Annotated in this window: 38 protein-coding genes (1 of these 38 running past the window's edge); 25 read left to right on the forward strand and 13 right to left on the reverse strand. The window is 39.4% G+C overall.

The window, feature by feature from the left end:
- A partial coding sequence (locus L659_RS0107305) for an IS4 family transposase (protein ID WP_024589926.1) occupies positions 1-1,079 on the reverse strand: 1,079 nt, incomplete at its 3' end.
- Between the two features lie 143 nt (positions 1,080-1,222).
- Positions 1,223-1,969: a YciK family oxidoreductase gene (locus L659_RS0107310; RefSeq protein ID WP_007375386.1), complete on the reverse strand. Its 747-nt coding sequence runs from the start codon at positions 1,967-1,969 to the stop codon at positions 1,223-1,225.
- Positions 1,970-2,175: 206 nt separating this feature from the next.
- Between L659_RS0107310 and L659_RS0107315 the strand changes: the two genes are divergently transcribed.
- Both L659_RS0107315 and sohB read left to right on the forward strand, forming a co-directional pair.
- The gene (locus L659_RS0107315; protein ID WP_024590093.1) at positions 2,176-4,605 is read left to right on the forward strand and encodes a VolA/Pla-1 family phospholipase; all 2,430 of its coding nucleotides are present in this window, start codon (positions 2,176-2,178) and stop codon (positions 4,603-4,605) included.
- A 100-nt stretch (positions 4,606-4,705) separates the two neighbouring features.
- On the forward strand, positions 4,706-5,722 hold the full coding sequence (gene sohB, locus L659_RS0107320) for a protease SohB (RefSeq protein ID WP_024590094.1): 1,017 nt from the start codon (positions 4,706-4,708) through the stop codon (positions 5,720-5,722).
- A 97-nt stretch (positions 5,723-5,819) separates the two neighbouring features.
- Here the strand turns inward: sohB and L659_RS0107325 are convergent, their stop codons facing one another.
- Positions 5,820-7,154 carry a dicarboxylate/amino acid:cation symporter gene (locus L659_RS0107325; RefSeq protein ID WP_024590095.1) on the reverse strand — a complete coding sequence of 445 codons (1,335 nt, stop codon included), beginning with the start codon at positions 7,152-7,154 and terminating at the stop codon, positions 5,820-5,822.
- A 193-nt stretch (positions 7,155-7,347) separates the two neighbouring features.
- Between L659_RS0107325 and L659_RS0107330 the strand changes: the two genes are divergently transcribed.
- Both L659_RS0107330 and topA read left to right on the forward strand, forming a co-directional pair.
- A complete protein-coding gene (locus L659_RS0107330) occupies positions 7,348-10,683 on the forward strand; it encodes a hypothetical protein (protein ID WP_024590096.1) in 3,336 nt (1,111 codons plus the stop codon).
- A 248-nt stretch (positions 10,684-10,931) separates the two neighbouring features.
- On the forward strand, positions 10,932-13,640 hold the full coding sequence (topA, locus tag L659_RS0107335; RefSeq protein ID WP_024590097.1) for a type I DNA topoisomerase: 2,709 nt from the start codon (positions 10,932-10,934) through the stop codon (positions 13,638-13,640).
- A gap of 317 nt (positions 13,641-13,957) precedes the next feature.
- Here topA and L659_RS0107340 read toward each other — a convergent pair whose 3' ends face one another.
- The gene (locus L659_RS0107340) at positions 13,958-14,200 is read right to left on the reverse strand and encodes a hypothetical protein (RefSeq protein ID WP_007582596.1); all 243 of its coding nucleotides are present in this window, start codon (positions 14,198-14,200) and stop codon (positions 13,958-13,960) included.
- A 240-nt stretch (positions 14,201-14,440) separates the two neighbouring features.
- Here L659_RS0107340 and L659_RS0107345 point away from each other — a divergent pair, with 240 nt between their 5' ends.
- Complete coding sequence (locus L659_RS0107345) at positions 14,441-14,986, forward strand: TIGR00645 family protein (protein ID WP_007582598.1); 546 nt, start codon at positions 14,441-14,443, stop codon at positions 14,984-14,986.
- A 92-nt stretch (positions 14,987-15,078) separates the two neighbouring features.
- Here the strand turns inward: L659_RS0107345 and L659_RS0107350 are convergent, their stop codons facing one another.
- Positions 15,079-16,701 (reverse strand): alpha-glucosidase family protein, encoded by a 1,623-nt coding sequence (locus L659_RS0107350; protein WP_024590098.1) that lies wholly within the window; start codon positions 16,699-16,701, stop codon positions 15,079-15,081.
- Positions 16,702-17,363: 662 nt separating this feature from the next.
- Between L659_RS0107350 and L659_RS0107355 the strand changes: the two genes are divergently transcribed.
- The 6 genes from L659_RS0107355 to L659_RS0107380 all read left to right on the forward strand — a co-directional run bounded on the left by L659_RS0107355 (position 17,364) and on the right by L659_RS0107380 (position 29,490).
- Positions 17,364-20,147: a TonB-dependent receptor gene (locus tag L659_RS0107355; protein ID WP_024590099.1), complete on the forward strand. Its 2,784-nt coding sequence runs from the start codon at positions 17,364-17,366 to the stop codon at positions 20,145-20,147.
- 132 nt (positions 20,148-20,279) lie between these two features.
- Positions 20,280-21,770 carry a tryptophan halogenase family protein gene (locus tag L659_RS0107360; protein ID WP_024590100.1) on the forward strand — a complete coding sequence of 497 codons (1,491 nt, stop codon included), beginning with the start codon at positions 20,280-20,282 and terminating at the stop codon, positions 21,768-21,770.
- A gap of 2 nt (positions 21,771-21,772) precedes the next feature.
- Entirely contained in the window at positions 21,773-23,623 is a 1,851-nt protein-coding gene (locus L659_RS0107365) for a glycoside hydrolase family 13 protein (RefSeq protein ID WP_024590101.1), read from the forward strand.
- Positions 23,624-23,713: 90 nt separating this feature from the next.
- Positions 23,714-25,573 (forward strand): alpha-amylase family glycosyl hydrolase, encoded by a 1,860-nt coding sequence (locus tag L659_RS0107370; RefSeq protein ID WP_024590102.1) that lies wholly within the window; start codon positions 23,714-23,716, stop codon positions 25,571-25,573.
- Positions 25,566-27,071, forward strand: a complete 1,506-nt coding sequence (locus tag L659_RS0107375) for an MFS transporter (protein ID WP_010555040.1) — start codon at positions 25,566-25,568, stop codon at positions 27,069-27,071. Before L659_RS0107370 ends, L659_RS0107375 begins: the two co-directional genes overlap by 8 nt.
- Positions 27,072-27,081: 10 nt before the next feature.
- On the forward strand, positions 27,082-29,490 hold the full coding sequence (locus L659_RS0107380) for a glucan 1,4-alpha-glucosidase (RefSeq protein WP_024590103.1): 2,409 nt from the start codon (positions 27,082-27,084) through the stop codon (positions 29,488-29,490).
- 129 nt (positions 29,491-29,619) lie between these two features.
- On the opposite strand, the gene L659_RS0107385 is transcribed toward L659_RS0107380, so the two are convergent.
- The 3 genes from L659_RS0107385 to L659_RS0107395 all read right to left on the reverse strand — a co-directional run bounded on the left by L659_RS0107385 (position 29,620) and on the right by L659_RS0107395 (position 36,069).
- Entirely contained in the window at positions 29,620-31,527 is a 1,908-nt protein-coding gene (locus L659_RS0107385; RefSeq protein ID WP_024590104.1) for an alpha/beta hydrolase family protein, read from the reverse strand.
- 73 nt (positions 31,528-31,600) lie between these two features.
- Positions 31,601-34,786: a TonB-dependent receptor gene (locus L659_RS0107390; RefSeq protein WP_024590105.1), complete on the reverse strand. Its 3,186-nt coding sequence runs from the start codon at positions 34,784-34,786 to the stop codon at positions 31,601-31,603.
- A gap of 266 nt (positions 34,787-35,052) precedes the next feature.
- The gene (locus tag L659_RS0107395; RefSeq protein ID WP_007582612.1) at positions 35,053-36,069 is read right to left on the reverse strand and encodes a LacI family DNA-binding transcriptional regulator; all 1,017 of its coding nucleotides are present in this window, start codon (positions 36,067-36,069) and stop codon (positions 35,053-35,055) included.
- A gap of 291 nt (positions 36,070-36,360) precedes the next feature.
- Between L659_RS0107395 and glk the strand changes: the two genes are divergently transcribed.
- From glk to L659_RS0107430, 6 genes are all read left to right on the forward strand, one after another.
- Positions 36,361-37,353, forward strand: coding sequence for a glucokinase (gene glk / locus L659_RS0107405; protein WP_007582615.1), 993 nt, complete (start codon positions 36,361-36,363; stop codon positions 37,351-37,353).
- Positions 37,354-37,389: 36 nt separating this feature from the next.
- Positions 37,390-38,403 (forward strand): LacI family DNA-binding transcriptional regulator, encoded by a 1,014-nt coding sequence (locus L659_RS0107410; protein WP_007582617.1) that lies wholly within the window; start codon positions 37,390-37,392, stop codon positions 38,401-38,403.
- Between the two features lie 344 nt (positions 38,404-38,747).
- The gene (gene edd, locus L659_RS0107415; RefSeq protein WP_007582619.1) at positions 38,748-40,598 is read left to right on the forward strand and encodes a phosphogluconate dehydratase; all 1,851 of its coding nucleotides are present in this window, start codon (positions 38,748-38,750) and stop codon (positions 40,596-40,598) included.
- Positions 40,599-40,631: 33 nt separating this feature from the next.
- A complete protein-coding gene (gene eda, locus L659_RS0107420; protein WP_024590106.1) occupies positions 40,632-41,252 on the forward strand; it encodes a bifunctional 4-hydroxy-2-oxoglutarate aldolase/2-dehydro-3-deoxy-phosphogluconate aldolase in 621 nt (206 codons plus the stop codon).
- A 9-nt stretch (positions 41,253-41,261) separates the two neighbouring features.
- Positions 41,262-42,266 carry a type I glyceraldehyde-3-phosphate dehydrogenase gene (gene gap, locus L659_RS0107425; protein ID WP_007582622.1) on the forward strand — a complete coding sequence of 335 codons (1,005 nt, stop codon included), beginning with the start codon at positions 41,262-41,264 and terminating at the stop codon, positions 42,264-42,266.
- A gap of 212 nt (positions 42,267-42,478) precedes the next feature.
- Positions 42,479-43,603: a sterol desaturase family protein gene (locus L659_RS0107430; RefSeq protein ID WP_024590107.1), complete on the forward strand. Its 1,125-nt coding sequence runs from the start codon at positions 42,479-42,481 to the stop codon at positions 43,601-43,603.
- Positions 43,604-43,680: 77 nt separating this feature from the next.
- Here L659_RS0107430 and L659_RS0107435 read toward each other — a convergent pair whose 3' ends face one another.
- From L659_RS0107435 to L659_RS0107450, 4 genes are all read right to left on the reverse strand, one after another.
- The gene (locus tag L659_RS0107435) at positions 43,681-45,006 is read right to left on the reverse strand and encodes a leucine-rich repeat-containing protein kinase family protein (protein WP_081709145.1); all 1,326 of its coding nucleotides are present in this window, start codon (positions 45,004-45,006) and stop codon (positions 43,681-43,683) included.
- A gap of 41 nt (positions 45,007-45,047) precedes the next feature.
- Entirely contained in the window at positions 45,048-45,761 is a 714-nt protein-coding gene (locus tag L659_RS0107440; protein WP_024590109.1) for a YebC/PmpR family DNA-binding transcriptional regulator, read from the reverse strand.
- 258 nt (positions 45,762-46,019) lie between these two features.
- Entirely contained in the window at positions 46,020-48,098 is a 2,079-nt protein-coding gene (locus L659_RS0107445; RefSeq protein WP_024590110.1) for a M13 family metallopeptidase, read from the reverse strand.
- A gap of 240 nt (positions 48,099-48,338) precedes the next feature.
- Positions 48,339-50,117 carry an ABCB family ABC transporter ATP-binding protein/permease gene (locus L659_RS0107450; RefSeq protein WP_024590111.1) on the reverse strand — a complete coding sequence of 593 codons (1,779 nt, stop codon included), beginning with the start codon at positions 50,115-50,117 and terminating at the stop codon, positions 48,339-48,341.
- A 101-nt stretch (positions 50,118-50,218) separates the two neighbouring features.
- Here L659_RS0107450 and L659_RS0107455 point away from each other — a divergent pair, with 101 nt between their 5' ends.
- The 7 genes from L659_RS0107455 to L659_RS0107485 all read left to right on the forward strand — a co-directional run bounded on the left by L659_RS0107455 (position 50,219) and on the right by L659_RS0107485 (position 55,508).
- Entirely contained in the window at positions 50,219-50,680 is a 462-nt protein-coding gene (locus tag L659_RS0107455; RefSeq protein ID WP_024590112.1) for a hypothetical protein, read from the forward strand.
- 108 nt (positions 50,681-50,788) lie between these two features.
- The gene (gene secD, locus L659_RS0107460; protein WP_024590113.1) at positions 50,789-52,627 is read left to right on the forward strand and encodes a protein translocase subunit SecD; all 1,839 of its coding nucleotides are present in this window, start codon (positions 50,789-50,791) and stop codon (positions 52,625-52,627) included.
- Positions 52,620-53,555, forward strand: coding sequence for a protein translocase subunit SecF (gene secF / locus L659_RS0107465; protein ID WP_024590114.1), 936 nt, complete (start codon positions 52,620-52,622; stop codon positions 53,553-53,555). The genes secD and secF overlap by 8 nt, the downstream gene beginning before the upstream one ends.
- Positions 53,556-53,736: 181 nt before the next feature.
- Positions 53,737-54,213 (forward strand): GreA/GreB family elongation factor, encoded by a 477-nt coding sequence (locus L659_RS0107470; protein WP_010555055.1) that lies wholly within the window; start codon positions 53,737-53,739, stop codon positions 54,211-54,213.
- Between the two features lie 323 nt (positions 54,214-54,536).
- Positions 54,537-54,794 carry a type II toxin-antitoxin system Phd/YefM family antitoxin gene (locus tag L659_RS0107475; protein WP_010555056.1) on the forward strand — a complete coding sequence of 86 codons (258 nt, stop codon included), beginning with the start codon at positions 54,537-54,539 and terminating at the stop codon, positions 54,792-54,794.
- Entirely contained in the window at positions 54,782-55,099 is a 318-nt protein-coding gene (locus tag L659_RS0107480; RefSeq protein WP_024590115.1) for a type II toxin-antitoxin system RelE/ParE family toxin, read from the forward strand. Before L659_RS0107475 ends, L659_RS0107480 begins: the two co-directional genes overlap by 13 nt.
- 199 nt (positions 55,100-55,298) lie before the next feature.
- Positions 55,299-55,508, forward strand: coding sequence for a zinc ribbon domain-containing protein (locus tag L659_RS0107485; RefSeq protein WP_007582647.1), 210 nt, complete (start codon positions 55,299-55,301; stop codon positions 55,506-55,508).
- Positions 55,509-55,779: 271 nt separating this feature from the next.
- Here L659_RS0107485 and L659_RS0107490 read toward each other — a convergent pair whose 3' ends face one another.
- Positions 55,780-56,118, reverse strand: a complete 339-nt coding sequence (locus L659_RS0107490; protein WP_024590116.1) for a zinc ribbon domain-containing protein YjdM — start codon at positions 56,116-56,118, stop codon at positions 55,780-55,782.
- 293 nt (positions 56,119-56,411) lie between these two features.
- On the opposite strand from L659_RS0107490, the gene L659_RS0107495 reads away from it, so the two are divergent.
- On the forward strand, positions 56,412-57,671 hold the 5' portion of the coding sequence (locus tag L659_RS0107495) for a RimK family protein (protein WP_024590117.1). 135 nt of this gene lie beyond the right edge of the window; the window shows 1,260 of its 1,395 coding nt (coding positions 1-1,260); its start codon is at positions 56,412-56,414; its stop codon lies beyond the right edge, outside the window.

Genomic DNA, 57,671 nt, shown 5'->3' on the forward strand with positions numbered 1-57,671 from the left:
TCTACTCGAATTAAATTGTAGGCTAGCAATATACCCCATAGCTCTTGATTGACTCCATCCACAGTCTGACTACGCAAAAGAATACTATCCTCAAGCATCTGGTGTTTTATTTCTCCATAGCTATTTTCAATTTCCCAGCGCTCGAAATAGACATCAAGAATGGCCTGTGCACCAAAAGCCTGTTTATCATCCAAAGAGCACAGCAGACCTTTTATTTTTCCAGGCCCCATTGGCTCAGGATAAAGAACCAGTCTGGCCTGCCAGCACTCAGGAAGCGAAGGGTCTTGTTTTCTGGCATGCGCAGATACACTCATCTCTACTTTGAAGTCATGCTCAGAGTAAGATTCAATGACGGTGTATTGCGTGTTGCTTTTAATCGGGACCATCCAGTGCGACTGTGGGTGTTGCTTACGCCAATTAATCAGTAGCTCAGCGCTGAGATAACATCGGTCAAAAATAGTTAGACTGTTATCACTTACATGACCAAATAACTGCTTTGCGTAGTTCACCTCACCTTGATAACTGGGCCCGAAGGCAACGTGGTGTATCAACCGGCTACGCAAGGAGCTTAAGGCGCATAGGCGTACAATAGGATATTCTGTATGACGGTTTTTACTGTGCTTAATATAGTGAAAGTGCTCAGCAAGAGCAGGTGTATCAGGTGCACGAAATTGCGTTCCATCAACAGAAAATAACCGGAGTCCATACCACGTATCATCAGCATCTTCTTCTTGTGTCCAACGGGCTGCACATAGGTGAAATAAGGCTTGGAGGGGGTCGCTACTCAGGCGCTGTCTCGCTTGAGGAATAGCACTTGGAGCAACCGTATCGCCCAGGGTATCAGTGAGTGTTAAATCTAACTTCTCAACAACGTCACTAATAGAGCGGTCGCGAAAAAGACCCATTGCAATGATAAGCCAGACGACAAGCTCAGCAGGTAACTTACGTTTGCGAATACTTGCTTTATCGGTCTGCTCGAGCACATTAGAAATCCACTCAAGAGGGATATGTTTCTGAAATGTAGATAAAGAGTCAGGAGTGGCGAATATATCCGTATCAAGTAACCAATGACTAAGCATAAAAATACCCTCATAATCAAAAGATGATAAGGGTATTGTGAAGCAACCAAAAGATCAGTCAACCGATCAAAAATACCTTAACTGATCGGTGTTAGCTAATTGCGGCTTTTTTAATGTGTTGTTTAAATTATTTAAACTCTAAATTACTTTTTTACTTGAGCATCTAACGATTCGCCATTCACTTCACTAGAATCGTCACTCATTAGATATAAATATGTAGGCATTAAATCCTCTGGTGTAGCAAGTGCGTCTCTATCTTCACCTGGATATGCAGCAGCTCGCATTGAAGTACGAGTAGCGCCTGGGTTAATACAGTTTACACGAATATTCGTTTTGCCTACTTCACATGCCCATGTTTGCATCATACCTTCTACTGCAAATTTTGAGATGGCATAAGGCCCCCAAAATTCACGACCTTTGCGGCCTACACCTGATGATGTAAATACGATCGATGCATTATCAGACTTACGAAGAACAGGAAAAAGTGCTTTAGTGATCATTGCTTGTGCAGTCACGTTTACTTTCATTATGTTTTCGAACGTAGATGAGCAAAAATGTTCAAGCGGACCGAGTGACCCTAAAATACCTGCATTATTAAGCAACCCGTCAAGGCGTCCAAACTGATATTCGATTGTTGCAGCAAGGTCACGGTAGTTTTGCTTCGTTGCGCCTTTTAAATCCATAGGGACTATTGCAGGTTTAGGGTAGCCAGCATTAACAATTTCATCGTAAACACATTCAAGTTTATTAGTTGTTTTTCCTAATAATATAACTGTAGCGCCGTATTTTGCATACGTAATTGCTGCAACTCGGCCAATACCATCACCGGCGCCTGTTATTAAAATAACTTTATCTTTAAGTGCGTTTTCAGCTGCTTGATATGTGTGCATAAAAGTACCAATTCATATAATTTTTTTGATTTTAACATAGCGAAACGTGAAGTAATCGAATTTATTGTAAAATTAGGTGGCGAAAATAGAAACTTTACGTTAAGTTTAACTGGTCTAATGTCTCATTAATAACCTGATTACATTGTTTTAACTTAATACACTGATTAAACACACTATAAAAATAAAATACGTGCGGAGCCAACAATATGAAAAAAATGCTACTTTCACTCTCGGTTACAGCTGCTTTAGCAGGTTGTGGCGGTGGAGAAACGTTAACAGATGTCAAAAACGACACAGCACCAGTTATCCCAACAGCAACAGTTACATTTGATCCAGCAGCAGGTATCTTATCGGTACCTAATGATTTATTAATGAGTGGAACTCAAGACGGTACACTTAATATTCCTGGTGAATTAGATGACAACAATGTGTCTATTTCGCGCGCAGCTTATGCAAACCCTCAACTTGCACTAGGTGCACTTGATGGTTGGTCTTCGCAGGTTCCTTATAAAATCGATTTAACATTCCCACCAAATGTGAGTTTAGATGAAGCGTCTGCTGGGACCCCTGGTACAGTAAGAATTTTTGAAGTTGTAATGGGTGCAAGTTTAACTGATGCAGAATGTTCAGTTGTAGCTGCCGGTACTGCTTGTAAATTGATCGGTGAGCTTACTTTTGGTGTTGACTTTGTAACTCAAGCTTCAGGTGATGGCGTTGCAATTATTCCTTTAAAACCATTTACGGCAGGTAGCTCATACATCAATGTATTAACTACTGGTCTTAAAGATTCATTAGGGCGCTCTATTGAGCCTTCTTCTACTTATGGGCTGGTTAAACAAGAAGCACCATTAATTACAGAAGCTCAACTTGGTTTGCAGGGTGCTGTTAACAGTTACGAAAATGTAGTTGTAAGCTCGGGAGATATCGCAAAAGAAGATATTATTTTTTCTAGTGCGATGACTATTCAATCAGCAGGCCCTGTACTTGGGACAATTAAAAAGTTACTAGCTGCAAGCTTGCAACAGCCTGCGTTACCAACTCCTGCGCTTCAAGTTCCTGAACAGCCTATGGTAAATGTACAACAAGTATTTGCTTCTCAGGGTGTAGAAGTCTCTGCTGCTTTCTCTGGTGTGCAATATCAAAAAGGTAGCATTATGTTACCGATGTATTTAGGTACGCCAACGGGTACAGATATTAGTGATTTAAGTGATACATATTGGCAAGGTATGTGTGATAACGCGGTGGCAATAATTGGTTATAAGGCCGTTGCAGGCGATGCATTTCCGACAGATCCTATTAGTGAAAATGATGGTTTATGTTCTGCATTAAGTGACGGACAATTACGTGACTTAGGACTAGACAGCACACGTCATTTAACAAAATACAACTCAATTCCAAAAGTACAAAGCATGGCAAATGTGCCAGTGCAAGTTACTAAACCTATTTTACCGATAATTAATGGTGTCCGTGCACAGTTACAATTAGATCCTATCGCAATGCCTGAAGGTGGATGGCCTGTTGTGATTATGCAGCACGGTATTACAACACAAAAAGAAAGTATGCTTGCTTTAACTGCGCAGCTTTCTATTCAAGGCTTTGCAACGGTTGCTATTGACCATCCAAGACATGGTGAGCGCGGAATAGATGTTGATGGTGATGGAACAGACGACTTTAATGCAACAACGGGTTCTGTGCTTAGTTACATGAACTTAAGTTCATTACTTGTTGCACGTGATAGCTTACGTCAATCGGCTGCTGATTTATTAGGCCTTCGTTTAGGCTTAAACTTTATTAACGATACAACTATTAATAGTAAAGACGTTACCTACATTGGGCATTCGCTAGGTTCTATTGTTGCTCCAGCATTTATTGCTCAAGCTAATACGCCAATGGCAGAAACGCTTGATCCGCTATTTAATGTAAACACGGTAGCTCTTGCAAGTGGTGGTGGCGGTATAGCAAGCTTCTTACTTGAATCTGCTGCGTTTGGTCCATTTATTCAAGGTTCAGTACTTTCACAAGCTGGTACAACAGAAGCTGATGAATTTACTGCATACTTACAAGGAGATGCAGTTTCTAACTGTGGCTCATTAATACCAGACATGGAAGCTTACTTGACATGTGGTTACAACGAATATATTGCATCACTTACCACTGCGGGTGAAACGACTAAACTTACTAACATTCAAGGTGTATTTACACAGTTTGCTTTTGCGGCGCAAACAGCGCTAGATAGTGGTGATCCAACGAACTACGCAGCCACTGTGAAAGCATTAGGTACTCCTGTTTATACTAATGTTGTTGTGGGTGATGGTGTTGATAACAAGCCTGACCAAGTGATACCACCAATGGCAGCTAATAATCCTATTTCTGGCACAATTCCATTAGCTAACTTGATGGGTCTTGAGACAGTAAGTTCTTCGCAATCATTGAGTGAAACACCAGCAAGCTACTTAGTTAAATTTACTAAAGGGCATCATGGTTCTATATTAACTCCAGCTCAAGATGCTGCAAAGGCTGCAACTGTTGAAGGCAGTGCTGCCGCTAATGCGGAAATGCAGTTGCAAGTAGCTACTTACTTAGCTGCTCGCGGACGGATGTTATTAGTTTCCAACCCTGAGGTTGTGACTGATTAATAACCAGTAAAATAATTAACCTTTAAAAGCCACTGAAAAGTGGCTTTTTTTTGCTTTAAAGCATGCTAAATTAGCTGAAATTTATAAATGGAGAAACCAGTTGGAATTTTTATACGAATACGGTTTGTTTTTTGCTAAAACAATTACTTTTGTTATCGCTATAGCAGTTATTTTAATGCTAATAGTTGGCGCTGCAGTTAAGCCAAAGGCCAAAAAAGGTGAAATACAAATTGACGATATATCAGAGCAGCTAGTTGAACTTAAAGAAAGTTTTTTACAAAATACGTTGGGTAAAAAAGAGCTTAAAGCGCATCAAAAACAACTTAAATCAAAGAGTAAAAAAGCAGATAAAGATGAGCCTAAACCTCGTTTATATGTAATTGACTTTGTGGGTAGTATGGACGCTCACGAAGTAGAAAGCTTACGAGAAGAAATAACGGCTATTATCTCTATTGCCGATCCAAGTAAAGACAAAGTACTTATTCGTTTAGAAAGTGGTGGCGGTGTTGTACATGGCTACGGACTTGCTGCATCTCAGTTACAGCGTATTAAAAGTGCGGGTATTCCTCTAAGTGTTGCAATTGATAAAGTGGCAGCAAGTGGTGGTTACATGATGGCGTGTGTCGCGGACGAGATACTTGCAGCGCCTTTTGCAATAGTTGGATCTATTGGTGTGATAGCTCAAATACCTAACTTTAATAAAATATTAAAGAAAAATGATGTTGAATTTGAGCAAATAACAGCAGGTGAATTTAAACGCACACTTACTTTATTTGGTGAAAACACAGATAAGGCCCGTGAAAAATTTCGTGAAGAAATTGAACAAACACATGATTTATTTAAAACGTTTGTAAGCACTCAACGTCCAAGCTTAGATATAAGCTTAGTTGCGACAGGTGAGCATTGGTTTGCAACTCAAGCGATTGATAAAGGCTTGGTAGATGTTATAAAAACAAGTGATGATGCATTGCTAGAGCAGCAACATGAGCGCCAAATTTATAAGATTAAATACAAAGTTAAAAAAGGGTTGAGCGATAAGCTAGCTCTTGGCTTGAGTAGTGGTGTAAATAAAGTGGGAATAAACTTACTTTCTAAGTTTAAGTCGTTAAATCCTTAGATTAGAATCTTTTTCAGGATTCAGTTTAATTATTTTTACTCGAAAAAAAACCTTGATGGATTGCATCAAGGTTTTTTTATAGCTATATAAATGTAGCTTATGAATCAATAGATTTATGATAATCTTCTAAGTCTTTAGCTGCATTAGGGTCGTTAAAGATGCTCTCATCTAGCTCACCTTCAGACTTGGCAACAACACAGGTAACCATACAATCGCCGGTTACATTAACTGCTGTACGTGTCATATCAAGTAATCTATCTACACCGATAATAATTGCAATCCCTTCTACAGGTAAGCCAACTTGGTTAAGTACCATTGCCAGCATTATTAAACCAACACCAGGTACGCCTGCTGTACCTACAGAGGCAAGTGTTGCTGTTAATATAACCATTAAATAATCAGATATTGTCAAATCGACACTAAACACTTGTGCAATGAACACGGTAGCCACACCTTGCATGATGGCAGTGCCATCCATGTTAATGGTAGCACCCAGTGGGATAGTAAATGAGGCAACCGAGTTATTAGCACCTAACTTTTTAGTAGCAGTTTCAAGTGTAATAGGCATAGTTGCGCTTGAGCTCGAGGTACTAAATGCAAATAAGCATGTGTGCTTCATTTTTGCTAAGAAAATAAGCGGGTTTAAGCCCGTTAATATTTTTAAAAGCAATGTGTAGTTTACAAAAGCATGTAATAACAGTGCAAGCACTACAACGCCAAAGTACTTCGCTAAGCTCACAATTAAGTTAAGCTCAATTGTTGTAAACAGTTTTGCCATTAAAAAGAACACACCATAAGGGGCAATATTCATTAAAAGCGTAACTAGTTTTAAAATCACAGTGTTTAAATCTTCAAATACGGTAGCAACACGTTTTCCTGCTTTACCACTTAATGCCATTGCTACACCAAATAAAAGCGCAAACACAATAACTTGAAGCATATTGCCTTTGGCCATTGCTTCAAAAGGATTTGTAGGAAACATGTCTATAATTACACGTGCAAGGGTAGGTGCTTCTTTAGCATCGTAGGTTGCATTAGATGGCAAGCTTATACCTTCACCAGGGCTAAATAATAAGGCAAGTGTAATCGCCACTGTTATAGCAATAGCTGTAGTTAATAAATATAAACCAATAGATTTACCACCTAGGCGGCCTAGTTTTTTAGGGTCGCTTAAGCTACAGGTACCACAAACAAGCGATACAAAAACAAGAGGCACAACTAACATTTTCAAGCTGGCAATGAATATTTGACCACCGACATGGAAAATACCATCAACAAAAAAGGCTTTAATTGGCAAAGAGAATAACCCAAGTGGTATTAGATAATCGTCTTCACCAGCTAATATAGCCTGAAATATAAAACCTACTGCAACCCCAAGCGCCATACCAATCATGATGCGAGTGGTTAAACTCATTGAACGGATTTTTGACATATTTCCTGATCTACATTTTATAAATTTGCCATAGACTACCAGCAAGGAAATATTTACTACAGAAAAAGTTAGTATTTATTTAAAAATATTTTGCACAAAAAAGTAATAAAAAACTGTGATTTTAGACTAAGTTATAGGTTAATATTAAGTGTAAATTAATTTTAATTATAATAACAACGCTAGGGAGAGGTTCATGCCTTTAATGCGACTGCTCGGCATTTCATTGCTAAGTTTTTTACTCACAGCCTGTGGTGGCGGTGGGTCACTTGAAAAAGACGGTTCTATAAGTGATGGTGATTCCACTACAGAGGCTGCTACATACTCGGTTTCATTAAATGGGTATTCTCAAACAGACGCAACAGAGTCAAATTCTGTTACCGCTACCTCCTCTTTAGATTTACGCGCAATTCTTACTCAAGACGGGGTAATTGTTGCGGGTAAGCGCATTACGTTTACATTAGAAGATGAGATTGGTGAACTGTCTCCATCAAGTGCATTAACCCAGAACGATGGTATTGCAACCGTTGAACTTACAGCCGGTGCTCAAGCCGGTGCTGGAGAAGTAACCGCTACTTATACAGTCGATGGTGAATCTTATACAAGTACTTTTGCTTTTCAATCAAGCGGTGGGCAGGGTGATGATACTGGTGTTAGTGGGTCAACAACTCTAACAGTAAATATTGTCGATGAAAATGGTGCTAAGTATTCGGATACAAATCCGGTTACAACTGACAACTTAGGCACGGTTACAGCGACTTTAAAAAATGATGGAGTTGCACTTAGCGAGCAACTTGTTACATTTACTACAAACTTCACAGGTAAAATAACGCCAGACTTAGGAACTGCAATTACAAACTCAGCGGGTGAGGCAAAAGTGACTCTCTCTAGTGGTAGTTTTAAAGGCGCAGGTCAAGTTGTTGCAACTTATAATCCTACGAACTCAACAGAAGTGAGTAATACAGCTGTATTTTATTCATCAGGTGATTCTGCACCAGTTGATTTGGCACAATTCTCTATATCAGTAAAGCTCTTAACAGGCTGTAACGCAGGCTGGGACGATAATCGTTCTAGTGTAAAACTTGACCCTACACAAGCAGCATCGAGTTGTACGGTAGCTAATACAATCTCTTCATCAGAACTAGGTGAATTATTTGTTGAAGTCATTGATGAGCAAAGTGGTGAAGGTAGTAAAAATTCGCTTGTTAATATTTCAACAAATTTAGGTTCTGTTCTCCCTTCATCTGGGACAGCCCTTACCGATAACTTTGGTATTGCTTTACTAAAATTGCAGCCTGGAAATACTGGTGGCGCAGGTACTGTGACTGTAACGTCTGTAGGTGAAAGTAATTCAACTAATTTTGCTGTAGGTATTGCTGATTTAACCCTAGAGGTTGATAACGGGCTTAATAAAGATACTTCAGGAAATGTTATTCCTTTAAAAGCAGGTGGTAGTACCGTTATTGAAGTAACACTTTTAGATGAAGATGGTAATTTATACTTAACTCCAACAGATGTTGAGTTCAGCTCAACTTGTGTAATTAGTGGCGACTCAGTAATTGATGCATCAGTAAAATCATCAAGTGGTATCGCAACATCAACATACCGAGCTACAGGTTGTAGTATTGATGATGATATTAATATCACGGTTGAGACAGGTGGTAAAAACTTTACTGCTACTACGATTATTCCTGTGGAAACATCAGCGGTACAATCAATACAGTTTGTTGATGTCAGCGAAACATTTATTGCATTACCTCCAGGTGAAGGCGGCGCCCCGACTCAATCGATTGTTAGATTTAAGCTAATAGATGCGGATGGCCTTGCATCCACGCAGCAACGTATTGATTTCAAGTTAACAGATTCAGTGGGTGCAGCTAAACTGTCGCTTAGAACAAGTGATACAAATAATGAAGGCTTTGTTCAAACAACGGTTGAATCTGGCATAGTGCCTGGTCCATTAGTGGTAAAAGCGTGTTTTATTTCTAAAGAAGATGTTAATAATTTACCTGAAGGTGATGACTTAACATGTTGGGTTGATGATGTAGAACTGTGTACATCAGAACCAAACAATGAAATTTGTCCAGACGGAACACTTACTTTAGTACCATTGAGCGAGCAGATAAGTTCTGTATCGGCTCAATTAACACTGGCTTCGGGCGTAACAGACCAAAACAGTTTTGATGCAAGCCCAAATACGTTTAATACTAACTCACTTAATTATAACGGTGTTTTAAATGATATTACGGTATATTTTGGTGACCAATTTAATAATTATAACGGTGACGGTGTAGAAGCAACTATTTTAGCTGAAGCTGGTGTTATTGGCTCATCTAGCAATGAAGTTACTTGTAAAACTGACGATGCTACCTGTGTTGTAACCTGGCGCTCTCAAGGGGACCGTCCATTTTATGATTATAAGTGGGGTAACCGAATTGGCGATATTGATGGGGACGCAACAACTACTGAAGGTATTAATCCAAAAACAGGTATTATAAATTGTGACCCATATTTTGGTATTGCAGCTCCTTGTATAAATGGTATTACACGCGCTAAAAATAATGCTGATGGTGTTGTTATGGGAGGGCGTGTAAGTGTTCTCGCTGTCACTAAAGGACAAGAGAACTTTGTAGATGAGCAAACTACTGATGATGTTAAACGCACCAATGGCTTGTTTGATATTGGTGAATATTATACTAGTTACGATTTACCTGAAGCATTTATAGATCACAATGAAAATGCTGCCTTCGATAAAGCAAACTGTAGTGATGCAGATGCTTCAAATTATGACCCGTCTACGGATGAATGTTCTGAGTTAATTTCACGAGGTGGTCATAATGAAACATGGCGAGACCTAGATAATGACGGTATTTATGACTTTGCAGATGGTAAATATAATGGCTTATTATGTAGCGAAGCCGCTGAAAATGCAGGTGAGTGTTCTCGAGAGCTAATTGAGGTGCGTAAACAAATTGAATTGGTTATGTCTGGAGATAACCCATATGTTCGTTTTTCTGTGCTGAAAACAACGGATATTCTTGATGCGCCGTATCCTGTTTACGTACCAGCAGATTGCTCAAGCTCTATTGTTGCTTCTCTGGAAGGTTCTGATGTGCTAGAACGTTGTGATGCTGAATCTATTAATCTATCTACGGTTAACGTTATTATTGATAACCCAGATTATGATGATACGGATCCAGATGAAACAGATCCTGAAACACTTACTATTGATATAGGTCTAAGTGGTATTACAGTTCGTATTCACTACACAGATGAGTTTGGTAATCCACTACCAGCGGGTACAACTGTATCTATAGCCTCTACAAATGGTGACTTATCTATTATCGAAAATAACGCTATTATTCCAAGTACGAATACGGATAAACCAATGTATTCAGATGTTCGTATTTCTCGTGAAGCGGATGGTAATGATAAATTTGACGGTGTACTTTCAATAACATTTGAGTTTACTACTCAGGCTGGTGGCACTAAAACAGTCTCCAAAGGAATCGAAATTTACGATAGTAAATAAGGCTTTATTTTAAAAATGCCAACCTTTAGGTTGGCATTTTTGTTTCTGTTCTATATATTCCACATCAATTAATCTAAAAACACTAGTTTGTTTAATTTAACGACAAAAATTGTTCGTTTATTCAGTAAATACTGAAAAGTTTGTATTAAAAGCTTGTAACAACTAGTGTTTGTAGATATACCTATAAATATTCGCGCCGCTTATGTCGGCAAAACACATTTTTAATATTTGGTTAGAAATAGGCAACTATGGGCAAATCGCTAGTAATTGTAGAGTCTCCTGCTAAGGCTAAAACAATTAATAAATATTTAGGTAATGACTTCATCGTAAAGTCCAGTATTGGGCATGTACGAGATTTACCTACTTCAGGTTCGAGCAAAGCTAAAGTGCCGGCAACTAAAACGCCAGCAGAAGTTCGTAAAATGGAACCTGAAGAGAAAGCAGCGTATAAAAAGCAACGAGATTATACAAACTTAGTCGCGCGTATGGGTATTGACCCAAACCAAGGCTGGGATCCGCATTACGAAATACTGCCTGGTAAAGAAAAAGTTGTTCAAGAATTACAAAAGCTGGCTGAAAATGCAGACCAAATATATCTCGCAACGGATTTGGATAGAGAAGGGGAAGCAATTGCTTGGCACCTTCAAGAAATCATTGGTGGTGATCCTGCTAAATATAAGCGCGTAGTTTTTAACGAAATTACTAAAAACGCAATACAGCAAGCGTTTGAAACACCTGGCGAGCTTAATACTGATATGGTTTATGCTCAGCAAACACGTCGCTTTTTAGACCGTGTTGTTGGCTTTATGGTATCACCTTTATTGTGGGCCAAAGTGGCCCGTGGACTTTCTGCAGGACGAGTTCAGTCTGTTGCGGTACGTTTATTAGTAGAGCGTGAGCGCGAAATTAAGGCGTTTATCCCTGAAGAATTTTGGGATATCCATGCTGACGTTAAAAATACTGAGTCTGAATTACGTTTAGAAGTAGCCAAACAAGCAGGAAAGCCTTTTAAGCCTGTAAATGAAGCTCAGGCTAGCGCAGCGGTTAAAAGCCTTGAGAATGCAGAATACAAAGTAATTAGCGTTGAAGAAAAACCAAGTAAAAGTCGCCCAAGTGCGCCATTAATTACTTCAACCATGCAGCAAGCGGCAAGTACGCGTTTAGGTTATGGCGTTAAAAAGACCATGATGCTTGCTCAGCGTTTGTATGAAGGTGGTTATATTACGTATATGCGTACCGATTCAACTAATCTTTCAAAAGATGCCGTTGAAATGTGTCGTGAGTATGTAACAAACGAGTTTGGTGCTAAATACTTACCAAAAGATCCAATTAGCTACAGCTCTAAAGGCAATGCACAAGAGGCGCATGAGGCAATACGTCCTTCAAGCGTTACCGTGTTATCTGGTCATGTTGAAGGTGTAGACGCCGATGCTAAAAAGCTGTACGAGCTAATTTGGCGTCAGTTTGTAGCGTGCCAAATGGTACCTGCTGAATACGATTTAACAACACTAACTGTTGCAGCTAACGACTACCAGCTTAAAGCGAAAGGCCGTGTGCTACGCTTTGATGGTTGGACAAAAGTACAACCTGCGATACGTAAGAAAAACGAAGAAGATCAATCACTACCGGCTGTTAAAGAAGGTGAAGTCCTTACTTTAATCGAACTCGATCCTAAGCAGCATTTTACTAAACCGCCAGCGCGCTTTAGTGAAGCAAGTTTAGTAAAAGAGCTTGAAAAACGCGGTATTGGTCGTCCATCTACTTATGCGTCAATTATATCAACGATTCAAGATCGTGGTTATGTACGTGTAGAAAACCGCCGTTTCTTCGCTGAAAAAATGGGTGAAATAGTTACCGATCGCTTGGTTGAAAATTTCACTGATTTAATGAACTTTGATTTTACAGCTAAAATGGAAGGCCGTTTAGATGATATCGCTGAAGGCGAGCGTGTATGGACTCAAGTTCTAGATAAGTTTTATGCTGATTTTTCAACGCAATTAACTGTCGCTAAAGACGAGCCAGAGAACGGTGGCATGCGTCTTAACGAGATGGTTGAAACCGATATTGAATGTCCTACGTGTAGCCGAAAAATGGGTATACGAACGGCATCAACTGGTGTTTTCTTAGGGTGTACTGGTTACAGCCTTCCGCCAAAAGAGCGTTGCACTACAACAATGAACTTGGTGTCGGGTGATGAAGCAGTTGCAGCTGATGTAGAAGATGTAGAAACTGAAAAGTTAATGCAGATGAAACGTTGTCCTATTTGTGAAACTGCAATGGATTCATACCTAATCGACGAAACCCGTAAATTACATGTGTGTGGTAATAACCCCGCATGTAAAGGGCATATTGTTGAAGAAGGCACCTTTAAAATTAAAGGCTATGACGGACCAATTATCGAATGTGATAAATGTGGCTCTGACATGGAACTTAAATCGGGTCGTTTTGGTAAGTATTTTGGCTGTAATAATGACGAGTGTAAAAACACACGTAAACTACTTAAAAGTGGCGAAGCTGCTCCACCAAAAGAAGATCCTGTTCACATTACTGAGTTAGAGTGTGAAAAGTCAGATGCGTATTTCGTATTACGTGATGGCGCCGCTGGTATATTTTTAGCTGCAAATACTTTTCCTAAGTCTCGTGAAACACGTGCACCTAAGGTAGAAGAGTTAAAACGCTTTAGAGACCGTATCTCGCCTAAGTTTTATTACTTAGCAGATGCACCTGCTAAAGATCCTGATGGTAATCTTGCTGTTGTACGCTACAGCCGTAAAAATAAAGCTCAGTATGTTATGACTGAAGTTGACGGTAAAGCTACTGGCTGGACTGCTCATTATGAAGCAGGTAAATGGACAGAAGAAGCGAAGAAAAAGGCAGCACCTAAAAAGAAAGCTGCTGCAAAAAAGGCACCAGCTAAAGCAAAGCCTAAAGCGAAAGCTAAAAAAGAAGATGAATAAGCACGTTATCGCTTATTCATAACTTCTTATAGGTTTTAAAAAACCATAAAAAAACCGGAACGCACAGCTTGTGTCTATTCCGGTTTTTTTGTGCCTAGTTAAATGTTTTCGCAACGGCTTTATTAGCAGTACATTCAACTAAGCGTATTGGAGATACCAATTTTATTAAAAACATGGTCATTATATTGCACTAAATAACCCACTCACTGCGTTAAAAAACATTCATATAAAACAACTATATGTCATGCTATTTCACTTGCTATTGAGCTATTTTCTTAGCGCTATAATAGATCACTAATTTAATGCAATTGGTATGATTAAATCTTAACAGAAGATACTTTTTTATAGCCTTCAGATTCAAGCTCATCATTTACGCATTTTAATACGTAGGCATTTAGCTCTTCATTGCTTACGTCATCATCTTTAGCCCAGTTAACACACATTTCTGTGTATTCTTTTACCATTTCGGCTGAAGCTGTTGGCGCATCGTCTGCTACCGCGTAAGTCGCAGATACTGCAAATAGTGGAGCTACGATTAATGCTAGCAATGCTTTTTTCATTCGTTTATTCCTAAAAAAATGGTGTGATGACTGATTTACCCAGTTTAAGATTAGGTTTAAACCAGTAGTGCCCAATCCAGAACAACTCTGTTGGTACACTGATTTTTAAACGAAAACGAAATAAAAGATAACGAAATTTTTTTATCGTGAGGATGAGTAATTTACTTGTCAGGATTTCGCAGCATTGTGTTGCAGTGGTTTATAAGCTAAGGTCGCTTTTTTTAATTAAAAGACAAACCAATGTCATCACACACCCCTAATAAAAAACCACGCCAAGCTAATAAAGTAGAGCATGCATTAGAATCTTTTATTTTTAAAGGGCGTTGGCTACTAGCCCCATTTTTTGTGGGTTTACTATTTGCAGTTGTACTGTTGTTAATAAAGTTTTTTAAGCAGCTTTATTTAATGGGTATTGCGACATTTACAGCAACCAATCAAGAGTTACTTGTCGGTATTCTAACTTTAGTTGATACGGCATTATTAGCGGGGTTATTGCTGATCATTACATTTAGTGGTTACGAGAACTTTGTTTCTAAGCTTAATATTGATAATCACGAAGACAGACCATCTTGGATGGGAAAAGTTGGTTTTTCAGGTCTAAAGATGAAATTAATAAGTGCGATAGTCGCTATTTCGGCTGTTGAGTTATTAAAAGTATTTATAAACTCAGGCGCATATCCAAGTGATGAGCTACTTTGGAAAGTGACTATTCATGTCACGTTTGTAATGTCAGGCGTTTTATTTGCTTTAACTGACTACTTAAACAGTAAAACCCAAAGTCATTAGAAAAATTAAACGCATAAAAGAGCCCAAGTAATTTACTTGGGCTTTTTATGTTTAGAGCTTAGCTGTAATATTAAGTGTAATTATTGATGTCATTAACACTTTGCATAAAAGCAAGCGAAAGGCTCAAGTGTTAGTGTGTCTTGGCTTAATTTTGCGCTGTGGTGGCTAAGCTCATTGTATTCTTTAACGATTGATGTTGGCATATCAATACTTGTTTGTTGAGAGCTTAGATTAAACATGCACAGCATTTTTTGCGGTCCAAGCGTTCTATAAAAAGCAAGCACAGGCTCAGGCGTTTCAATAAACTCAATATCACCCTCAAGTAAAACAGTTTGGCTTTTGCGCCACGCCATAAATTCACGGTAGGCGTTTAAAATTGAGTTGCTATCATTAGTTTGCACAGCGACTGATTGCTGTTTGTGTGCATTATCAACGGGTAGCCAAGGTTTTACATCACTAAAACCGGCATGAGATGAATCAACTTGCTCCCAAGGCATTGGCGTTCTACAGCCATCACGCCCTTTAAAGTTAGGCCAAAATGTAATGCCGTATGGGTCTTGTAAGTCTTCAAAGGCGACAGATGCTTCACCTAAACCTAATTCTTCACCTTGGTACATACACACACTGCCACGAAGGGAAGCAAGTAGGGCGGTTAGCATTTTACATTGCTGAGGGTTTATTTCGCCATTTTCGCTCCAGCGACTTGCTACGCGCTCTACATCATGGTTGCTAAATGCCCAACACGGCCAACCCTCAGTCATACGTTGTTCAAGAGTTTGAACCGTAGTTCTAATATATTCACTTGAATAATCATTTGTTAAGAGCTCAAAGCTATATCCCATGTGCAGCTTATCGCCACCTTGGGTGTATTGCGCCATTGTCGCCAATGAATCTTCTGATGAGATTTCGCCAAGCGATACAGTACCTGGGTATTTATTAAGTAATGTGCGAATGTCTTGCATAAACTCAATATTTTCTGGCTGAGTGTTGTTGTAGTAATGATACTGAAATGCGTATGGGTTATCTTCACTAAAACCACGACCCTGGCGCTTATCTTTTGGTTTAGCTGGGTTATCGCGAAGTTGTGCATCGTGATAACAAAAGTTAATAGCATCTAATCTAAAGCCATCAACACCTTTTTTAAGCCAAAACTCTACGTTATCAAGTACAGCTTGTCTTACGTCAGGATTATGAAAGTTTAAATCGGGTTGTTCGGTTAAAAAGTTATGCAAATAATATTGCCCACGGCGAGGTTCCCACTGCCACGCGCCACCACCAAAAATAGACAGCCAATTATTAGGTGCTGTGCCGTCATCTTTAGCTTCAGCCCAAACATACCAATCTGCTTTATCGTTATTTTGATTTTCGCGGCTATCTGTAAACCATTGGTGTTGATCTGATGTATGGCTTAGTACTTGGTCAATTATAATTTTAATATTGCGATCATGGGCTTGGCTAATAAGTTCATCAAAATCGTTTAAATCACCAAAAAGCGGGTCAATGTCACGGTAGTCACTAATATCGTAGCCAAAGTCTTTCATCGGCGATTTGAAAAAAGGTGAAATCCAAATTGCATCAACGCCTAAGCTTTTAATGTAATCAATACGATTAATAATCCCTTTTAAGTCACCAATACCATCGTTGTTGCTATCTTGAAAGCTACGCGGATAAACTTGATAAATAACCGCACCTTTATACCACTGCTTTTGGGTCATGCTTTTCTCCGTCATTCCACACAGTATTTAGACTATTCTTCATTGTGATTACGATTAATCACGTTATTTTCAAAAAGCATACGTGAAGCCTGTAATTCTGTAAAAAGTCTGCATACGTATGCACTAAAAATAATGCAATAAAATTATTTAAAATAAGCGCTTAGCGCATCTTTAGCGGTGTTCGTTTTGTGTGTTTAATGTTTACCAATTATGTTATTCATTCATTTTTTAGTTAAATTTAACCTAACAGTTTGTACTATAAAGGAAATATACCCTTGGTTTTACTAGAAATGGTCTGACCAATTTAACACTTAGTAAATGTGCAATTATTTAAACGTTATATAACAGCGCTAATTAATTTCATCTTGTTTACATTCAAGTAGGAAGGCTATTAGTTTTCTACAGAATAGATTTAATCTATCATGCCCTTTCAGTGTTTTTTGTTTTGTTTATTTTTAATAAAATCATATGGTTAAAATTATATGCGTGTAATGTATGTTAATGTTAGGCTACATTGAAATTGTTGAATACGTATGCATAAAGTTGTTAATAAAATAAATCTGGCGTTAATATTCATCCTGACAACAAAATTAGCTCGCCTTGTTTAACTATCACTTAAACATTGAACGCGGGTATCACAATATGGGTAACGGGAAAACATTATGTCTATGTTCAAACCAAGTATATTAACTTTAGCATTAACAGCTGCAGGCTTATCAAGCTTTGCTACACAGGCTGCTCAAGAAGATACAATAAAAAAAGATGATGTAGAAGTTATCGAAGTTAAAGGCTTTCGTGGCAGTGTTGTAGAATCAATCAACACAAAACGTTTTTCTACACAGGTTGTAGAATCTATTTCTGCAGAAGATATAGGTAAGCTGCCAGACTCTTCAATTGCTGAATCGATTGCGCGTTTACCCGGTTTAACCGCACAGCGCTTAGACGGCCGAGCAAGTCGTGTCTCTATTCGTGGTTTTGGCGAGAATGAAAGTGGCACAACGTTTAACGGTCGTGAGCAGGTATCGATTGGTGATAACCGTGGTGTAGAGTTTGACCTTTATCCATCAGAAATAATGAGCGGTGTAACCGTTTATAAAACGCCAAATGCAAGTATTGATGCTGAAGGTATTGCCGGTGTTATTAATATGCAAACCGTGCGCCCTTTAAGTAAAGGCGAACGTGTTGTGCAAGTAAATGGGCAGTATGAGCAAACCAGCTTTGGTAAATTAAATCCAGACGGTAATGATGACGGTTACCGAGGCACTATTTCATACATTGACCAGTTTGCTGACGATACAATTGGTGTTGCCTTTGCTTTAAATACAATGAGTTCACCAAATCAAGAAAAACGTTGGAACTCATGGGGCTACCCAGAATTCACTGAAAATGGTAACGATTATTCAATTTTAGGTGGTGCTAAACCTTACGTGCGTTCATCAACGCTTGAGCGTGATTCTGCAATGCTTGTTTTAGAAGCGGCGCCTACTGACAAATTAAACATGACGTTTGATGCGTTATATGTAGATTTTACAGATGAAAAAATTCTACGCGGTATTGAAGTTCCATTTGCATGGGGACAAGGCAGTATTGATGCAAATAGTGTTGTAGTTGATGAAGCATCTGGCTTTATAACAAGTGCAGTAACACAAGGCCAACGTGTAGTAGTTCGAAACGATTATGAAGAACGCGAAGCCGAACTTACAGCTTTTGGTTTTAATACTAAATACGATATTGACGATTCGTGGTCAGTAGAGTTTGATGCAAGTTATTCACAAGTAGACCGTAAAATCTGGAGTGTTGAGAGCTACTCAGGCACTGGCCGTGGCGATGCTCGCGGTGTTGCAGATAACTTGGGTTACACATTTAATGGTGGTAACACTGGGGCTACTTTTTCACATGATTTAGATTATAGCGATTATGGTTTAATACAGTTAGGTGGCCCGCTATCGTGGGGTGCAAGCTCTGCACTTAACGATAAATATGGTTTAACTGGTACTGAGTATGAAAACCAAGCGCAAGATGGTTTTATTAATGCACCGACCATTGAAGATGAGCTATCAACATTAAAAATAGCGGCTTCAAAGGTATTAGAAAACGAGTACATAAGCTCTATTGAATTTGGTATGTCTTACAAAGAACGTGAGAAAACAAAAGATTCAGAAGGTTACTTTATGACGTTATCTAGCTTTTCGCTTGATAACCCAGGCATGCTTAATGTGCCAGAACAGTACCGAAACGGAAGTGTTGATTTAGGCTTTATAGGCATGGGCGATATGATTGCTTATGACGTAAATGGCTTAGTTAACGACGGTTATTACGACTTACTGGCAGAGAGCTTAACAAATACAAGTCATGCAACTAAATCGTGGACTGTAAAAGAAGAAATTACTTCTGCATTTATTCAAGCAAATATTAATGCTGAAGTAAGCGGTCTTGCATTAACGGGTAATGTGGGCGTGCGTTATGTACAAACTGATCAATCATCACAAGGTAATGCATTTAGTACTGTTGATGGTGTGGTTGTTACATCACCTACAAACATAAGTCATGATTACTCGCACGTATTACCTAGCTTAAACCTGTCACTTGCGATTGATGAGCAACAAACGATACGTTTTGGTGTTGCTAAAACAATTTCTCGTGCACGCTTAGACGAAATGAATTCATCAGTTAATGCTTCATATAATCAAACACCTGATGAAAATGGTAACTACTGGTCTGTATCGGGTGGTAACCCAAATTTAGAACCTAAAGAAGCAACCGGCTACGATTTTACTTACGAGAATTACTTTAGCGATGAAGGTTACTTCTCTGCTGCGTTTTTCTATAAAGACTTAACCCAGTGGATTTTTGACGGCACGTACGCAATTGATATGTCAGGCGTAGCTGACCCTTCAACAGGTGAAGTTCCTGCAACATCATCAGGTACAGGCAGCGGTAAAATAAATGGCGGCGGTGGCGATTTATATGGTTACGAGCTTTCACTAGCGTTACCATTTAAAATATTCCACCCATCTCTTGAAGGTTTTGGTTTAATTGCCAGCCATACTGGTATTGAGTCTGATATTGAAGATCAAAACGGTAACGATTACGAGCTACCAGGTCTTTCGGATAAAATTCAAAGCTTAACAGTTTACTACGAAATGCATGGTATGCAATTACGTACCAGTATGCGCAAACGCAGTGCCTTTAAAGGCGATGTATATGGTTTAGGTTTTAACACTGAACAAGTTGATATTTTAGGTGAAACTATTTGGGATGTTCAAGCAGGTTATGACTTCTCTGAGGCCGGTATTGAAAGCCTTGAAGGTTTATCTGTCCAGTTTCAAGTACAAAACTTAACTGAAGAACCGTTTACGTCACTTTCTGGCGATAATGCTCTACAAGTACGTGACTACCAAGATTACGGTCGTACTTACTTGTTAGGCTTTAGTTACAAGCTATAATAAAAGTTGTGTGTAGAAGCCCTTGTGATTTGTTTTACAAGGGCTTTTTTATAGCTAGTTTATCAAACACTGATTAATACCAATTCGCTTAATTAAGTTTATTGAGCGCTGTATTAAAGTGTGGGCAATAATATGAAACCAATAAAACATGTCGTAATTGCAGGCGGTGGTACCGCAGGGTGGATAACAGCAGCACTGCTTAATAAAGTGTTAGGTAAAGTAATTAATATCACACTAATAGAATCATCAGCTATTGGTACGGTAGGAGTGGGTGAAGCAACGATACCGCCCATTATTCAACTTAATAACGCGCTGGGTATAAACGAGCAAGATTTTATTAATGCCACTAATGCTTCAATAAAATTAGGTATAGAGTTCGAAAACTGGAAAACGCCAGGGCATAGCTACATGCATGCGTTTGGCTCGTTAGGTAAAGATTTTCCCTTTTGCGATTTTTATAACTTTTGGTTAAAAGGTCAAATTACGGGCTACGAAGACGACTTATGGGATTTTTCACTCAATTACCAAGCGGCTAAACAGCATAAATTTGCACCCCTCAATACAATTCCTAATACCCAACTACCTGGGCTGAGTTACGCATATCATTTTGATGCGACGCTTTACGCTGAATACTTAAAAAAGTTGGCTATATCGCGCGGTGTTAAACACATAGATGCAAAAATAAGCCATGTTGAACAATGCGATACAGGCAATGTTAAAAGCCTAGCACTGGATAACGACAGTCAAATTAGTGGGGATTTATTTATAGATTGCACCGGGCTGCGTGCACTATTAATTGAACAAACACTAAATACAGGGTTTATTGATTGGTCTCATTACTTACCATGCGATAGTGCAGTAGCCGTACAAACAAAAAGTACTCATGAGCTTAAGCCCTATACGCGATCTATTGCACATAGTGCTGGTTGGCAATGGCAAATACCACTGCAAAATCGTATTGGTAATGGCCTTGTTTATTGCAGTAGATACTTGTCAGATGATGATGCTAAGCAGTTACTGCTAAAAAGCTTACCCGCTGAGCCAATTACAGAGCCCCGTATTATAAAATTCAAAACAGGTCGGCGTTTAAAGCAATGGCATAAAAATGTGGTGTCGGTTGGCCTCTCAAGTGGTTTTTTAGAGCCGCTAGAGTCAACCAGTATTCATTTAATTCAAACTGCGGTTACGCGTTTAATTAAGCTATTTCCACACAACGGTATTAGCGATGCGTTAGTAACGGAGTTTAATAAACAAAGCGTTATTGAATTAGAGCACATACGTGATTTTATTATTTTGCATTATAAACTCACCGAGCGAGAAGACTCCCCGTTTTGGCGTCAATGCATGCAAATGGATATACCAAATTCCCTTACCCATAAACTGAATTTATTTAAACACACAGGCAAAGTAATACGTGAAGATGATGAACTATTCGCCGAAGTTGCTTGGCAGCAAGTCATGATAGGGCAAGGGCTTATCCCTGATGACTATAACAGTATTGTTGATTCACTAAGTGATGACCAACTGAGCGATTTATTCTCTACTTTAAAAACGTTGATCAGCTCAACTGTAACGCAGTTACCAACTCACCAGAATTTTTTAGCCAGCATTAAAAAGGTATAACAATGCGATTTTTAAACACACTTTTACTAGTAAGCGTATGTAGCTTACCAAGCTTTAGTTATGCACTTAATGTAGAGCCTGCCAATTGGTGGGTCGGCATGAATAAAAATAACATTACAGTACTCGTGCATGAGCAAAATATAGCTAACGAAGAATTTAAATTAGATAAGTATAAAGGGGTTGAACTTAATAACGTAACACGTACCGACAACCCTAATTATGCTTTCCTACATTTAAATATTAGCGATAACGCCAAAGCAGGAACGCTCAAGTTTAACAGCACTAATACAGCGCATAGCTTTGAGTTTCCTTTATTTACCCGAGATAAAAATAGCGCGCAACGCCAAGGTTTCACAAGTGCAGATGCTTTATATTTAATTAACCCAGATCGCTTTGTAAATGGCGACTCCACAAATGACACCGTTAAAAGCATGCTAGAAGCTGCAAATCCAGGCTTTAAAGGCGGGCGACATGGAGGGGATATTCAAGGTGTTATTAACGCATTACCGTATTTAAATAATTTAGGTGTAACACAGCTTTGGCTTACTCCAGTGCTTGAAAACAACATGCCAGATTACTCTTATCATGGTTACGCGATTACAGACTTTTACAACGTTGATCCGCGAATGGGATCGAATAACCTATACAAAACGTTATCAATAAAGGCTAAAGAGCAGGGCATTGGGCTTGTTATGGATATGGTGCTTAATCACTTTGGTGCTGAGCACCCGTGGATGAAGGATAAACCAACTCAAGATTGGATTAACTTTAATGGGCAGTTTGAAAATGGCAAAAATGCCACAAGCCATGCGCGCCAAACAATTCAAGATCCACACGCAAGTAACTACGATAAACGCCAGTTTAGCGATGGTTGGTTTGTCGCTAGCATGCCCGATTTAAACCAGCGCCAACCATTATTAAATGAGTATTTAATTCAAAATGCAATTTGGTGGATTGAATACGCAGATTTAAGCGGTATTCGTGTAGATACCTATTCTTATTCAGACAAAGCATTTTTAAGTGATTGGACCAAGGCCATTATGGATGAATACCCACACTTTAATATTGTTGGCGAAGAGTGGACTTCAAACCCTGCAATAGCGTCGTATTGGCAGCGCGGTAAAGTAAATCAAGATGGGTATGTGTCAAGCTTACCCAGTGTGATGGACTTTTCGTTGCAAGAGGCGGTAATTCGAGCTTTAAATGAAGACGAGGGTTGGAGCACAGGCTGGGTTAAAGTATATCAGTCATTAGCTAACGATTTTTTATACCCAGACACCAATAACATTATGGTGTTTGCTGATAACCACGATATGAGCCGTGTATATACGGAGCTTGGGCAAGACTTAGCTAAAACTAAAATGGCGATGACTTTGTTTTTAACAACGCGCGGCATTGCTCAAATATATTATGGAACCGAAATATTATTGGATAATACGCCGAGTAAAGATCATGGTGATATACGCATTGATTTTCCTGGTGGGTTCAAAAATCAAAACGCTAATGCGTTTACTGGAGTCGGGTTAAGTAAAGATCAGCGCGATATGCACGAAACTATAAGCACGCTACTTAACTTTAGAAAGCAAAGCCCGGCGCTTGCAAAGGGTAAGCTCGTTCATTTCAGTCCGAACAATGGTGTTTATAGTTATGCTCGCGTTAGTGATACGCAAACAGTATTAGTTTTTATGAATAAAAACAAAGTAACACAAAAGCATAATCTTGATTACATGCAAGAAGTTATACCAAAAAATGCCAATGCGCAGGCATTATTCACACAACACACTTTTAAACTAACTAACAGTATTAACTTAGAGCCAATGACTGCTACGGTATTAGTGATTAATACGCCGTGAATGTTTAAGTGAATACGTATGCAGCAACTGTATGCTTGCTGCAGATATCTTTAGTATAAAGCTATAACACTACTGACAAAAAGACACACAATGAAAAAATCAGTTTATGTACCCGCATTACTGTGTAGCGCACTTATAACAAGTGCGTGCTCAGACAATAATGAAACCGAACAACAGCAAGCCCCTAAACAGGCACAAAATGAGTTAACAAAGCCTGTTGTATACCAAGTATTTACACGCTTATTTGGTAACACACAGACCGCGAATGTGCCCTGGGGTACAAAAGAGCAAAATGGCGTAGGTAAATTTGCCGACTTTAACGATGCTGCACTTAAAGGTATTAAAGAATTGGGTACGACCCATGTTTGGTATACCGGTGTTTTACATCATGCGCTAGTGGGCGATTATACCGAGTATGGGATTACGCAAGACGACCCTGATGTAGTTAAAGGCCGTGCAGGTTCACCTTATGCAATAAAAGATTACTACGACGTAAACCCAGATTTAGCCATAAATGTGACCAATAGAATGGGTGAGTTTAGTGATCTGATTGAGCGTACTCATGAGCATGGCATGAAAGTGGTTATAGATATTGTACCTAACCATGTGGCTCGTAATTATAAATCAGTAGCAAAACCCAAAGGAATAAAAGACTTTGGTGAACAAGACGACACCAGCAAAGAGTACGATAAAAATAATAACTTTTATTATGTCCCGGGTCAGTCTTTTCAGGTTCCAACATCACAAAGCTATACAGTTTTAGGGGGTAATACTCACCCTTTAGCTGACGGTTTTTTTGATGAAACGCCAGCAAAATGGACGGGGAATGGTGCGCGTGCACCCAAGCCAGATATTAACGATTGGTACGAAACCGTAAGAGTGAATTATGGCGTTAAGCCTGATGGCAGCTATGACTTTCCTGTATTACCTAAAGAGCTAGAAAACCAAGATTATCGCGCCCATTATGCGTTTTGGCAAAATAAGGAACTGCCTAATAGCTGGTATAAATTTAGAGATATCACTCTTTACTGGCTTGATAAAGGCGTTGATGGTTTTAGGTACGATATGGCCGAAATGGTGCCGGTTGAATTTTGGAGCTTTTTAAATTCATCAATAAAAATGCAAAAGCCCGATGCGTTTTTATTGGCTGAAGTTTACAACCCACAAATGTACAGAGCGTATATTCAGCAAGGAAAAATGGATTACTTGTATGACAAAGTCGGCTTTTACGACACATTAAAAGCCATTATGCAGGGTAAGCAAGCTGCTAATACTATTTTTGCAGCCCAAAGCCAAGTGGCTGATATTGAAGCGCACATGCTGCACTTTTTAGAAAATCACGACGAACAACGCATTGCTAGCCCTGATTTTGCAGGTGATGCACGCTGGGGGAAACCAGCAATGGTAGTTTCTAGCTTAATGAGTCGGGCACCTACTTTATTATATTTTGCCCAAGATGTGGGGGAGGACGGATCTGAAAACGCAGGTTTTGGTACATCTACCCGCACCAGTATTTTTGACTACATTGGTGTACCAGCGCATCAAGCATGGATGAACAACGGCAAATTCGACGGGGCTAACTTATCGAGCGAGCAAGCATCACTTCGTGATTATTATAAAGCAATAATGGCTCTTAATAGTTTGCCCGCTGTTGTAGGTGGAACCATGTCAGAGCTTTCACTTAGCAATAGCGAACGCGTTGTTGGTTTTGTACGCACGCTGGGACAGCAATCTGTTTATGTTTTTAGTAATTTTAGTGAGGAGCCACAAACGGTATTAATTAATTTAACACCAGAGCAAGCAAATACCTTTGAGCGAAATAGACCGCTACACGACTTACTTGAACAAAACACGGTAAAGATCATCACTGACAAAGAAGTTACAAAGCTTATGCTTTCGCTAGATGCATTTAGTAGCGCAGTTTTAACTAATAAGGCTAATCATGAATAATCAAAATAATAATTATGACAGCAACAAACCAAATCTAAGTTTTTGGCAAATATGGAATATGTGCTTTGGCTTTTTAGGTATTCAATTTGGTTTTGCACTACAAAACGGCAATGTGAGCCGTATTTTTCAAACCCTAGGCGCACAAGTTGATGATATTCCTATTTTATGGGTTGCAGCACCGCTAACGGGCTTAATAGTGCAACCAATAATTGGTTATTGGAGTGATAAGACATGGGGGCGTTTTGGTCGTCGTCGTCCATTCTTTTTCATAGGGGCGGTACTTACTACTATCTCACTCTTTATCATGCCGCATTCACCAACCCTTTGGATTGCTGCAGGTATGTTATGGATTATGGATGCCTCAATCAATGTCACTATGGAACCTTTTAGAGCACTTGTAGGCGATAACCTGCCAGAAAAACAACGCGCTACGGGCTATGGCTTGCAAAGCTTTTTTATTGGTATTGGTGCAGTATTAGCCTCAGCGCTACCATGGATGATGACCAATTGGTTTGATGTTAGTAACACCGCTGCGCCAGGGCAAATCCCTGAATCTGTTAAATATTCATTTTATTGGGGTGGGGTCGTATTGCTAGTCGCAGTTCTTTGGACAGTTATGCGAACCAAAGAATATAGCCCTGAGCAATTAGCTGCTTTTGAAAACCACACTGCCAAACCGACTAACACCGCATTAGTAGATATCAACTTCAATAAAGGTGCCATTATTTTTGTGGTGCTAGGTTTAGCAACCCTTGCATTAGTAATGGGTTTATCGCTTGAAAAAGAGTTATACCTACTTGCTGGTGGCTTACTAGCGTTTGGTATTGTGCAGTGGATAGCAAGCGCATTAAAGGCTGCTAACAAAATACAAGGCGGTTTTTACCAAGTAGTACAAGATGTATTTACCATGCCAGAGGCAATGAAGCAGCTTGCTTGGGTGCAGTTTTTTAGCTGGTTTACGTTGTTTGCTATGTGGATATACACCACAGCCGCAGTAACAAGCTTTCATTACGGCAGCAGTGATGCAACAAGTAAAGCCTTTAACGATGGGGCTGATTGGGTCGGTATTTTATTTGCAGCTTACAATGGCTTTGCGGCTATTGCCGCTATGTGTATTCCATTCTTAGTTAAAAAGATGGGCTTAAAAGGCGCACATTGCTTTAACTTATTACTAGGCGCATTGGGCCTTGCGAGCTTTATGTTTATAACAGATCCAAAAATGCTTCTTATCCCAATGATAGGCGTTGGCTTTGCATGGGCTTCTATTTTATCGCTTCCTTATGCAATGTTAAGTAATGCACTACCGAGTAATAAAATGGGTGTGTATATGGGTATTTTTAACTTCTTTATTGTTATACCGCAATTGCTTGCTGCTAGTATTTTAGGGCTTATTTTACGCCACGTATTTTCTAACCAGCCTATTTACGCATTATTAATTGGTGCTGCATCATTCGTTGTTGCTGCGATTGCTGTAATGCGCGTTAAAAATTCAAACTAAGGGTCACACAATGAAAAAATATAACCTTATTACTACCGCTCTTTTAACTTTGGGCTTAACAGCCTGTGGTGCACAAAATACGAATAACGAAAATATTGACGCTACAGTTTCAGCAGCTCCTGGCGCACCAGGTGTTGAACCATTTTGGGCTTACGCGGGTAAAACCGGAATTGGTACTTCTTTTGAGCAATACCAAAACGGCCAATATAATAACAACGCTGCGACAGGTGAAGTATCAAAAGTATGGTTTTCAATTGCTAAAGGTATGATCACCGAAACTATGTTTGGACTCATTCACCAAGCTCAAATTAAAGATATGCAGTTTGTAGTAACCGGTAAAGATTTTACAGTCACTGAAGCTGACGACTTAGACGTTACAATTGATTACTTACATAAAGACGATAAAGGCAGACCACTATCGCTTGCTTACAAAGTAACTAGTACAGATAAGAAAGGGCGTTTTACCCTCGAAAAACACATATTCACCGACCCTGACGGACAAACATTGTTTGTACGCAGTATCTTTAATACATCACTTAAAGGCGTGAAAGCGTATGTTGCTGTTAACCCTTATATAAACAATAACGGCTTAGGTGATTTTGCAAAAACCACTGAGCAAGGCTTAGTTGCCTGGGAAGACGATAACTTTTTAACGTTGCAATCATCTACGCCATTCAAAATGCAAAGTGTAGGCTTTACAGGTGTGAGCGATGGCATCACCTCACTTAAAAAACAACACACACTAAGCAAACAATATTCAAACACTGGCGATAAGGCAGGTAACGTCACTCTGCTGGCAGAGCTTGGTAATATCGATAGTAATACCACATTTGATTTAGCACTAAGCTTTGGTAAAACCCAGCAGCAAAGCCATCAACAAGGTGCACAGAGCTTATCTAAAGGTTATCAAAATGTGCTTGATGCCTACAACGGTAAAGGTGAAGCGCTAGGCTGGGAAGATTATTTACAAAGCCTTGAGCCATTAAATACAATGGTTAAGCAAACAGCCGATGACGGTAAGCTACTTTACACCAGTGCAATGGTACTAAAAGCGCAAGAGGACAAAACTAATGCGGGTGCGCTCATCGCCTCACTTTCTAATCCTTGGGGTGAAACTGTTTCAGCCAAAGAGGGTTCGACTGGTTACAAAGCGGTATGGGTTCGTGATTTTTATCAAGTAGCGATGGCATTTATGGCCTTAGGCGATACAGCGACTGCAAAAACGGCCTTCGAATACCTTGAAAAAGTACAAGTTACTAGCAAAACCCCGGGTAACAATGGTGATACAGGATGGTTTTTACAAAAAACACATGTTGATGGTGAACTTGAATGGGTAGGGGTACAGCTAGATCAAACGGCTATGCCAATTATGCTCGCGTGGAAGTTACATCAAGCAAACGTACTAAGTGATAACGAACTTAAAGATTGGTACGCACGCATGCTAAAACCGGCAGCTGACTTTTTAGTTGATGGCGGAAGAGCTAAAATTTTATGGAACGACATGCAAATCACTCCACCTGCAACACAGCAAGAGCGCTGGGAAGAACAAAGTGGTTATTCTCCCTCTACAACGGCTGCCGTTGTTGCTGGCCTTATAACAGCCAGTGACATAGCAACACTCAGTGGTGATACTCAAAATGCAGATCGCTATTTAGCAACGGCTAAAAAGTACAACAGTAATATAGAATCGCAAATGTTTACCACCGAAGGTAATTTAAAAGGTGATAGCACCGATGGCGAGTATTTTATTCGTATAGGTCAAGACACCGATGCTAACTCTAATACTAAAATTAACGCCAACAATGGCCGTGAAGGTTTTAACAAAAAGCAGGTTTTAGACGGTGGTTTTTTAGAATTAGTCCGCTATGGAGTAAGAAGTGCCAACGATTCAAGTATAGTTAAAACCCTGCCTGAGTATGACGACGAAACGCTTGAAGATAACTTACAAGTTAAATACAGCTTTAACTTTACCGATGGTAGCGGCACATTTGCAGGCTATCGCCGTTATGGCAACGACGGTTACGGCGAAGATGAAACCACAGGTACTAATTACGCCGAAAGCGGGAGCAACACGCCAGGCCAACGTGGTCGTGTATGGCCATTTTTTACAGGCGAACGCGGACACTATGAAATAGCGGCCGCAAACGCAAATAATACGCTAGATGATGCAAAACAAGCGGACATTAAAAATAGTTACGTAAAAGGCTTAGAGCAGTTTGCTAATAGCGGAATGATGCTACCTGAGCAAGTATGGGATGGCGTTGGCGTAAATAAAGCAGGTTATGAATTAGGCGAGGGCACAAACTCAGCAACACCTCTAGCTTGGACACACGCAGAATACATTAAGCTTGTACGCTCACTCAGTGATAAACAAGTTTGGGACTATTATCCGGTGGTTGCTGAATCGCTTAAAGACTAATATAAAAATATGCTGTAGTTATTAAAAAAGGCTTCTAAATAAATTTAGAAGCCTTTTTGTTATGTACTCACTTAATATTAAGACAAAAGAATGCTCTTCAAATAAAATGAATGTCACTTTTTAGTTACATTATTTGAGGCCACACTTATTATCAAACCATGATAACAACTCGGTATAAAATTCTTTTTTATGATCGTAGAAAAGCGTATCAGAAAAGTGATCGGCATCTTCAAGCTCAATATATTTAAAGTCTTTTTTGTACTTTTCAAGCTCAGATACGAAGTCTCTACTGTGTTTTACTGGAACACGACTGTCGATATCGCCATGTACAACCAGTATAGGAATATTTACTTTATTTACTTGCTCTACAGGAGAGACACCAGAAATAGTAGGGCGTTGTAAGATACTTAAAAAGCGATTTTCGTTAAGAGTTGCATTGATACGACTTAAATCACTTACACCCGCACCGGCAACAACACATTTATATATGTTGTTTTCACGCATAGATGCAGCAAATGCAGCATAACCGCCATAACTCCAACCAAATAAAGCAAGCTTATCTTTTGTTGCTAAGCCTTTATCTATTAAATATTGTGCCGCGTCGTCTAAATCATCTTGTTTTTTTAAGCCCCAGTTATTATCACCTGCCACCCAATGCTCCAGACCGTAACCAGTAGAACCACGATAGTTTGGTTGAATAACGACGTAACCATGATAGGCGAGTAACTGCGCCCAGTCATCAAATACAACAGAGTCACGCACCCAAGGACCACCGTGAGGGAGTACTATCGCAGGGTAAGGACCTTTAGTAGCAGGGATGGTTACATACGCTTTTATTTTGCGTCCATCTCTTGCTTTATAAGAGATATATTTAACGGATCCTAATTTACTTTTATCAATAAACGGAAGTCGATCACCAATTTTAGTCAGCTTCTGTTTATTAGTAACAATGTAATAGCTGCCAGGATTATCGTCAGCAGATACTCTTACTACTAATACGTTATCGTTATCAGAACTACTAATGATTTGTACAAATTTATCTTTAAATAAAGAAGCAACAGATTCGTTAAGTGCTTGAAGGTTTGGGTCTGTGAAATAAAACTTAGGCTGCTTGGTTGTATAGCGAAAGCCTTGTAAAGTACCGTCGGTATCAAGTATAACACCGTCTGTATCTACAGATTTAAGACCAAATTGACGTTCAGAATACTGACCTGTTTTAATGTTGTAAATATAAATGCCAGTCGTATTTTCGCCTAAGTTGGCGTTAACATAAACTTCGTTAGGATTACCTTTTGCAAATCCTAATATCTCAAAGTTTTCACGCTTTTTAGGACTAACTTGCTTAATTACTTTCCAATCATCATTGCCTTTATCTCGGGCATAATAATCGATTGCGTTATCAGACTTATTCCAACCTTGGGCTATTCTTATTTCACCATCGTAGTCAGAAACAAACGAGCCTGATACTTTTTCATTTCCGCGCATTACAGTAACGCTTCGTCCAGTGTTAATATTAAATCTCACTACATCTGGAATGTAGTTATTGTTAATATCAACTTCTACGAGTACTTCATCTTTTTTGTCTGGAAGTATATTTATTATATTAAATTGAACATTTCGCTTTTTCTTAAATGGTAATAACCAGTCGCCTTCACCATCTGCATCAGTTATTGCAAACTTATTAACCCAGTATTTGCGACTTCCGTCTTCTAGTATTTGTCTAAACATAACGCCAAGTTTTTCATCGTTTAACCACACGATGGAAGATATCAGCATTTTATCAGCGCCCAACCTTACGGGGTCTGCTTCTAGGTTATTTGGATCTCTTATCTCAATTATATAGTCACCATTTTTGGTAGTCGCTCTTAAAATAGCAAGCTTCTTACCATCAGGTGATGCTACAACACTACGGATAGCAGATGACATTGAGAAAGCATCGATACTGCTCACTTGTGTCGCATCTTCAGTTTCGCTATTAGCGAAAGAAGATAGGCTTAGTAAGGTAAATCCTACTAGCATTCTTTTTTTAAGTTTCATTTTTTATTCCCTCAAAAAAAATGGCCTAAAATTTTAGGCCATCTGGATTGAATATATACTCAGCCAATTCTAATTAAAAAGAAGCTGTAAAACTGATGTATGGGCTACGTCCTGAAGTATCATAACCAACACCTAGAGGGATGTTAGTATTTGAGAAAGAACCATTTGGATCTACTTTTGGTGGAGCTTCATTAAATACGTTACGTACACCAAAGTTCACTTTATAAGCATCGTTAGACCAAGTCATACCGATGTTATGTACAAAGTAGTCATCAGTGAAACCAACAGGGCGACATTTAAGTGGAGCACCATTTGCGTCAGTTAAACCACGACAACCTGCAGTACCTTCTTCGAATTCACCTAAATCATCTTCATCTTCACGACCTTTACCGATGAAACGCGTTTCCCAGTTAAATCTAAAATCAGAATATTTAAGTTGTAAGCGTGCTGTACCGCGCCATTCTGGTGAATCTGGCTCACCCATATTGTCATCAATAGTACCAAGTACATCAAAAACTTGCTCTGTCATACGCGTAGCTTGAAGGTCTAGTGTAATACCTAAGTTTTCTTCTGCAATTACCGTATCTGTTTCAAAGTAGATATTGTAATCAAAACCTTTAGATGAGATTAAACCAATATTGATAAAGCTAGCATCAACTAAATCAATTTGACCATTTTCGTCACGCCCTATACGGCTACAAAAAGCATCATTACCATCTGCAGAATAACACTGACCAATACTGTAGAAAGCACTTGGCTCTGCAATACTATTTGTTACTTCAATATCAAAACGAGTTAATGACATTGTTAAATCAAATGCATCAGTGAACGGTTGTTCAAAGATAAAACCGTATGTTTTAGCTACTGATGTTTCAGCACTAAGCTCAGTTGTACCGCCAGTTTCAATCTCAGCGCTGTAAGTAGCAGTATATGAATCAGTCCCACCTTGACCTAAGCCAAGAGTAGTTGGATCAATACCTGATGCTTGACAAGCGTTTAATACCGCTGTATCGCGTGTTTCTTCAGCTGCATTATATGTAGCTGCTGAACCTGGGTTCAAAGGGTCGATATTACGAGCATCTTCCGGAACAACACATGGATCGGCAACTGTATTAAAACCAGACGTACCGTTTAAGAAACGTTCACGTAAGTTTGGCGCTCTATAAGAAGTACCTTTTGTAGCACGAAGAGTAAACCAATCAACAGGACGGTAGATAGTTTTAAGGCTATAAGTTGATTCAGCATCGTAGAAAGATTCTTCAGAAACACGGCCAGAAGCTGTAAATGTAAGTTCTTCAGCACCTTTTACTCCTTTAAGTAAAGGGAAGTCAACTTCTGTAAATATTTCTTTTAGATTACGAGAGCCATCAGCGCCTTGGTCAGCAAAGTAGCCCCATAGTAAGCCTTGTGATGCTGCTGCATTAGGATTTGATTCAATCTCATCACGACGATATTCAATACCAACGATACCTGCAACAGTTTCGTTATTCCATGGTAGTGCGAAGAAGTCACCACCCATGAATGCATTAAAAACAAACTGGTTTACTTTAGTTTCGATGTCGCGGTCAATAAATAAATAGGCCGCTTCTTCAGGTGAAAGCGTACCGCCACCTTCTTGGTAAATACTGTCTGCAAATAAATTAACAGGAACACATCCATCAGAACCGGTACCACAGGTAACAGTACCATCATCATTAAGAACAGCAGTTTCTAAAGAGTTAATTAAGCGCTCTTCATCAATACCAACACGGTGGTCAGTACCTTTAGATGCGCTGTACGATACAGAAGCGTCGTAGTACCAATTGTCTAAACCAATGTTTTCGAACATACCAAGATTACCAGTAACACCGGTAACTAAACGATATTGTGATACTTCAACCTCAGTTTGATCACGGTCACCACGAATGTTGATGATTGGCTGAACGGCTTCTGGTCCACCAGGGCCCACACCTAACACGCCAAAACAGTCAATACCGTTTGTACCACAAGGGTTATACGGGTTTGACGCCACTACTTGTTGGAATATTTGTGCACCAGGGCTAAAAATTGGTGATTTACGACTCGCATATAAACCTTCATAGTAGAAAGTTGTGTCGTTATCGTCTTGGAAGTTGTATTCACCATTAAGCATTAATGAAATACGTTCATTTTTACTTCTGTAATCACCGCTTTTGTAGTAATCAGATTGTTGGAAAGCGTATAGAGGGTCTTGGAAATCAACGTCACGGAAACCATCGCCGTTTCCATCAACAAATACACCATCGTTTATACCGTCACCATCGAAATCGCCAGCTACCCATGAAGGTAAAAATCCTTCAAGACTTGATGGTACAGTTGATTCGCTGAAGTTTGGAATACCAGTGTTTGTAAAGTTAGGAGTGTAATAAACACTACCAAAGAAAGAAGGTACGCTAATACGATTTGTTAGAGGGAAAATGTCACATGAATCTTCACCACTCGCTACAGGACCATAGCCACTGTTTCTCGTCACGATACTGCCATCTTCAGCTTCCCAAATACGCTCTTCACATCCTTTAACAAAAGGGTTACCAGATAAAGATTGAGATTTTTGTTCTGAATATTCAACGCCTACAGTGATAAAACCATTATCCATGGTTTTGCCCCACATGCCCGAAAGTACAGTTTCTTCACCGCCTTCACCTTTAGGTTGACGATAAGATGCATCAAAAATAAAACCTTCAACATCTTTTTTCAATATTACGTTAGCTACACCAGCTACCGCATCAGAACCATAAACGGTTGATGCGCCATCAAATAAATTCTCTACACGCTCAATCATTACGCCAGGTATTAAATTCAAATCAGGGGATGTTGGTGCACCACCAACGCCAGCAGGAGCCATTCTTCGGCCATTAATAAGTACAAGAGTTCGCTCAGCACCTAAACCACGAAATCCGATAGTTGCAGCGCCGGGACCGTTATCTAGTACAAAACCACCAAATGTATTATCTATTTGAGCACCAGCCGCTTGGCTGGTCGATTGAAGCATTGAGCCTGCATCAAATAAACCCATTTCACGAGATAAGTCGCCATTGATAATTTGAATTGGTGATGCATTTGAAAATTCAGCTTTTCTTATACGTGAGCCTGTTACAACTATTCGTTCAGGTGCTTCTTCTTCTAATTCTACGTCTGAATTCAAGTCATTTTCTTGAGCTAGCGCGTTAGGCGCTAAGGCTACAGAGCCTAGCAATAAAGAGTATCTTATTGCATTTGATAGAGCTTTAGTTTTAAACATATGTAAATCCCTGAGATATTATTGTTATTTAAGCTATAAAGTTACAGAGTAAGGTCATAGCGGCACAATAAATTTACATTAAAGAAACAAAATAGTAAATACAGTTAACGACTAGCTATTGCTAAGGGGGGGGGGATTGATGTTTTTTTGACGGAAAAGTATAGTTTTTCAGATGATTTTTATTTTAATCTATTGTTTATTATATGATTTTATTGTTTGTAAATGGATGTGAACAGATGTAATCGGTGTTTGCTTAAAAAATAGGCTCAGCTTGACCTTCTAGGAATGAGAATAGGAGCTAATAGGGTACTTTGTACTTCTTCACCACGTATCAGTTTTAATAAGTTCTCTACGAGCATTTGCCCTGCAACAGTGGTGTTTTGCTCTATCGTCGTCAGCGGTGGGTTTACATAACTAGCAATGGCTATGTTATCAAAGCCGACTACCGCAACATCTTTTGGCACGTTAATATTTGCTTCTTTAAGCGCACGTATAGCGCCAATAGCAATTAAGTCGCTTGCAGCAAATAAGGCGTTAAATTTAATATTATTAGCGATAAGAGAACGAGTGGCGTGATAACCTGATTCTTCGGTAGATATAGCGTTAGCCATTTTACGCTCGTTAATTTTTACGTTGTTAGCCAGTAGCTCATCTTTAAAGCCCTGAAAACGACTAAAGAATTCAGGGCTATGATCAGATGCATCACCAATAAAAGCGCAATCAGTTCTGCTGTGAGCAATAAAGTGCTCAGCGGCGAGCTTACCGCCACCGTAGTTATCACAACAAACAGTTAAATCTGGGCGATTATCAACCGTTGCACCCCAACAAACAAACTTAGTGTTTTGTTCAAGTAAGGTGTTAAATTTTGGTTGGTAATCAATGTAATCGCCATAACCGAGTAAAATAATACCATCGGCTCTGTGGCTATCTTCATAGTCTGCTTGCCAATCAGCACTGGCCGATTGAAATGATACTAATAAATCGTAACCTTCTTTAGCGCAAGCACGGGTAATGCTGCCAAGCATGGCTAAAAAGAAAGGATTAATTTGTGATTCATCAGAAGTAGGGTCTTCGAAAAGAAGTAATGCAAGTGTGCTGCTTTGTTGTGTACGCAAGTTGCTGGCATTTTTATCAACTTTATAATTAAGCTTTTTAGCTATATCGAAAACACGCTTACGTGTTTCTTCATTAACAAGATGGCTGTTACGTAAAGCGCGAGATACAGTTGATTGAGATACCCCTGCATAGTGGGCAATATCAAATGAGGTGGCTTTACCTTTCATTGTTACAACTTAATTAATTTGATAAATAATTGTGTCATTTTCGTTTATTAATGAATAATTTCAAGCTTTTTGTGAATTAACGTATATTTTTATTGATAAACGGCTGACACCGGTGTCATAATATAAATGTTTTATCATTTTGTTGTCAAAACGTATTCGCTGTTTATATATTTTATAGGCAGCATTTTTTACTGTGATAGCTACTTTGAGGTGATAGCTCAAAGTATAAATAACAATGGTATACCATTGTAAAATAATAAGCACGAGTCGCTTAACAAAAGAGATAATACTATGAGCCTAAACTCTTCTGCCCAATTTGATCCCATCTTAGTTGCTGATGTTGGCGGCACTAATGCCCGCTTTGCTTTAATAACGGCTTTTAATGAACATACTAACCAATTTGTAATAGAGCACATTAATATTTTTCCTAGTGCTAATTTTGGTTCACTTGAAAGTGCGCTTGAGCAATATTTACAAACAGTCTCGCATATTATACCTAAACGCGCATGTTTAGCCGTTGCAGGTCCAATAAAAGCTGGGCAGGTACATTTAACCAATTTAGGTTGGCATTTTAGTGTTAGTGAATTTAAAACTCATTTTGATTTACAGCAACTAGAAGTCATTAATGATTTTGCTGCCTTTGCATATGCGGCTCCTTACTTAGATCCTAAGCAAAATGTCATTGTTAAATCAGGCCAAGCTGATGACAATGCTAACATTGGTGTTATAGGTCCAGGTACTGGTTTTGGTGCCGCGTGCTTAGTTAGAACGTCGCAATCTACCGCTGTTTTAAGTTCAGAAGGGGGGCATATATCGCTTGCACCAGTTAATGAACTCGATACTTTACTATTAAATGAGTTACGTAAAGATCATCCCCATGTTTCTATCGAAACTGTATTTTCAGGCCCTGGCATAACGCATTTATACAAAGCGATGTCTGCGGTTAAGGGGGTAACAGCTAAAAATTTAGATGCTGCGCAAATAAGTAGTCTAGCAAATAGCGGTGAATGTGCTGTGTGCGATGCAACGCTTAATCAATTTTGTGATTGGATCGGCAGTGTAGCTGGCGATCTAGCCGTTGTTTACGGTGCTTTAGGCGGACTATTTATTGGCGGTGGAATACTGCCTCGTATGCAAGCAAGACTTCTAGAGAGTCGTTTTGTTGAACGATTTTCACAAAAGGGTATTATGTCGCAATACGCAGGGCAAATTCCTGTAATACTTGTAACACAAGATAATATTCCACTAATTGGTGCCGCAGCGTGTTTGCACAACAGCAAATAAGGAGCTTTCCTTGTTCGCATTTGGAAAAATAGAGTGATGAAAAAAGTAACAATAAACAGTGTGGCAAGTCATGCTGGTGTTTCTAAAAAAACCGTATCACGCGTTTTAAATAACGAGCCTAATGTTAGTGCTGCAACCCGAGAAAAGGTGCTTGCGGTATTTAAAGAACTCGATTACACCCCAAATCCAATTGCACGAGGCCTTGCACAAAATCGTAGCTTTATTATTGGGTGTCTTTACGATAACCCAAGTAAAAGCTACATTACTCGCGTGCAAACGGGTGCTTTAGAAGCATGCAAAGAAAATAACTATAATTTATTGATACATCCTTGTGAGTTTCGTGGTGAAGCCCTTATAAATAATATTGAGCAATTACTACAGACTTCTCGATTAGATGGCATTGTACTAACACCTCCTTTTGGTGATTTTGCAGAGCTTGTTACTTTTTTAAAATCTAAAAAAATTCCTTACGCAAGGGTTGCGTCAGCTTTACTTCAAGATGATTCTATTTCAGTTCGTAGTAATGATGAGCAAGGCGCATTTGAAATTACTGAACATCTAATTAGTCTTGGGCATAAATCTATAGCGTTTATTAAAGGACACCCAGATCACAGTGCCACGCAACAACGCTTTAAAGGCTACAGGCGTTCACTTGCAAGCCATGGAATAGAGTTTGATGAGCGCTTAGTAGAGGAGGGTAACTTTAGTTATCACTCAGGTGTAGATAGTGCACGCAGTATTTTAGATTTATCTCCTAGGCCAACAGCTGTATTTGCATCAAACGATTACATGGCGGCAGCGGTATTAAAATTAGCTACCCAGCGCCAATTAAAAGTGCCTGATGACATTTCAATAGCCGGCTTTGATAATGCACCCATTGCACGTCATATTTGGCCTGGTTTAACGACTATTGCACAGCCTGTTGAAGAAATGACTAAACAAGCCGTAACTCAACTTATTTCACACATAGCTCAACCGCAAGAACAGCCGTATCAGGTAACGCTTGAGTCACGCTTGATTACACGCGAGTCTACCTCTGCGATAAAATAGTGAGTTAAAAACACTTTCACAGTAGCCCGAATATGAGTGACGCTTATTCGGGCTTTTTTTTGCTCTGAACTTGCTAAAATATACTTTGTGCCTAAAAATCAATTAGGTCATTATTCGGTCATGTTAAAATATTAAAATATTAAACTATTTTTGTTACCCGGGGTTGACACCGGTGTCATTGCTATGCGTTAATACAGTGACACCGGTGTCAGGGCTGTTGTGAGAGGCTCCCTGGTAGCGTACCTTTGAACGGGTAAATCAAAGATGCTCAGTACAGTTATTTACGTGGAGTCTGTAGTTGCTACTGAGCCTTTATCCTCTAACTAATAGAGATGAGTTAAATTATGTTACATCCTCGTATTCAAGAAGTTACCCAGCGCGTTATCGAACGCAGTAAAAATACCCGTCAAGATTATTTAGAACGTATTTCGCACGCAAAAAAACAAACAAGAGTTCGTGCCGGTTTAGGTTGCGGAAATATAGCCCATGTTATGGCTGCATGTAGCAGTGATGACAAAGCGCGCTTAAAGGCTGATGAGCAGCCAAATCTTGCTATTATCAACTCATATAACGATATGTTATCGGCTCATGTGCCATACAAAGATTACCCAGATTTAATTAAAGACATTGCTACTAAATACGATGCTACAGCACAAGTTGCTGGTGGCGTTCCTGCAATGTGTGATGGTGTTACGCAAGGGCGTGACGGCATGGAACTTTCGCTTTTTTCTCGTGATGTAATTGCTATGTCTACGGCAATATCGCTTTCACACGATGTGTTTGATGGCGTTTTTTGTTTAGGCGTTTGCGACAAAATCGTCCCGGGTTTATTAATTGGTGCATTGTCGTTTGGTCATTTACCTGTGTTCTTTTTACCAGCAGGTCCAATGCAATCAGGTATTCCTAATAAAGAAAAAGCACGTATTCGTCAAAAATTTGCACAAGGTCTAGTAAGTCGCGAAGACTTATTAGAGGCTGAAAGCGCGTCTTACCACAGCGCAGGTACTTGTACGTTCTACGGTACTGCAAACTCAAACCAAATGTTAATGGAAATAATGGGCTTACACCTTCCAGGTAGTTCGTTTATTAATCCTTACACTGAGCTTCGCGATGGTCTTACAGGTAATGCTGTAGAAACTATGCTTAAGCAGCTTACAGATGATAAAGAAAGCCCGTGTTTGGCCGATGTGATCAGCGAAAAAACGATTATAAACGGTTTAGTAGGTCTTCTTTCTACAGGTGGTTCTACTAACCATGCAATTCATATTGTTGCGATAGCAAAAGCGGCGGGCATTCAGGTTACGTGGAAAGATATGTCTGATTTATCAGAAGTTGTACCACTACTTACACGTATTTACCCTAATGGCTCTGCAGATGTAAATCACTTCCAAGCAGCTGGCGGTATGGGTTTCTTAATGCGAGAGCTAGCAAGCGCTGGTTACTTACACACAGACGTTAAAACAATGCTAGGCGATGGTTTAGCACCTTACATGACAGAGCCTCGTTTGGATAAAGACGATAGCCTGATCATGAGCAACTCAACCGGGCCAACTAAAGTTAAATGGGTAGATTGCCCAGCAAACTCACACGATGAAGAAGTACTTCGCCCAGTGAGTAACCCTTTTAGTAAGCAAGGTGGTCTGCAACTTCTAACGGGTAACTTGGGTAAAGCTGTTATTAAAGTGTCAGCTGTTGCTATCGAACATCAGGTTGTTACTGCTCCTGCAAAAGTATTTAGCTCACAAAGTGCTCTGCAAGATGCATACACGCGTGGCGAATTAAACCAAGACTTTATTGCCGTGCTAAAAGAGCAAGGCCCTAAAGCGAAAGGTATGCCAGAGCTACATAAATTAACGCCAGTAATGGCAACGCTTCAAGATGAAGGCTTTAAAGTAGCCATTGTTACTGACGGTCGTATGTCGGGTGCATCAGGTAAAGTACCAGCTGCTATTCACTTAGCACCAGAGGCAGTAGAAGGCGGCATTATTGCTAAAATCCGAGAAGGTGATTTAGTGACACTTGATGCGCCAAACGGAATATTAAAAGTACACGTTAGCGACGAAGAACTTGCTAAACGTGAAGCAGAACTTAGCCTGCCAAGTGCAACATTTGGTACAGGTCGCGAATTATTTACTGGATTTAGAAATATCGTAAGCAGTGCCGATTTAGGCGCGAGTGCTTTTGGACTTGAATAAATATTAGCCATACTGGGTAATGAGGAACAAGTAATGAGTATTGAAAAAATCTTAGCATCGGCACCCGTAGTGCCAGTGGTTGTAATCGAAAAATTAGAAGATGCAGCACCACTTGCAAGAGCGTTATATAACGGTGGCTTAAAAGCCTTAGAAATAACACTACGTACACCTATTGCTGCAGAAGCTGTAAAGCTGATGAAAGCAGAAGTACCTGAAGCCTATGTAGGTACTGGTACGGTAGTAGATAAAGCAAGTTTTGATCTTTCGGTTGCCGCTGGTGCAGATTTTATGGTGAGTCCAGGTGTGAGCGATGAGCTTATTGCTTTGGCTAAAACATCAGATATACCATTTTTACCAGGCGCTGCAACTGCAAGTGAAGTTATGCAACTTGCGTCGCATGGTTTTACGTATTTAAAATTCTTCCCTGCAGAAGCTGCAGGCGGAACAGCAATGCTTAAATCAATCGGTGGCCCATTACCACATATTACTTTTTGCCCAACTGGCGGCATTAGCCTAGCAACTGCACCGAACTATTTAGCGCTTAACAACGTTATTTGTGTTGGTGGTACGTGGATGCTAGATAAACAACTAATTGAAAATAAAGACTGGCAAGCAATTGAAGCGCTTGCTCGCCAAGCAAGTGAACTTAAATAGGAGTCTAAAATGATTAATGTAGCAATTAACGGTTACGGCCGTATCGGTAGAAATGTTTTACGTGCACTTTATGAGTCAGCTCAAAACAGCGAAATTAAAATTGTAGCAATTAACGATTTAGCACCTGCTAACGTTAATGCCCATTTAACGCAGTATGACTCAGTTCATGGTCAATTTTCTAAAAAAGTAACACTTGAAAATAACACCATGTTAATTGACGATGACGTAATTACGTTAACGCAAGAACGCGACCCTGCAAATTTACCGTGGAAAGCACTAAACGTAGATATCGTTTTAGAATGTACTGGTTTTTTCACTAAACGTGATGACGCTGCTAAGCATATTACAGCGGGTGCTAAAAAAGTAATCGTTTCTGCTCCAGGTAAAGATATGGATGCAACCGTGGTTCATGGTGTAAACAGCGATGTAATTAACGCTGATAGCCAAATCATCTCAAATGCATCGTGTACTACTAACTGTTTAGCACCACTTGCAAAAGCAATTAACGACACCGTAGGTATTGAAAAGGGGAGTATGACAACGATTCATTCTTATACGAATGATCAAAACCTATCTGACGTATACCACCCAGATCTATACCGTGCTCGTAGTGCGACTCAATCTATGATCCCAACTAAAACAGGTGCTGCGGCAGCTGTTGGTTTAGTATTACCAGAACTTGCTGGTAAATTAGACGGCATGTCGGTACGTGTACCAACAATCAACGTATCTTTAGTTGATTTTACGTTTATTACTAAGCGCGATACGACTGCAGAAGAAATCAATGCAATCATGAAAGAAGCGTCAACGGGTTCAATGAAAGATATTTTACAATATAATGAGCTTCCGCTTGTTTCTATCGACTTTAACCATAACCCAGCGTCATCTATCTTTGATGCAACGCAAACTAAAGCCGATGGCAATCTAGTTAAAGTAATGGCTTGGTACGACAACGAATGGGGTTTCTCAAACCGTATGTTAGACCAAGTTAAAGCATTAGGTGCGTTTTTATAATACAGCCCTAATGATGTAAAGTTTTAGCTTTATCCAACCAAGCCACGCATTGCGTGGCTTTTTTGCGTTTGGTTTATCTGTATATTTGCAACTCAGACTATGGAAGGAACTATTTGTATTTTTTATACCCTAAATTTTGTTAATATGTGGGTGTGTAAATCAATGGAATTTCGTTGTATTTAATCAACTCAACGAAGCAAGGAATAATAAAAATGATCAGAGCTTTATTACGAAAGGTATTTCGCACAAATCATCTTCAGATAGGTGAGGGCAACATAAGTGGCTACATAGCCTGCTTTTTAGCAATACTGAGTTGCTTAGGCGTATTAGCGTTTCACTTTCCTGAATACTTAACCACACCAGAACTACGCAAAAGCTACAGTGTCGACTTTTTACGTCAGCTTATGTTTGCATCATTATTGGTCTCGGGCAGTTTAGGGCTACTTAACTTTGTACGTAATACCAATAAACGCTTAGGAGCTACAGCGTGGTTTTTTATTGTTCTGGCAATTATGTTTGGCGGACCAAACGTTGAGGTAAATGAGTTTGCTAGCGACACACCTTACATAGGGCTAGATTGGTTTATTTTAGATTTACTCGGCTCAACACTCATATTTATTGTTATTGAAAAGCTGCTACCCCATCGAAAAGAGCAAAAAATATTACGTAGCGAATGGCGAGGCGATTTAAACCACTTTTTCGTAAACCATTTAATTATTGGTTTTGTGTTACTCGTTACTAACCACTTTGTGCATTATGGTTTTGGCTGGGCTGTATCATCTACAGTACAAGGTTATATAGAGCAAACACCATTTGTAGTGCAGTTGTTTTTAATAATACTCGTGGCCGATTTAATGCAGTATTGGGTGCATCGTGCTTATCACGAAGTCCCTTTATTATGGCGCTTTCATGGCGTACATCACAGTGCTAAAGAAATGGATTGGCTAGCGGGATCTCGCCAACATATTCTTGAAATACTTGTAACTCGCAGCTTAGTGCTCACACCCATATTTGTACTTGGATTTTCACAGCAAATAATTAGTTTATACGTAATAATAGTGGGTTTACAGGCTGTGTTTAACCATGCAAATGTACGTGTGAAATTTGGTTGGCTAAAATATTTTATGGTTACACCGCAGTTTCACCATTGGCATCATGCGTCAGATAAAGCCGCAATTGACCGCAATTACGCTGCGCATTTTTCATTTTTAGACTACGCGTTTGGTACTGCTGTTAAAGGCCAAAAAGAGTGGCCACAAGCGTATGGTGTAGTCGGGGATTACATGCCGGTAGGTATGCTTAAACAACAGGTTTACCCATTTAAGCGCACTAAATGAGCTCGCCTAATTGAATAAACATAAACTAAAAAAGTAGCAACGTGCTACGCGTTGCTCTTTTTTATGACTCTACTCAATTATATGTTTAGCTCTTCTAATAACTCAGTAAATGTAGGTCTTTGATTTAATGAAGGTTGCATAGCACACTTTGCTATATCGGACATTTCACCAAATAGCTCACTTTGCCTATCATCGCCGGTTACCGTGCCTAATAAGTCTTCAATTAAACAGCCCAGAGCTCTTACTTCTATCCACTCTAGTTGTTTTTGTTGATACTTACTTAGCTTCGTTAAATTAGTTGCAGCACCAAAATCACCAAACAGAACATCATGGTTTTGGTTAACCATAGTGTTATGCGTATAAATGTCGCCGTGACTTACTTTACGAACATGTAAGTGATGCAGTGTACTTACCATTTGCTGTGCAATTTTTAAAATAGCTTGAGTTGAGTAATGGCAATCATTATTAAAGGTATCACGCGTACAGGTTTCAAGGCTTGGGGGCAGGCCTAAATTAGCGAAGCTTTTATCTATTAGCTCCATCACTAAACCTAACTGATCACTTTGTTCAATGTAGGCAAGTACTTTAATTAAATTAGCGTGATCGCCTGCTTGTAAGCAGCAATTTACTTCATCAAGCGGGTAGCCGTCGCTGGTAATTGCACCTTTAAATAATTTAATCGCTACAGCGCTATTAGCAGCTTGTGCTAAATGAATAACGCCCGATGCACCTTGGCCAATAACATGACTAAGCGTGTAATCGTCAAGAGGCTTATTTTCTAAGCTGCACTTTGTAAGGCACTGGGCTTTATTAAAATCGTTACCGGCAAACGCAAGCCAAGCAAGTTTAGGCAGTTCAAACAGCCAGTCGTCTACGTGTGTTAAGTTATTAGCGGAGAGCCTAACAAGCTCGAGGTTTTTACACTGCGCCATGCTACTTGGCAGTTGCTTAAGTTGATTGCCCGCAAGCGCGAGCTTTTTAAGCTGGGTGTAATTACCAAAGTCTTCAGGCAATTCGCTTAACGTATTATCGGTGAGTATTAGCCACTCAATATTTTTTGGCAGGCTGTTTAAAGCAAATTCAGAAATTTGGTTACCTTTAAACGCGACCATAATTAAAGCAGGGCATTTAGCGAGCACTTTAGGAATATGCTTAAACTGGTTAAACGATAAAAATACACGCTTCAAGTGTGTTAAACAGGCAAATTCATCAGGTAGTGTTGATAAGTTATTATTTGATAAATCGAGAACTTCAAGCGTGTCAGCTAAGCTAAAGATTTCTTCAGGAAATGTCGTTAGCTCTTCTACTAATTGCAGGTGAGTAGCACCAACAAGTTTGCCACTTTTAAGCTCTTTAAGGGAGTTCATATTTATACCATGTTCTAAAAATGAAAAAGCCAACATAGCTGTTGGCTTAAAGTCGTTCTAACTTACTAAATCGCTCTTTAGAATTGCGCGTTATGGTAAACGTTTTGTACGTCGTCGCAATCTTCTAACATCATTAAAAAGCGTTCCATAACTTCAACGTCTTCGCCTTCAATCGGCGTTTCAATTTGTGGCACAAAGCTAATTAGGTCTTCGTCAAACTCAGTCACACCCATTTCTTCAAGCGCTGTACGTGTATTGTTGTACTCTGTGTGAGGAGCAAAAACAGTAACTTTACCGTCATCAACTTCTACGTCAGTTACATCAACATCAGCCATCATTAATGCTTCAAGTACTGCTTCGTCGTCATCACCGTCAAATACAAAAATAGCAAGGTGATCAAATAAATGTGAAACAGAGTTTTGAGCGCCAATTTTAGCATTTGCTTTGGTAAAACAAACACGTACATCAGCAAAGGTACGCTTGTTGTTGTCTGTTAAACAGTCAACAATAATCATACAGTTACCAGGGCCGTAACCTTCGTAACGTGTTGCTGAGTAGTCTTCGCCGCCGCCACCTTTTGCTTTGTCGATTGCGCGGTCAATAACGTGTGCTGGTACTTGGTCTTTTTTAGCGCGTTCAATTAAACGACGTAATGATAAGTTACCATCTGGATCTACACCGCCGTTTTTAGCACAAATATAAATTTCTTTGCCGTACTTAGAATAAACTTTAGTTTTAGCACCCGCAGTCTTAGCCATTGAATCTTTTTTGTTTTGGTAAGCTCTTCCCATCTGCGTTTCGCCTTAATATATGTAAATAATAGAATGAAATTATAATGCGTATTCTAAAGGTAAATGCATTCAAGGGCTAGTAAGTATTAAAGCCGATTAAAACTGTAGCGTTTAAAGTCCATCTAAAGTGCATTTTAGTGAGGAGATTATCGAGGCATTTAGACGTTGGAATTATATCTATTATTGTAAATTTAACTCAATAAAAAAGGCAACCTGTATAACAGGTTGCCTTACTAAGTAATAAAAAGTAAGTATTACTTACCAAATACGTACACGTTCATCTTCAGGAAGGTATAACTCATCGCCTGGTTTTACATCAAACGCTTTGTACCATGCATCGTGGTTGCGTGGCGCTTGTGCTCTAAAGCGACCTGGGGCATGTGTGCCACCACGAAGTTGGTTAAGCATGCTTTGCTCAGTACGTTTTTCTTTCCATACTTGTGCCCACGCAAGGAAGAAACGTTGATCGCCAGTAACACCGTCAATAACAGGCGCTTCTTTACCATTTAAACTTAGCTTGTACGCGTGATAGGCCATTGATAACCCACCTACATCACCAATGTTTTCGCCAAGGCTATTGCGACCATTAACAAAGTTACCTTCGATTGGCTCGTATTTACTGTACTGCGCAGCCAGTTGGTCGGCTTTTTTGTCAAATGCAGCGCGGTCAGCATCAGTCCACCAATTACGTTGCACACCGTTTTCGTCTGATTTTGAACCTTGATCGTCAAATCCATGACCCATTTCGTGACCAATTACAGCGCCAATACCGCCATAGTTTACAGCCGGATCGGCATTTGGATCGAAAAACGGCGGTTGTAGTATCGCAGCCGGAAATACAATTTCATTAAACGAGCTATTGTAGTAAGCGTTTACGCGTTGTGGCGTCATGCCCCAGCGGTTACGGTCTGTTTTTTGTAGCTCTTTTTCAACACTTTCTGCGTGGAAAAACTCACGCATGTTTTTCACATTACCAATCAAATCGTTTTTAGTAATGCTTAAACCTTCATAAGACTGCCAAACATCGGGGTAACCAATTTTTGGTACAAATGCAGCAAGCTTAGCGCGCGCATTTACTTTAGTTGCATCACCCATCCATTCTAGATTATCAATACGTTCACCAAGGGCTGTTCGAAGGTTTTCAACCAGCTCTGACATTTGTTGTTTTGATGACTCAGGGAAGTAACGCGCTACGTATATTTTACCAATAGCAAAACCAAGCGAACTTGTGCCTGACATTTCACTTATTGCACGTTTCCAACGAGGGCGAGGTTCTTGCTGTCCGTTTAGTTCTTTACCAAAAAAAGCAAAGTTAGTATTAAATACGTCTTCTGATAGTAAACCTGCGTTACCGCTAATAGCGTGATACGTTAGGTAGTCTTTCCATACTGCAATATCTTCTTGATTGATTAGCTCAATCATCGCTTTTATTGGCTCAGGCTGAGACACATTTAACTGAGGTACTTTATAACCTGTTTGCGCAAAGTATAAATCCCAGTTAAAGCCAGGATAAGCAGTGCTTAAATCAGCACGTTCAACTTGGTTTAGGGTTAAATCGCGATTACGGCGCTTTTCACGAGGCCAATGATCTTGTGCAATTTTGGTTTCAAGATCAACAATTGCTTGAGCGCGCTCAGCGGTATTTTCAGTGCCTGCAAACTCAAGCATGTCAGCAATGTGAGCAACATAAGCTGTTCGGGTTTTTACAAAGCGCTCAGCGTCTTCAAGGTAGTAAGAGCGATCTGGTAAGCCTAACCCACCAGCACCTAGTGACATTTCATATTTATTAGGGTCTAGGCGATTAAACCACATGCCGCCGCCAAAAGGGGCTTTATTACCGGTTAACCAAGACTTACCAAACATTTCAGCTAAATCGTCAGTCGACGATATATCATTAATTTCACTTAACAATGGCTTAATAGGCGCTACACCTAGTTTATTAAGTGTTTCGGTATCCATATACGCATTGTAAAAATCAGCAACGAGTTTTTCTTCTGCGTTTAAATCTTTACGTGCTGCTATTTCTTCAATAATAGCTTTAACATCGCCTTCGCTGCGCTCAGCTAATCCTGAAAATGCACCGTAGCGGGTTTTATCTGCAGGCATTACGTAGTTGTCATACCACGTGCCACTGGCATACATAAAAAAGTCATCGCCTGGTTTAACTGCTTCGTTACGGGCTGTTAGGTCAACACCAAAACTACCTAACTCTGCTTTTTCTGTTACTGCTGCAGTGGCTATTTTAGGTTGTTGCTCGTCTGTTTTTGTTGTTTGCGGCTCTGAACAACCGGTAATAAATGTGGCAGCTAATGCTGCGGCAATTAAACTCTTTTTCATTACTTACTCCTGAGTATCACTGATTGAATTAAAGCAGCAGTGAATCATTTTTATTGTTACGAATATTTAACTTATCGATTGTTATTGATATTAATCATACAAACAAACCTTTTGAGGTGAATCACCACAGTGCTCGATAAAACTAATATAGAATAAAAGAGAAAGGCTAATAGGTGCTATAAAAGCTTTATTTAGCTCGAATACTTGAAAGTATCCGAGCTAAGAGGGGTTACACACTATTTATTTTTTATGCTGAAGCTCCCACATACGGGAATATTCTCCGGCGAGAGTAAGTAACTCGTCGTGCTTACCTTGCTCAATAATTTTTCCGGATTTGAGCACAATAATAGTGTCTGCATCGGTAATAGTAGAAAGGCGATGAGCAATAACAACGCTCGTATGGTTACTGGCAACTTCACGCATTGCTGCGAGTATTGCTTGCTCAGAATGAGAATCGAGGGCTGAAGTTGCTTCATCAAAAATTAAAATAGGGGACTTTTTCAAAATAGCGCGTGCAATGGCAATACGCTGTTTTTCGCCGCCTGATACTTTTAAACCACGCTCGCCAACCAGCGTTTTATCGCCTTTATCAAGTGTTGCTATAAAGTCTTTTAAATGCGCCATTGCAATGGCTTCATCAATTTCTGCATCACTTGCTGATGGCCTACCGTAAGCGATATTTTCACGAATGGTGGTGTTAAACAGCACAGTATCTTGCGGCACAATAGCAATGGCTTTTCGTAAACTATTAAGTGTTACTGAGTTTATTGCTTGATTATCGATACTAATTTCACCAGCGCTTACATCATAAAAACGATAAAGCAGTCGCGCTAATGAACTTTTACCAGCACCACTGGCACCAACAATGGCTACTTTGCTGCCAGCTTTAACACTAAAACTAAGGTTATTAAGAATAGGGCGATGCGCATCGTAACTAAAACTTACATTGTTAAATGTTATTTCACCTTGGCTAATATTTAGCTCTTTAGCATTAAGTGCATCGGTTATTTGTGGTTTCTTATTAAGTAGCCCAAGCATGTTTTCAAGGTCGGTTAGGGCGCGTCTTATTTCGCGGTACACAAAACCTAAAAAGTTAAGCGGTAAAAATAGCTGAATCATATACGCGTTAATCATCACAAGTTCACCAATAGAAAGCGTACCTGCAACTACCTCGGTTGAGCCCAACCACATTAACGCGGTAATAGCACAAGCAATAATAAGTGCTTGGCCTGAGTTGAGGGCGAGCAGCGACATTCTATTTTTTAAACGGGCTTTTTCCCAGTTTGCTAAAAAGGTGTCGTACGTTTTTGCTTCAAACTGTTCGTTATTAAAATACTTTACAGTTTCATAATTAAGTAGGCTGTCTATGGCGCGGGTATTACTTTGATTGTCGGCAGCATTTGCTTCTCTAATAAAGCGGTTTCGCCACTGAGTAACCACCACAGTAAAGGTAATATAAATAGCGACTGCCAGTAATGTAATAAGCGCAAACCAAACAGAAAACAACGTGCCAAAAATAATCGCAACGGTAAGTATTTCAAACAAAGTAGGCACTATATTAAACATTAAAAAGCGCATTAAAAAGCTTAACCCGCTCGTACCGCGTTCTATATCGCGGCTAATGCCACCGGTTTGCCTATCTAAATGAAAAGCCAGCTCAAGTGAGTGCAAATGCTTAAATACTTTTAAACCAATATCACGCATAGCGTGCTCGGTTACACGAGAAAATACAGCATCTCTTATTTCACCTAAAAATACGCTAGCAAAACGCAGTCCACCGTACATCAATAATAATAAAGCAGGAATAACTAACAGTGGGTTAATGGACTTATCTACAGAGTCTATTATTTCTTTAAGTGCCCAAGGCATTAAAAGCGTGGCACCTTTTGCGCCTATAAGCGCCATAAGTGCAATAAAAACACGGCCTTTAAATTTTGTAAGGTAGGGCCACAGTGTTATTACACTTTGGCGTAAATTCATGGCGTCTGGGCGTTTTTCTGTGCTTTGTCTGGGGCGCATTAGTGATCTCTGTTAAAACTAAATACTTAATTAATAAGCATTGTATTTTAAATGCTTGCCCTTATATACTACGCATCCCTTATTTTAGTTTTAAAACGTGAATGTTTAAATTTAGAGTGTTTTTAACTGCCTTTTTGCTACTTGCTGCACTTTTTAGTGTGCAGAGCAATGCTATGGGCGCCTCACAAAATTTAAATACTACTGTTAGTACGCAGGTTTCGCTTACTGATATTGCCGATTTAACTAAAATACAGGCTATTAGTAAGTCTGTAGATACTTCGCAGCATAAAAAAACGCATCAAACCGATTTTGACGCGCACCAACCAAGGTTAACAGCCAATAATTCATCATTGTTTTTGCACACTGTTCAAAGTGAGCCAGAATACGATGTGGTTTTTGAATTTTTTGCTCAAAATCTTGTTAGGCATATATTCTTACGACCAAGAGCGATTAATCCTATACAGCCTTGGTATACGCTTGTAACTAATAGTAAAAAGTCGCGCTTGAGTGGCTGGAAAGACGTAAACTTACTCTACAGAGCTGTAACTACCTACCACGCTTAATTTTCCTTATTTAATTTTATTAGGTTTTAACTTTTAAAGTTTTAGCCTGCAGATTAATTGTGCTTTTAAAAAGCACGTTGCTAGCTTTGCTGGCAATAAGGATTCAACATGTTAAGTTTTAAAAAAGATAAAAAGCCGTCTTCGGCTAAGTTCAAATTAAGCTATATAGCCATGCTAATAGTATTGGTTTTATTAGCTATCAGCGCATTACCAAACCTATATCCAAATAAATCGTGGTTGCACATCAGTGCTGCTCCGCACAGCGAAACGCAATCTTTACCGAGCACTAAAACGCTAGTTACTTTTTTGAATAACCAAGGGTTAGAGGTTGAGCAGGGTTTAGATAAGCAATCGACTATTAATGTACTTTTAAACGAGCCAACTAAAAGCGCTCAGGCGCAAGCGGCTATAAAAGCGCAATACCCAAACATGCAAGTTAAAATTGTTGAGCATGCAACCAGCCCAACATGGTTACAAGATTTTGGTTTATCACCAATAAAGCTGGGCCTTGATTTAAATGGCGGTGTGCTATTTGTACTAGACGTAGATTTAGATAAAGCCGTTGATGAGCAGTTAGTCAGTACGTATCAACAAGCTAAATCAATTATTATTAAGCAAAAAGCACATGGCGTAAAAGCGCAGCAAACTCAGCAGGGGTTTGAAATAAACGCATTGCCTAATGCAACCGACAAGTTAACCCCAGTTATTGAAGAGCTACAAAGCCGATTTGCTAATTTAGCCGTTGTAACAAGCAATAACGGCAGCGTTAAAACTGCCAAATTTAGTTATTCGGAGCAAGGCCGCAGCAGCTTTGATAAAGAAGTAATGGGGCAAACACTCACAACCCTTCGTTCACGTATTGAAGAGTTAGGCATTACCGAAGCGGTAACACAGCGCCAAGGAAAGCACCGCATTCGTATAGAGCTACCAGGCGTGCAAGATCCAACCGAAGCAAAACGTATTATTGGTGCAACAGCATCGCTTGGTTTTTATCAATTAAAAGAAATTGGCGGGCAAACATTTAATATGCAATCGGGCGGAACCATAAAGCTCGATCCTGTGCCAATTTTTACAGGCGATCATATTAATAATGCAAACATAGGGCGCGACGATTGGGGTAAACCACTTGTACAACTAAGCCTAGACGGCCAAGGCGGCGATGCAATGTCGGCGTTTTCAAAAGCCAACATTGGTAAGCCAATGGCGACAGTTTACTCTGAGTATTCTCAAAACGCTAAAGGCGAAGTAGTTAAAAAAAGCGAAGTTATTAATGTTGCCAATATTGCTCAGCATTTAAGTTCGCGTTTTAGTATTACCAATATGAAAAGCCAACAAGCTGCAGCCGATCTGGCATTGTTACTACGTGCAGGCTCGCTTACAGCACCCGTTACAATTGTGCACGAACAAACAATAGGGCCAAGCCTCGGCAGTGAAAACATTAGTAATGGTTTAGCCGCGCTTATGTTAGGTATGGGTATTACCCTTGCATTTATGGCGCTTTGGTATCGCCGTTTAGGCCTTATTGCAAATGTGGCACTTATATTAAATTTAACGTCGCTTGTGGGCTTAATGTCATTATTACCAGGGGTTGTGTTAACGCTTCCGGGTATTGCAGGTCTGGTGCTAACCATAGGTATGGCGGTAGACACTAACGTAATAATATTTGAACGCATTAAAGAAGAACGTCGCCAAGGCCGTGCACCATATCAAGCTATTCAAGAGGGTTATAAACAAGCCGCAAATACAATATTTGATGCCAATATAACCACCATGATCACCGCACTTATCTTATACGGCATAGGCTATGGGCCCGTTAAAGGTTTTGCCATTACATTAGCATTGGGACTTTTAACGTCTGTATTTACAGGTGTGTACGTATCAAAAATATTAAGCCAAACGTTGTATTTAAAAATGGGTAAAAAAGTAGGAGAAAAAGCACATGCTTAATTATTTTTTGAAAGGTGAAAAGGGCACACGCTTACGCTTTATGGGTATGCTTTTAAGTGCCATTTTAGTGCTGCTATCCGTATTTACGCTTACGCAAAAAGGTCTAAATTTTGGCCTAGATTTTACCGGCGGTTATTTAACTGAGTTTACAACCAGCCAAAGTGTTGAACTAAAAGAGCTTCAATCGTTTATTGCTAAAAATCACAACGGTGAGTTTGAGCTAACCGCGCAAGGTAATAGTCATTTTCAATTAAGAGAAGCGCCAAGTGCATCAACAACAGCTAATAGCCTTGATTGGCAAAGCGCTGTTACACAAAACGATGATATAAACGCACAGGTATTATCGTCAGCTTATATTGGCTCACAAGTCGGCGATGAGTTATTTGATCAAGGCTGTTTAGCAATGTTTGCTGCAATGATTGCGGTAATGATTTACCTTGCAGTGCGTTTTGAATGGCGATTAGCCGTTGGCTCTGTGGTAGCGCTAGTGCACGATTTAATACTCGTACTTGGGTTATTTTCACTATTACAAATTGAATTTAACCTAACCGTACTGGCAAGTTTACTGGCTATTATTGGTTACTCACTTAACGACTCAATAATAGTAGGGGATAGAGTACGCGAGCTTTTACGTGTTCAATCAAACAATGTACTTAGCCCAGCGACTATTATTAATAATGCGATTAAAAGCACACTAACGCGCACCTTAATAACGTCGGGTACCACACTTGCAACGGTTGCAAGCGTTTGGCTACTTGCAGGCACACCACTGCAAGGCTTTGCTATTGCATTATTTACCGGCATTGTAGTGGGTACGTTCTCGTCTATTTGTATAGCGGCAACCTTGCCGGAGCTATTGGGCTTAAGCGCTAAAAACTACGAAGTTAAAGTAGATGCCCACACGCAAACATTATTAGATATGCCATAAGGTTTTTAATAAAACACAAGTAAAGAGCTGCACCAACCAACGGCTCTTTGTTAGTTTAATGCAAATTTAAGCCCCGCTAGTATTCCCACCAAGCTTGCGGGGTTTAAAACAATGGTTTTAAGCCCCGCAAAAATGTTAAACTAGCTGCCTTATTTTTACAGCCTGTATTGTACTAATCCCCATGAATAAAACCCACGTAATCGAACACCTTCGTTTTGCGCTAGAAGCGCAGCTTACAACAGCAAAAGTAGCGGCAAAAACTGCGCACGACACCGCCACACATGAAGAAAACATAGCCGAAAATAAATACGATACTCTAGGGCTCGAAGCCGCTTATTTAGCACAAGGCCAAGCCCAGCGCGTAAACGATTGCTATAAAAGCATAGAATTGTTCGAACCTGCCTTTAATGAAAAACCAACCGACAAAATAGCTATCGGTTCGCTGGTATGTTTAGAAGATGATAACGCAGCCCAAAAATGGTTTTATTTAGGCCCTGCAGCTGGTGGTTTAACAGTAAACGTTAAAAAGCACGCAATTGCTGTTGTAACACCCGGCGCACCAATGGGTAAGCAGTTACTAAATAAACAGATTGATGATGAAATTACGTTAACAATTGCAGGTAAAGCCCACGAATATGTGGTGGTAGAGATTTTATAAAGCTTTGGTTTTTTAAGAGAACACCATCTGACAAAGCTATGCCAACGTAATAATCGCTTATTTATATTCATAAATTAATTGTCGGATGGCATGGCTCCGCCATTTATCCAACCTACAGCTATGTTTTTATAGCGTAACGTGGTGTGTATTTCAATTTCTACAAAGGCATATAATGAGAAGTACCTAATAGTTTAAAAGTGAGCAGGGTTGACGTTAGGTGCTCCCTTTTTAATTGATTTTAGTGGTTATACAGCCTCGTTAGTTGTATTTCCCAAGTTGGCTACTCGGTGCTACTATAGTGATACATCTGTTTGGGGATTATTATGAGAGTAGAACTAGTAACAACATTGAAGCGTCAAGCAACGAAGATATTATCTGAACTTCATTCCTCTAAAGAACCTGTGTTGATAACTGAACATGGACAACCATCTGCATACTTAGTAGATGTTGATGATTATGAATTTATGCAAAAGCGTATGCAAATTCTTGAGTCTCTTGCAAAAGGAGAGCAGGCAATAAGTCGTGGTGAAACCATGTCGAATGTTGAAGCTAAAGATAAAATGAATAAATGGCTGAAATAATTTGGACTAATCCAGCTTTGGATGATCTTAACGATATCGCTGAATATATCGCATTAAGCAATTTTCAGTCAGCGAAAAAATTGGTTTCCAAAATATTTGAAAAAGTTGAACGTCTCGAACTTTTTCCTGAATCAGGTAAAAAACCAATTGAGTTAGCTAACCTAAATTATCTTGAACTGGTCGTGAATCCTTGTCGTATATTTTACAAAAAAGATAACAATAAAGTATATATTTTGCACGTAATGAGACAAGAACGAGACTTACGAAAATTTTTGTTGCTAACGCAATATACAGCTAACAAGTAGGTAATCCCTGAGTGAAATTAGTATGACCCCCATACTAATTATTATAAAAAGCAATTATTAAAAAGCCATCCAAATATCTATCAAAATTCCAATTTAACCAATATAAGAACTAAATTATGGTTTGTTTATTAAAAAAAATTGCTACACACGTTCCTTAAGTGTTTAATATACCGTACATAAATAATATGGAGGTTGAAATATGAGACATAACAATTGGTCTTGCTCTAAGTGTAATAATAACGAATTTGATACCGGTGAAATAAGAGTTTCGGGTGGCTTTTGGTCAAGAATTTTTGATGTTCAAAATAAAAAGTACACCGCTGTGACATGCAGTCGATGTAGTTTTACTGAATTTTATAAAGGTTCATCATCAACACTTGGTAACGTATTTGATTTCTTTACTGGGTAATGAAAGCTTAAAAAGCACTTTAACTGAAATGTAAACTGATCAGTTCAAGAAGTACCTCCTCATTAAGGTGAAGAGGTTAAATGCTTAAACACACCTAAGCGATAATTTGCCTTATTAAATGTAGGTGGACCATTAGATATACACCAACTAATAGCAGTTAAAAAAATCTATTACACGCACTAATAATAGGCTTCAATGACAGAGCATAAGGCTTGGATGAATTTATTTTTATGATTTTTCATCTAACATCCTATATTTTAAATATCCAATTTTAGGTAGCTTTTTTCACAAACTTTGCTGTTACCATCATTTCGCCAATACCATCTACTTTACAATCTAGTTCGTGGTCTTTTTTATCAAGCACTCTTCTAACTACCGCTTTGGTACCAATTTTAATTACTTGCGAGCTGCCTTTAATTTTTAAATCTTTGGCTACTGTCACTTTGTCGTCATCACTTAGCACAGTGCCGTTGGCATCTTTAACTAAAATTGCGTCTTCATTGTTTGTGTTATTTGGGTTCCACTCATGAGCGCACTCAGGGCAAATAAGCAGTTGTTGGTCTTCGTAAACATATTCACATTGGCACTTTGGGCAAGCAGGCAGCGACATTTTTAACTCTCATAAGGTGTTGTTTTGCGTATTTTAATCTGCATTATTAGTTAATCAATATTTTTCATCTTCACGCTAAAAATATCTCGTTTGTGCGTTTTAAAAAAAGGGCATATAAAGCACATGTCGCTTAAGCAATTTAAGCGCTAACTCGTACAGTAGGTACCTGTTAAAGCACCCATCATATTAAGTGATACGCGCAATGCCCACTTAGTACGATGGGTGTTTCTATTTATAATGCTTAGTATTTTACTAAGCATGCTTTTTATATTTTGACTTAACTAGGAAAAGTCGTGTTTAAAACCTTAATTGTGGTTGATAACAACGAGCAAACGCTTGCTCAATCGTTCGAAAATGTAATTACGTTTAATACCTACTTACGTGATTACCCAAAACATAACGAACCAAAAACACGCATTATTAATCTGTGCGACTCAAGCCAATACTTGAGCAAAGGTTACTATTGCTCATTACTTGCTGAAGCGCGCAAGCACCAAGTTTTACCCAGTGTAAAAACCATTAATGCTCTTCGTAGTGGCCAAGCACCTATGTTAAATGTGGGCCAAATAGACGGCACTCTTTACTTTGGTAATGCCCAAAACGATTTACAATCAAAAGCGGCAAAGTCGGTATTTAAACAATACCCAGCGCCTATTTTATTTGTTGATGAGCAAGGCTTATTACAACAAGGATCGATGTCGTCTTTAAGCGAGCAACAGTACTGCGAATTTGTAGCCAAGCTAGATAACTTTACTAAAACGCAGTGGCGTATTAGTTCGGTACAACGTCGTTTTAGATGGGACATGGCAATACTTGTTGATCATAACGAAAAAGTGCCGCCGAGTGATAAAGACGCCATTGCACGCTTTATTAAAGCAGCGGCTAAGCACGGGATTTATGCACAAGCATTAAGCTTTGACGAAATTGACAATATTGCCCAGTTTGATGCGTTATTTATTCGCCAAACTACAGCGATTGACCATCCAACGTATCGCCTTGCAAGCAAAGCGCAAAGCCTGGGTTTAGTGGTTATTGACGACGCTGAGTCTATTTTACGTTGTTGTAATAAAGTGTATTTACACGATGCGTTTAATTACCAAAAAGTGCCAAGTTTAAAAACGGTTGTAGTGGCTGATCAAGCAAATGAAACGCTTGAGCAATTAGAAGAAGCGTTTACGTATCCGCTTGTTTTAAAAATGCCTGAAGGGTCGTTCTCAAAAGGTGTGTTTAAAGTTTCAAACCGTGATGAGCTAGCAGCTAAGCTTACAGAGCTGTTTGAGTTTAGCGCATTAGTGCTTGCACAAGAGTACATGTATACCGAATACGATTGGCGAGTGGGTGTGTTAAATGGCCGTGCAATTTATGCATGCCGCTATTTAATGGCGCGTAACCATTGGCAAATTTATAACCACGACGCTAAACGGTTTTTCTCTGGTGGCTTTGAAACCTTGCCAACCTTTGAGTTACCAAAAGCGGTATTAGATGCAGCATTAAAAGCATGTAAAACAGTGGGTAGGGGTTTATATGGCGTAGATGTTAAAGAGCATCAAGGC

Origin of the sequence: Pseudoalteromonas sp. S8-8, from assembly GCF_000497875.1 — a bacterium.
In the GTDB taxonomy this organism is placed as follows: Bacteria; Pseudomonadota; Gammaproteobacteria; order Enterobacterales; family Alteromonadaceae; genus Pseudoalteromonas; species Pseudoalteromonas arctica.

Excerpts from the sequence above, each read along its gene's own strand:
- L659_RS0107475 (WP_010555056.1), top strand. The coding sequence starts at position 54,537 with ATGAGAGTAGAACTAGTAACAACATTGAAGCGTCAAGCAACGAAGATA.
- L659_RS0107395 (WP_007582612.1), bottom strand. The coding sequence starts at position 36,069 with ATGAAAGGTAAAGCCACCTCATTTGATATTGCCCACTATGCAGGGGTA.
- edd (WP_007582619.1), top strand. The coding sequence starts at position 38,748 with ATGTTACATCCTCGTATTCAAGAAGTTACCCAGCGCGTTATCGAACGC.
- L659_RS0107430 (WP_024590107.1), top strand. The coding sequence starts at position 42,479 with ATGATCAGAGCTTTATTACGAAAGGTATTTCGCACAAATCATCTTCAG.
- L659_RS0107370 (WP_024590102.1), top strand. The coding sequence starts at position 23,714 with ATGAAAAAATCAGTTTATGTACCCGCATTACTGTGTAGCGCACTTATA.
- L659_RS0107410 (WP_007582617.1), top strand. The coding sequence starts at position 37,390 with ATGAAAAAAGTAACAATAAACAGTGTGGCAAGTCATGCTGGTGTTTCT.
- L659_RS0107350 (WP_024590098.1), bottom strand. The coding sequence starts at position 16,701 with ATGACCCAAAAGCAGTGGTATAAAGGTGCGGTTATTTATCAAGTTTAT.
- eda (WP_024590106.1), top strand. The coding sequence starts at position 40,632 with ATGAGTATTGAAAAAATCTTAGCATCGGCACCCGTAGTGCCAGTGGTT.
- L659_RS0107490 (WP_024590116.1), bottom strand. The coding sequence starts at position 56,118 with ATGTCGCTGCCTGCTTGCCCAAAGTGCCAATGTGAATATGTTTACGAA.
- L659_RS0107330 (WP_024590096.1), top strand. The coding sequence starts at position 7,348 with ATGCCTTTAATGCGACTGCTCGGCATTTCATTGCTAAGTTTTTTACTC.
- L659_RS0107470 (WP_010555055.1), top strand. The coding sequence starts at position 53,737 with ATGAATAAAACCCACGTAATCGAACACCTTCGTTTTGCGCTAGAAGCG.
- L659_RS0107445 (WP_024590110.1), bottom strand. The coding sequence starts at position 48,098 with ATGAAAAAGAGTTTAATTGCCGCAGCATTAGCTGCCACATTTATTACC.
- L659_RS0107450 (WP_024590111.1), bottom strand. The coding sequence starts at position 50,117 with ATGCGCCCCAGACAAAGCACAGAAAAACGCCCAGACGCCATGAATTTA.
- L659_RS0107435 (WP_081709145.1), bottom strand. The coding sequence starts at position 45,006 with ATGTTGGCTTTTTCATTTTTAGAACATGGTATAAATATGAACTCCCTT.
- L659_RS0107380 (WP_024590103.1), top strand. The coding sequence starts at position 27,082 with ATGAAAAAATATAACCTTATTACTACCGCTCTTTTAACTTTGGGCTTA.
- L659_RS0107480 (WP_024590115.1), top strand. The coding sequence starts at position 54,782 with ATGGCTGAAATAATTTGGACTAATCCAGCTTTGGATGATCTTAACGAT.
- L659_RS0107455 (WP_024590112.1), top strand. The coding sequence starts at position 50,219 with ATGTTTAAATTTAGAGTGTTTTTAACTGCCTTTTTGCTACTTGCTGCA.
- L659_RS0107325 (WP_024590095.1), bottom strand. The coding sequence starts at position 7,154 with ATGTCAAAAATCCGTTCAATGAGTTTAACCACTCGCATCATGATTGGT.
- L659_RS0107315 (WP_024590093.1), top strand. The coding sequence starts at position 2,176 with ATGAAAAAAATGCTACTTTCACTCTCGGTTACAGCTGCTTTAGCAGGT.
- L659_RS0107340 (WP_007582596.1), bottom strand. The coding sequence starts at position 14,200 with ATGAAAAAAGCATTGCTAGCATTAATCGTAGCTCCACTATTTGCAGTA.
- L659_RS0107360 (WP_024590100.1), top strand. The coding sequence starts at position 20,280 with ATGAAACCAATAAAACATGTCGTAATTGCAGGCGGTGGTACCGCAGGG.
- secD (WP_024590113.1), top strand. The coding sequence starts at position 50,789 with ATGTTAAGTTTTAAAAAAGATAAAAAGCCGTCTTCGGCTAAGTTCAAA.
- L659_RS0107355 (WP_024590099.1), top strand. The coding sequence starts at position 17,364 with ATGTCTATGTTCAAACCAAGTATATTAACTTTAGCATTAACAGCTGCA.
- L659_RS0107375 (WP_010555040.1), top strand. The coding sequence starts at position 25,566 with ATGAATAATCAAAATAATAATTATGACAGCAACAAACCAAATCTAAGT.
- L659_RS0107365 (WP_024590101.1), top strand. The coding sequence starts at position 21,773 with ATGCGATTTTTAAACACACTTTTACTAGTAAGCGTATGTAGCTTACCA.
- gap (WP_007582622.1), top strand. The coding sequence starts at position 41,262 with ATGATTAATGTAGCAATTAACGGTTACGGCCGTATCGGTAGAAATGTT.
- topA (WP_024590097.1), top strand. The coding sequence starts at position 10,932 with ATGGGCAAATCGCTAGTAATTGTAGAGTCTCCTGCTAAGGCTAAAACA.
- secF (WP_024590114.1), top strand. The coding sequence starts at position 52,620 with ATGCTTAATTATTTTTTGAAAGGTGAAAAGGGCACACGCTTACGCTTT.
- L659_RS0107310 (WP_007375386.1), bottom strand. The coding sequence starts at position 1,969 with ATGCACACATATCAAGCAGCTGAAAACGCACTTAAAGATAAAGTTATT.
- L659_RS0107390 (WP_024590105.1), bottom strand. The coding sequence starts at position 34,786 with ATGTTTAAAACTAAAGCTCTATCAAATGCAATAAGATACTCTTTATTG.
- glk (WP_007582615.1), top strand. The coding sequence starts at position 36,361 with ATGAGCCTAAACTCTTCTGCCCAATTTGATCCCATCTTAGTTGCTGAT.
- L659_RS0107345 (WP_007582598.1), top strand. The coding sequence starts at position 14,441 with ATGTCATCACACACCCCTAATAAAAAACCACGCCAAGCTAATAAAGTA.
- L659_RS0107485 (WP_007582647.1), top strand. The coding sequence starts at position 55,299 with ATGAGACATAACAATTGGTCTTGCTCTAAGTGTAATAATAACGAATTT.
- L659_RS0107385 (WP_024590104.1), bottom strand. The coding sequence starts at position 31,527 with ATGAAACTTAAAAAAAGAATGCTAGTAGGATTTACCTTACTAAGCCTA.
- L659_RS0107440 (WP_024590109.1), bottom strand. The coding sequence starts at position 45,761 with ATGGGAAGAGCTTACCAAAACAAAAAAGATTCAATGGCTAAGACTGCG.